This is a genomic window from Leucobacter chironomi DSM 19883 (assembly GCF_000421845.1).
GTDB lineage: Bacteria > Actinomycetota > Actinomycetes > Actinomycetales > Microbacteriaceae > Leucobacter > Leucobacter chironomi.
In genome coordinates this window covers 114,090-170,285 of sequence record NZ_ATXU01000008.1, presented here as the reverse complement: position 1 = coordinate 170,285, position 56,196 = coordinate 114,090, and the positions used below count along the sequence as shown (strand labels likewise).

The following is a 56,196-nucleotide window of genomic DNA, read 5'->3' as shown; positions in this document are numbered from 1 at the left end:
TCGCGCATGTTCGGGGCGCTCGCGAGCGGCACTCGCCGATCGGGAAGGGTGCTGGTCATCGGGGATACCTCCATCTCGTCGTCTGCCGCAGACGAGCACGGTGAACGGTGTGTCGCTTCCCCTATGCTACGTGGCTATCCGGCGCATTCCCGGCTCTGCATATGCCTGGATCGACCTTGGGCTGATCGTTCACCCCAGATTCCAGGGCCGCCGGCCCGGAACCCAAGGGTGTGGCCTCAATGATCCTCGTCGGTGAACAGCGGCGCTGCCGTCGCGGGCGGGGTGCCGATCTCCTCGATGGTGTGCCCCGAGCAGGGGGCCTGGGTGACCGTGGCCTGCTCGATGCGGGTGATGAGGAACCAGCGCATCGCGTCCCGCAGGCGGCACCAGCCGATCAGGTACCAGCGCCCGTTCGTCGAGGCGAAGATCACCGGCTCCACGTCTCGTGCGGTGCGGTCGCCGTCTCGCGAGGTGTAGCGGATGCGCACGGTCCGCTGCTCCGACATCGCCTCCTCCAGCGCCGACCGCACCGCTCTCGTCGCCGGCCGGTCGCTGTCGACCCAGATGCGACGTGCGAGCTGATCGGCTTTCGCGCGGGTGCGCGGATCGAGCACGTCGATGATCTTCTTGACACCTGCCGCCGCGAGGTCGCCGTAGGGAGCATCGGGCGCGGCCGACACGGCGGCGAGGAGCGCCACAGCCTGGGCGGGGCTGAGGCTGATCGGTGGAAGGCTGGAGCGAGCAGCCACGCCGTATCCGCCGCCGGGGCCGGGGCGCGACCAGATCGGCGCACCGCTGTGCTCGAGCGCGTCGAGGTCGCGCTTGATCGTGCGCGTCGACACCTCGAACTCGCGCGCCAGCCGCTCGGCGGTGCATCCGCTCGATCCGCTGCGTCGCAGCATCTCCGATAACGCGTGAAGCCGTTCCGCCCGCTTCATCTCGCCACCTCCGCCACCTCTGTCATCGTCGTCAAATCATGTCAGAAATGGTGACATGCCGTTGTCCAGGGGCGCTGAGAGGATCGAGCCATGACAGCGAACACGAACCATCCGACCATCCTGCTCATCCCCGGCCACTGGCTCGGAGCCTGGGCCTGGGACGAAGTGGTGCAGCACCTCACAGCCCGGGGGCTGCGTGCGACGGCGCTGACGCTGCCCGGCCTCGACGAGGCGGATCCCGACCGCACCTCCCGAACGCTCGATGAGCAGGTCGCGGCGCTCGAGCAGCGGATTGCCGCCGACACCGAGCCCGTCGTCATCGTCGCCCACAGCGGGGCGAACGCGCCCGTGACCCTCGTGCTCGATCGGCACCCGGAACGGGTGAGCCGGGTGGTGTGGGTCGACAGCGGCCCGGCCGCCCCGGGCATGGCATTCGCCCCCGATTTCCCCGAGGGAGGAGAAGGACTGCCGCTGCCGCCCTTCGAGGTGCTCGCGCAGCAGGCGAGCATCGACGGGCTCAGCGCCGACATGCTCGCACGCTTCCGCGCTCGCGCCGTGCCCGAACCGGGGCCGGTGCTGCGGCAGACCGTGGAGCTCGCGAACAACGCGCGCTTCGACGTGCCCACGACCTTCGTGTGCTGCTCCATGTCGAGTGCGCAGGTGCAGGAGCTCGCGGAGGCCGGTCACCCGATGTTCGCCGAGGTCGGACGCTTCACCTGCGTCGACTACATCGACCTCCCGACCGGTCACTGGCCGATGTGGAGCCGTCCGGCGGACCTCGCCCGGGCGCTCGCAGCAGATCTCGCAGCGGATCCCGCAGCGGGCTGAACGGCGCGACGGATCGGCGGCGTCGGCCGGACCGTCGCCCGCGCCGCCGTCCCGGACGCAGGCCGCTCGGCTCGCAGCGGCGCGGATTCGCGCGAGTAAACTGGAATCCGTGAGCTATCGAGAACTGTACTCCCAGCGTCAGGAGGTCGTCGGCGAAGCGCTCGCCGACGACGATTAGCCGAGCCGTCCAGGCCGTGCCCGCGCTGCCGCGCCCCGCACGGCCGACGCCGTCGACCCTGCAACGCTCTTCGGACCGCGCACGCCGCGCGATCCGGATAAGGACCTCTCATGCAACCCCTGACCGAAGCCTTCATCCGCTCCTCCTTCATCAACGCGTCCCGTCGGGAGGTGACGGAGATGGGCCTCCTGGAGAGCTTCGACACGCTCACCGAGACCGCCTGGCACGAGCTCGACTTCCTGGGATGGCGCGACCCGAAGTTCGCCCGACGCGCCTACGTCGTGCTGCCGCGGCTCGACGCCGACCCCGTCGGAGTCGCGCTGACGCAGACGGAGGCGATGCCGCGTTCGCGCGCGATGTGCAACTGGTGCCGTGACGTGCGCCTGCCGAACGACGTCGCCTTCTGGAGCGCGAAACGGGTGGGCCCGGCGGGCCGGAAGGGCAGCACCGTCGGCACGCTCATCTGCCGCGACTTCGAATGCTCGCGCAACGTGCGCAACGACCCGCCGCCGGCGTATGAGGGCTACGACGTCGGCGCCGCGCGGATCCGCCGTATCGAGGACCTGCAGCTGCGGGCCGCCGGCTTCGCGGAGATGCTGATCGAGGGCCGGTAGCGGATCGGGCGGGGCGGATCGCGCGCGAGTCGGCCGCTCGAAGGGCTCGGGCGGCGCGTCGATCCCGGGATCCCGGTCGCCTCCGCGATCCTGTGATGATGAGGATCAGCCCGCCCGTCCGCCGTCCGGCCCCCGCTCGTCGCCCGTGCGGAGACCGGCGATGAACGGCCAGCCCGAGGATCCCCGCCGCTTCGCGGCGCTCCGCAACCGCAGCTCCGGCACGTACATCGCCGGCGGTGCGCTGTCGATGATGGCCGACAACATCGAGCACGTGCTCGGCTACTGGGTGCTGTGGCAGACCTTCCACTCGCCCTGGCTCGTCGGCTTCCAGATCGTGAGCCACTGGCTGCCGTTCCTGCTCTTCTCGGTCTACGCCGGTGCCCTGGCGCAGCGCTTCGACTGCCGCCGCATCATCCAGATCGCGCAGGCGCTGTTCATGCTCGTCTCGATCTGCTGGGGCGTGCTGTTCCTGACCGGCACGCTCGAACTCTGGCACGCGTGCGTGCTGCTCGTGCTGCACGGCTTGGCGGGCTGCCTGTGGATGCCGGCGGAGCAGCTCATGCTCTACGACTTCGTGGGGCCGCGGCAGCTGCCGAGCGCCGTGCGGATCAACTCGACGTTCCGCAGTCTCGCGTTCATCGCGGGTCCCGTCGTGGGATCCGCCCTGCTGATCGGGATCGGGCCGGCGTACGGCATGTTCGTGAACGTGCTCTTCTACCTGCCGCTCACGATTTTCCTGTTCCGCACCCGGTTCACGGGCCACGGCAGTGCGGGACGCGCAGCGAGCACGACGACTGCCGACCCGGCGCCGCCGGCCCGAGCAGCCGCGCCGGAACCGGTCGCTGCGGAGCCTCCCGCCCCGCAGCGGATGTCGTTCTTCGCCGCGTTCTCCGTGCTCGGCGGCTTCCTCCTCGAAGCCACGCGGAAGGTGCCGCCCACCGCTCCGACGGCCGTCGGCAGCGCGATCCTGCTCGGCATCAGCACCGTCGTCTTCGCGAGCAGCGGCAGCCTCGTGCTCGCCGTCATCGCGCTCGCCGTCGGTGGAGTGGCGAAGATCGCCTCCGAATCGACCGAGATGAGCATTGTGCAGCTGCAGGCCCCGGATGCGGAGCGCGGGCGCGTGATCGGGGCGTACACCATGTTCGGGCCGGGCATGATGACCTTCGGGGGAGTGACGGCGGGTCTGCTCGGCTCGCTCCTCGGCATCCAGGCGGCCGTGTTCGTCTCTGGTGTCGTGCTGACCGTGGGAGCTGCGGCAGTCGGGGCGTGGCTGCTGCTGCCGCGGCGCGGTCGCGCTGCGGCTGGCGCGCCGCGATGATGCGGACCTCGGGCGGCCGGGATCCGCATCACCGGATCACTCGAAGCGGTTGACCATCGCGAGCGCTGCGCGTTCGATGTAGTCGCGGAACGCAGTGTCGTGCATCGGCGGGAGTTCGGCCGCGTCGAGCGCGGCGTGCATGTGCCGCAGCCAGCGCTCCTTCGCATCCGGGGTGACCGGGAACGGTGCGTGCCGCATGCGCAGCCGCGGGTGCCCGCGCTCCTCCGAGTAGGCGGTGGGCCCGCCCCAGTACTGCTCCAGGAAGGTGCGCAGGCGCCAGATCGCGCCTTCCCAGTCGGCGTCGGGGTACATCGGCGCGAGCAGCGGGTCCTCGCGCACCCCGTCGTAGAAGCGGCGCACGATGCGCTCGAAGGTGTCGGTTCCGCCCACCTGCGCCCACAGGGTGTCGGTCACGGCGGGCCCCTCGGCTCCGGACCGGAGCGTCAGCCGGGGCTGCGGCGGTTGCGGCTCGGTCATGCGGTGCCTCCCGGATACTTCGGCAGCTCGGTCGCGAGTTGGATGCCCTCGTCGTTGAAACGGCGGATCAGCGCGGCGCGCAGCGCCCGCTGCACCGCCCACTGCGCCTCGGGGCGGGTGCGCACGGCGAGGCGCAGAGTGGCGCGGTCGCCGAACGCGCTCTCCACACCCCACACCTCGGGCTCGCCCGAGATCTTGCGGGCCGTGGCGGGGTCGTGCATCAGGCCCTTCGCGGTGTCGAGCGCGACCCGCTCGACCTTCGCGAGGTCGCTGTCGGCGCGCACCGTGACGTCGATCACCGCGCGGCCCCACCCTTGAGAGGAGTTGCCGAGAGTGAGGATCTCGCCGTTGCGCACGAACCACAGCGTGCCGTCCATCGCGCGCACCTGGGTGACGCGAATCCCCACGTCCTCCACGGTGCCGCTGACCTCGCCGATCGTGACGATGTCGCCAACGCCGAGCTGATCCTCGAACACCATGAAGATGCCGTTCAGAATGTCCTTCACGATGTTCTGCGCGCCGAAGGCGAGCCCCGCGCCCACGATGCCCGCCGAGGCGACGAGCGCGCCGACATTCACGTCCAGCTCGGAGAGCACCAGGATCAGCGCGATCACCACGACCACCCAGGTGATGATCGCGCGGCCCACGGTGCCGAGGGTGCGGGTGCGCTGCACAGCGCGCGCGTTCACATACGGGGCGGCCTGGATCTCGGATGTCGTGTCGACGTCCTGCGCGCGCTTCACCCCCTGCACGATGCGGGTCACCGTGCGCATGAGCACGCGTCGCAGCGCCCAGTTCAGCACGATCGCGACGACGATGATGAGCAGGATGCGCAGCGGCACCTGATAGGTCGTCAGGAAGTCGACGAAGGCGTTCCCGACTGCTTCGGGAACGTCCTCGACGCCTTCGAGCCGGAATCCCGTCATCGGGCCTCCCTGTCGGCCCGCTGCGCGCTCAGTGCGCGCTCGACGCCGGACAGGTGCTCGACGATCATGCGGCGCAGCGCGGCCGGTGCATCCGGGTGAGCGTCGAGCCAGGCGCGGGTCGTCTCGGCCAGTTCGGCGTTCGCGAGCGGAGCCGGGTAGAAGCCGTCGATCAGCTCCTCGGCGATCGCGTAGCTGCGCGACTCCCACACAGGCAGCAGCGCCGCGAAGAAGCGGTCGACGAAGGGCTCGAGCAGTGCGAGATCGTGGGCTCGCGTGAAGCCCGCGCCGGTCGCGCGCACGATCGCGTTGGGCTTGTCGCTGTCATCGAACACCGACGCCCACGCGCGCTGCTTGTCAGCCGCGCTCGGCAGCGCCGCGCGCGCATGCGCCGCGGACTGGTTGCCGTTGGCGGTGCGGTCGGTTTCGAGCTGACGGGCGATGCGATCCTCGTCCGCGCGTCCTCCGGCCGCGAGGGAGGTCAGCAGCTCCCAGCTGAGGTCCGTGTCGATGTCGAGGCCGTTGAGCGGTGCGGAACCGTCGAGCAGACCCTGCACCCGGTCGAGGTCGGCCTCGCTCGCTGCCAGCTGCGCGAACGCCTTCACGAACTGGAACTGGGCGTCCGAGCCCGGCTCCGCCGTCTCGGCGAGCTCGCGCAGGCCCTCGGCGACGCGGGTGAGCGAGGCGTCGCGCTGCGCGGGATCCACGTAGCTCGCAGCGGCGAGCAGCAGCTGACCGAGCACCGTGCGCAGCGTCGTCGACGCGGTCTCGCGGCCGATGTGCGCGAGCACGATGTCGACGAAGCGCGATGCCGGGAACTCGGCGTCGCGGGTCGCGTCCCACAGCGTGCCCCACACGAGCGCGCGAGCCAGCGAATCGTCGATGGCGCCGAGGCGCGCCGCGGCCGTGTCGAGCGAGCGCTCGTCGAGGCGGATCTTCGCGTAGCTGAGGTCGTCGTCGTTGAGCAGCAGCAGCTCGGGCTGCTCGGCACCCACCAGCTCGGGCACCTCGGTGCGGACGCCGTCGACGTCGAGCTCGATGCGGTGCACCCGCTGCAGGGCGCCGTCCGCCGAGGAGTAGAGGCCCACCGCGATGCGGTGCGGGCGGATCGTGGGGTACTCGGCGATCGCGGTCTGCTCGATGGCGAAGGAGGTGTAGCGGCCCGCCTCGTCGATTTCGAACACCGGGCGCAGCGTGTTGACACCCGCGGTCTCGAGCCACAGCTTCGACCACTCGGCGAGATCGCGGCCGCTCTGCGCCTCCAGCTCGGTGAGCAGATCGGTGAGCTCGGTGTTGGAGTGGTGGTGCTTCACGAAGTAGTCGTGCACACCGCGCATGAACGGCTCGCGCCCCACCCACGCGACCAGCTGCTTGAGCACCGAGGCGCCTTTCGCGTAGGTGATGCCGTCGAAGTTGACGAGCACGTCTTCGAGGTCGCGGATCTCGGCGACGATCGGGTGCGTCGAGGGCAGCTGATCCTGCCGGTACGCCCACGACTTCTCGGAGGCCGCGAAGGTCGTCCAGCAGTCGCTCCACTCGGTCGCCTCGGCCACGCCGAGTGTCGACATGTACTCGGCGAACGACTCGTTGAGCCACAGGTCGTTCCACCAGCGCATCGTCACGAGATCGCCGAACCACATGTGCGCCAGCTCGTGCAGGATCGTCACCACGCGGCGCTCGCGCATCGCATCGGTGACCTGACTGCGGAACACGTACGCCTCGGTGAAGGTCACCGCGCCCACGTTTTCCATTGCGCCCATGTTGTATTCGGGGACGAAGAGCTGATCGTACTTGTCGAAGGGGTACGGGTAGTCGAACTGCTCCTCGAAGAACGCGAAGCCCTCTCGGGTCTTCTCGAAGATGTAGTCGGCGTCGAGGTGCTCGCCCAACGACTCGCGGCAGAACACGCCGAGGGGGATGGTGCGGCCGTCGCGGCTCGTGAGCTCGCTGCGCACCACCCGGTACGGGCCGGCGACGAGCGCCGTGATGTAGCTCGACATCACGGGCGTGGGCTCGAAGCTCCAGGTGGCGATCGCCTGCTCTGGCCAGCTCTCGCCCTGCGCGCCGGCCTTCGCGCCCGCCGCGCAGGGCTCGGGCGTCGGCTGATTGCTCACGACCTGCCATCGCGCGGGCGCCGTGATCGTGAACTGGAACGTCGCCTTGAGATCGGGCTGCTCGAACACGGCGAACATGCGCCGGGAGTCGGGCACCTCGAACTGGGAGTAGAGGTACACCTCGCCGTCGGCGGGATCCTCGAAGCGGTGCAGGCCCTCGCCCGTGTTCATGTAGCGCTGGGTCGACGCGATCCGCAGCACGTTCTGCTCGGCCAGCTCAGGCAGCTGCACCCGGGAATCGCCGAACACCGAGGCGGGGTCGAGCGAGCGGCCGTTCAGCTCGACGCTCTCCACCGATTCCGCGATGAGATCGATGAACGTCGAGGCCCCCGCGCGTCCCGCGAAGCGCACCGTCGTGACCGCGGCGAAGGTCTCCGCCCCGGTCGTGAGGTCGAGGGCGACCTCGTAGCTCTCGGTGGTGACGATGCTCGCGCGCTCGCGCGCTTCGACGCGGGTCAGGTTCTCTCCGGACACGGTGCTCCTTCAGGCGTTGCGGTCGGTGCCGGGGCCGGATCTCACGGAGGATCGGCCCGCACTCGGATGACTGTCCCCTCAAGCCTATGCCCGCGTGCTCTGCGCAGGCTCAGGATCCGGGCCGCGCCTTCCGGGCGGCCGGCCGGGACCGTAGACTGGGCCCATGAGCAATGCCGCACCCGATGTCGAGTTCTGGTTCGATCCGATCTGCCCCTGGTGCTGGATGACCAGCCGATGGGTCGCCGAAGTCGCCGAGACGCGCGGCTTCGAGGTCGCCTGGCACCCCATCAGCCTCGCCATCCTCAACGAGGGCCACGACGCGGGCGACCACGCCGAAGGCCACCGCCAGGGCAAGCGCATGGGCCGCGTCGTCGAGGCGGCGCGGGTGGCGCACGGGCAAGCCGTGGTCGGCGCCCTCTACACCGAGCTCGGCACCCGCATCCACCCCGGCGGCCGCGACGACACCGACGTGATCATCGCCGAATCGCTCGCCGCGCTCGACCTGCCCGCCGCGCTCGCCGCAGCGGCCGACGACGAGCAGAACGACGCGCAGCTGCGGGCCAACACCGACCACGCGATGGCGATCGCGGGCCCCGATGTCGGGGTGCCGATCATCTCGGTGAACGGTGTGGCATTCTTCGGTCCCGTGGTCACCCCGTCGCCCACCGGCGAGACCGCGCTCAAGCTCTGGGACGGCATCGTCGCGGCGGCGAGCGTGCCCGGCTTCTACGAGCTCAAGCGAGGCCGGACCGCCGGGCCGCAGTTCTGAAGGCAGGCCGGGGCGGGCCTGTGCGCGCGCCCCGGCACTGCGCGGGCTCCGCGTCCGCGGCCCGATAGAATCGTTCCCATGCGTATCCACGTCGCCACCGACCACGCCGGACTCGAATTCAGCCAGCAGCTGCAGCAGCACCTGCGCGACCGCGGGTTCGAGGTCATCGATCATGGGCCCGAGGCCTACGACGCGCTCGACGACTACCCGTCGTTCTGCATCAACGCCGCCGTCGGCGTGGCCCGCGACGAGCGCGACGGCGTCGAAGCGCTCGGCGTGGTGTTCGGCGGATCGGGCAACGGCGAGCAGATGGCGGCGAACAAGGTCGAGGGGATCCGCGCCGCTCTGGTGTGGAACGAGTCGACCGCGCAGCTCGCCCGCGAGCACAACAACGCCAACGTGATCTCTATCGGCGCCCGTCAGCACGATGTGGCCGATGCGATCCGCTTCATCGACCTGTTCATCGACACGCCGTTCACCGGCGATGAGCGCCACGTGCGCCGCATCGGCCAGCTCGGCGAATACGAGCGCACCGGCACCATCGCGGGCAAGCAGGTCGACGAGATCTGAGCCTCATCGGGCGGGCGAACCCCGCCCGAGCGTCCGACCCGAGCAGAAATGGGGGAGCCGTGCCCGAAGGCCACTCCGTACACCGCATCGCGCGCCAGTTCGGCGTCAACTTCGTGGGCACCGCGCCCGAGGTGACGAGCCCGCAGGGGCGGTTCGCCCAGGGGGCGGCGATCCTCAGCGGGCGCGAGATGACCGAGGCCCGCGCCGTCGGCAAGCAGATGTTCCTCGAGTTCGAGGGCGGACGCTGGCTGCGCGTGCACCTCGGCATCTACGGGGCGTGGGACTTCGCGGGCGACGTCGAGGTGGACCCCGCCATCCAGATCCACACGACCAAGTTCGGCCGCGGCCGGCTCGGTCAGACCGGTATGGCGGGCGTCGTCGACAGGCCCGTGGACCGCGCCGGCGAAGACTCGGTGACCTCGATCGGGGCGCCGCGGCGCTCCCGCGTGGCTCACGTGCGCATGGCGGAGCGGGACCGGGCCGAGGCGGTGAACGGTGCCTTTCCGCCGGACCCCGTCGGGCAGGTGCGCGTGCGGCTGCTCACCGATACCGTGTGCGCCGACCTGCGCGGGCCGACGGCCTGCGAGGTGCTCACCCCGGCCGAGGTCGACGCGGTGATCCAGAAGCTGGGGCCGGACCCCGCGAACGCGAACACCCCCGCGGAGCGCGAGCGCTTCGTGACGCGCGCCCGTAAGAAGAAGACCCCGATCGGGCTGGTGCTGATGGATCAGTCCATCGTCGCCGGCATCGGCAACGTGTACCGCGCCGAGATGCTCTTCCGTGCGCGGCTGAACCCGCACACGCCCGCGAACACCCTCGATCCCGTGGTGCTCGAGGAGCTGTGGGATGACTGGGCGCACCTGCTCGAGATCGGCATCACGGTCGGCCAGATGATCACGATCGACGGTCTCGATGGTGAGGACTATCAGCGGGCGCTCGCCGAGCGCGACGAGCGTCACTGGGTCTACAAGCTGGAGGGCACCCCCTGCAAGCGCTGCGGCGCGAACATCGTGCTCGAGGAGTTCGGCGCCCGCAAACTCTACTGGTGTCCCGGCTGCCAGGTCTGACTCGAGGCGCCGGCCGTGGCGGTGGCACCCTCGACCGGTGTGGCGGACCGGGGGTTTCGCTCTCGGCCGGCGACCCCTGGGCCGCGGGCCAGCACTGCTGCGGACCGTCTCGACTGCGGACCGTCTCGCCTGCGGGCCGCCATCTCGCCTGCGAGCTAGCCGACGCTGGCGAGGGCGAAGGGGAGCACCGCCGACGCACCCGCGTCGCGCAGCGCCCGTGCGGCGACGGTGAGGGTCCAGCGGCTGTCGACCAGGTCGTCGACGAGCAGGATCGGGCCGGACGCCTGCGCCACCGCGGCGGCGAGCTCGGCGCCCACGCTGAAGCGGTTCCACACCGATGCCAGCCTGAACGCGCTGTTGCCACCGGAGCCGAGCACGGGGATCGATGCGTCGACGTCGAGGCTGCCGAGCAGCGGCAAGCGGCCGCGTTCGGCGATCGCGGCCGCCGTGCTGGCGACCAGCTGCGGCCGGGTGAGTGACGGCATCGCGACGACGCCGACAGGCCGCGCCTCCCACGGCCAGTCGCGCAGGGTGGCGATCACGCCGTCCATCAGGCGCTCGTCGATGGGGCGGTCTCCGGCTCCGGCGGCGAAGAGCTCGCGTAGTGGCCCGCCCCACCCGAGATCGGTCAGACGGGCGACGGCCCGCCCCGCGGCGGGGCGCTGCGTCTCAGGAATGCGCCCCTTTACCGGGAGGCCGCGGCGATCCGCGCCGGTCGGCCAGGTGCTGCGCGGGTCGATCGGCACGCCCACGCGCTGCAGCTGGCCCGAGGCCTGCTCCGCCACTCGCGCCGGAACCTCGGTGGGGTACCACGCCCCCGCGCAGACGTCGCACCGGCCGCAGGGCGCCGCGCTCGGGTCGTCGAGGTCGTGCTGCAGCAGCTCCATGCGGCAGCGGTCGCCTCGTTCGTAGTCGAGCATCGACCGCTGCTCGGCGTCGCGGGCGGTCGCGATGCGCGCGTAGCGCTCCGCGTCGTAGTGCCAGGGCGCGCCGGTGGAGACCCATCCTCCCGAGACCCGCCGCACGGCGCCGTCCACGTCGAGCACCTTGAGCAGCAGCTCCAGCGGACTGCGCCGGATATCGACCCGCGCCTCCAGTGCCGGGGTCGAGAGCGGCGGGGAGCCGGGCTCGCCGAGGGCGGCGAGCACGGCGGTCGCGCGTTCGGGGTCGGGCATCGACGCGGTGGCGAAGTACCGCCAGATCGCGGCGTCCTCTGAGCCCGGCAGCAGCAGCACATCGGCATTCGCCGCGCCGCGGCCCGCGCGGCCGACCTGCTGGTAGTAGGCGACGGGGGAGGAGGGTGCGCCGAGGTGCACGACGAAGCCCAGGTCGGGCTTGTCGAACCCCATGCCCAGAGCGCTCGTGGCGATGAGCGCCTTCACCTCGTTCGCCTTGAGGGCGGTTTCGAGGCGCTCGCGCTCCTCTGGGTCGGTGCGGCCCGTGTAGGCGGCCACCCGGTACCCCGCGTCGTGCAGCAGCCGGGCGGTGTCCTCGGCGGCCGAGACCGTGAGGGCGTAGACGATGCCGCTGCCCGGCAGATCGCCCAGGTGCGCGACGAGCCAGGCGAGCCGTTCGCGGGGCGTGGGCAGAGACAGGCAGCCCAGTCGCAGCGAGTCGCGGGCCAGCGAGCCCCGCAGCGTCAGCACGTCGTGCCCCAGCTGATCCACCACGTCGTCGACCACGCGGGCGTTCGCCGTCGCCGTCGTGGCGAGCACCGGCACGTCGCGGTCGAGACCGGCCAGGAGCCCCGCGATGCGACGGTAGTCGGGGCGGAAGTCGTGCCCCCAGTCGGAGATGCAGTGCGCCTCGTCGATCACGAGCAGGCCCATGCGTGCGAGCAGCCCCGGCAGATGCTGCGCCCGGAAGCTCGGATTGTTCAGGCGCTCGGGGGAGACGAGCAGCACGTCGATCTCGTCGTCGGCGAGCCCGCGCTCGATGCGGTCCCACTCGTCGATCGTCGCCGAGTTGATCGCGGCCGCCCGCACACCCGCGCGCTCGGCCGCCGCGACCTGGTCGCGCATCAGGGCGAGCAGCGGGGAGACGAGCAGCGTGGGCCCGGCGCCCCGCGCGCGCAGCAGCGCCGTCGCGACGAAGTAGACTGCGGACTTGCCCCAGCCGGTGCGCTGCACCACGAGCGCCCGGCGGCGTTCGGCGACGAGCGCGTGGATCGCCTCGAACTGGCCGTCGTGGAACTCTGCGTCGTGCCGGCCGGTGAGCCGGTGCAGCAGTTCGACGGCCTCGTCGCGGATGATCAGCTCCTGGGTTTCCATGCCCCGATGATGGCAGAGACCACTGACATTCCTGCCGCCCCGGCGGGTCGGCGCCCGGAATGCGCGCCGGGATCCGTGATCCGCGATCCGTGTGGCATAATAGTTCCTTGTGCCACGGTGCGGCACTGCCGCGAGGGTCCGCACACGCCGTGAGCCCAACACCTCAATACTTTCACCATTCATTCCGCGTTCCGACTTGCGGCGGGCGCAGAGAGAGATCATCATGCAGAAGCTCGACCACGTCGATGCCGCGTCGCTGAAGAGCGACATCCCCGATTTCCGCGCCGGCGACACCGTCAAGGTGCACGTCAACATCGTCGAGGGCAACCGCTCGCGTGTCCAGGTGTTCCAGGGTGTTGTGATCGCTCGCCACGGCGAGGGTGTGCGTGAGACCTTCACGGTGCGCAAGATCAGCTTCCAGGTGGGCGTGGAGCGCAAGTTCCCCGTGCACTCGCCGGCGATCGACAAGATCGAGGTCGTGACGCACGGCGACGTGCGCCGCGCCAAGCTCTACTACCTGCGCGGCCTCACCGGCAAGAAGGCCAAGATCAAGGAGAAGCGCGACCGCTGAGTCCGCTCCTTCCTGAACAGCGACCCCCGCTTCGGCGGGGGTTTCTGTGTTCTCAGGGCGTGAGTGGCAGGATGGACGAGTGCGGCCGATCGGCGGTACCGGAGAGGGAATACGAGATGAACGAAGCGGCTGGGAGGCCCCGGCGCCGCGGAAGCGGGCTGCTCGGGTTCCTCCGCGATCTCATCGTGATCCTGGTGGTCGCGTTCCTCGTCTCATTCCTGCTGAAGACCTTCCTGGTGCGCAGCTTCTACATCCCGTCGGAGTCGATGGAGCAGACGCTGCAGGTCGACGACCGCATCCTGGTGAACCAGCTGGTGCCCGATGTGGTGGGAGTGAACCGCGGCGACATCGTGGTCTTCAAGGATCCGGGGGGCTGGCTGCTGCCGCGCGGCACCGAACCGCCCCAGGGCTTCGAGAAGGTGCTGCAGGCCATCGGCCTCGCCGCCGACACGAGCAACGAGTACGTGGTGAAGCGCGTGATCGGCATCGGCGGCGATCGGGTGCAGTGCTGCGACGCCGACGGCCGGGTGATGGTGAACGGCGTTCCCATCGACGAGCCCTACATCGTGATCCCGCCCGGCGAGGGCGGGCGCGCATCGAAGATCGACTTCGACGTCACCGTGCCCGAGGGTTCGGTGTGGGTCATGGGCGACAACCGCTACCAGAGCAAGGACTCCCGCTACAACCAGGATCAGCCGGGGCGCGGCTTCGTGCCCGAGAGCGAGATCGTGGGCCGGGCGTTCGTGCTCAACTGGCCGCTCAACCGGTTCACCTGGCTGGGCACGCCCGAGGGCACGTTCACCGGCGTCGAGCAGGCTCGCGAGCAGTGACCGCGGAACCCGCCGAGGCGGTGTCGCCGGATCCGCCGCTCGATGCGACGGCCGTTGCGGAGACTGTCAAGGTCGCGCCGCCGAAGGATCCCACGCTCGACGTCGAGTCGGCCTGCTTCGACGAGGGCTTCGATCTCGTGATCGGGGTCGACGAGGTGGGCCGCGGCGCCGTGGCTGGACCGGTCGCGGTGGGCGTGCACGCGGTGCTGCGGGGCACGCGCGAGTTCCCGGAGGGGCTGCGCGATTCCAAGCTGTTGAGCGAGAAGCGACGCGAGGCGATCGCCCCGGCGGTGCGTCTTTGGGGCGCGGGCGCGGTCGGGTTCGCGAGCGCCGAGGAGATCGACGCGCACGGGATCGGTGCGATGCTCGGCGAGGCCGCGCGGCGGGCGCTGCTCGAGCTGCACGCGGCGGGTGTCGCGGTCGAACGCGCGCTGATCCTGCTCGACGGCTCCCACGACTGGCTCACCCCGGCGCTGCGCAATCCGCTGCGGGTGCGCACCCGGGTGGGGGCGGATCGCAGCTGCGCGTCCGTGGCGGCGGCGTCGGTGCGTGCGAAGGTCGAGCGCGACGCGCTGATGCGCGAGGCGCACGAGGCGCACCCCGAGTACGGCTGGTCGTCGAACAAGGGGTACGGTTCCCGGGCGCACTACGAGGGGATCGCAGCCCGCGGCCTCACCGGGCTGCACCGGCACACTTGGATCCGGCCGGCGTCATAGCCCGGACGCGGCGGTGCTGCGACGCTCAGGGCGTGGATCGCAGCTCATTCTGAGGAAATCGGCGAGAACCTCCGCCTGAGCTGCGATCTCCTGTCTGAGCTGCGGCGCGATAAGCTGGTGGGGTGAGTGACCGCGACATTTCGCCCGATGCGCCGATCGGCGTGTTCGACTCGGGCGTCGGCGGTCTGACAGTGGCCCGGGCGATCCGGGATCAGCTGCCGCACGAGTCCATGATCTACGTCGGCGACACGCTGCGCACGCCGTACGGCCCGCGCCCCATCGCCGAGGTGCGCCGCTTCGCGCTCGAGATCCTCGACGACCTGGTGGCCCAGGGCGTGAAGATGCTGGTGATCGCCTGCAACACGGCTTCGGCTGCGGTGCTGCGCGATGCGCGCGAACGCTACGACGTGCCGGTGGTCGAGGTCATCGGCCCCACCGTGCGCAGTGCGGCGGCGATCACCCGCAACGGCCGTGTGGGTCTGATCGGCACGCAGGGCACGATCCAGTCGCGCGTCTACGACGACCTGTTCGCCATGCGGCCCGAGATCGAACTCACCGCCGCGGCCTGCCCGCGCTTCGTGGAACTGGTCGAGGCGGGGCTGACGAGCGGACCCGAAGTGCACGCCGTCGCCGAGGAGTATCTCGCACCGCTGATCGCCGAGCGGATCGACACCCTCGTGCTCGGCTGCACCCACTACCCCTTCCTGCGGGGCGCGCTCACCCGCGTCATGGGCCCCGATGTTGCGCTCGTCTCGAGCGACATCGAGACCGCGAACGAGGTGTTCCGCGTGTTGACGGAACAGGGGCTGCTGCGGCCGCCTGCCGCGGGCGATCCGGTGGTCCGCTACGAGGCGACGGGCGACGACGCCCGAGGCTTCGTGGATCTCGCGCGCCGCATGCTCGGGATCGGGATCGACACCGTCGACCGCCTCGAAACCGGCGCCATTACGCTGCCCGGCTGACCGGGGCCGATCCGCAGGAATGTCGGTGGCTGCCGGTAGCGTACCGGCAGAGCCCACCCGCAGCGATCCTCTCGACTTGACCACCTGACCGAAGGAGACCACATGAGTGACCAGACCCGCGCCGATGGGCGCACGCCGCAGCAGCTGCGCCCGGTGACGATCGAGCGGGGCTGGAGCGCCCAGGCCGAGGGCAGCGCGCTGATCTCCTTCGGGAGCACGCGCGTGCTCTGCACCGCCTCCTTCACCCCCGGGGTGCCCCGCTGGCTCGCAGGCAAGGGCACCGGCTGGGTCACGGCCGAGTACTCGATGCTGCCGCGCTCGACGAACGAGCGCATGCAGCGCGAGTCGGTGAAGGGCAGGATCGGCGGCCGCACCCATGAGATCTCGCGGCTGATCGGCCGCAGCCTGCGCGCCGTCATCGACACTAAGGCCCTGGGCGAGAACACGATCGTGATCGACTGCGACGTGCTGCAGGCCGACGGGGGCACGCGCACGGCCTCCATCACGGGCGCCTATGTCGCGCTGGCCGATGCCATCGAGTGGGCGCGCGAGCAGGGGCACATCGCCCGGAAGGCGCAGCCGCTGCGCGACAGCGTCGCCGCAGTGTCGGTCGGCATCGTCGGCACCACTCCGATGACCGATCTCGCCTACGTCGAGGATTCGCGGGCCGAGACCGACATGAACGTGGTGGTGACCGGCTCGGGCGACTTCGTCGAGGTGCAGGGCACCGCCGAGGGCGCGCCGTTCAAGCGCGCCGAGCTCGACGCGCTGCTCGATCTGGCGCTCGCCAGCACCAGCGAGCTCGGGCAGCTGCAGCGCGCCGCGCTGGCCGGCACCGCGACGGCCGAGGGGCGATGACCATGACGCAGCAGCTGGTGCTCGCCTCCCACAACGCTCACAAGCTCGAAGAGCTGCGCCGCATCCTCGGGCCCCTGATCCCAGGCATCGAGCTCATCGGCTACGACGGCCCCGAGCCCGTCGAGAACGGCCTGAGCTTCGAGGAGAACGCGCTCATCAAGGCGCGCGCCGCAGCTGCTCACACCGGGCTGCCGGCCATCGCCGACGACTCGGGCATCGCCGTCGACGTGCTCGGCGGGTGCCCCGGCATCTTCTCGGCGCGCTGGGGCGGCCCCGCCCGCAGCGACACCGCCAATGTCGAGCTGCTGCTGTGGCAGCTCACCGACGTCGCCGACGAGCACCGCGCCGCGAGCTTCGTGTGCGCGGCCGCGCTCGTGGTGCCTCCCGGAGAGGGCGCGCACCTCACCGGCGGCCCGGGCGCCGGTGAGGTCTGCGAGCTCGGAGTCTGGCCGGGTCGCGTGCTGCGGCAGGCCGCCGGCGAGCACGGCTTCGGCTACGACCCGATCTTCCAGCCCGAGGGCGAGCAGCGCTCCGCCGCGGAGCTGACCGGAGCCGAGAAGGATCTGCTCTCGCATCGCACCCGCGCCTTCTCGGCGCTCGCGCCGGCGATCCGTTCGCAGCTGGGCTGAGCGGTCGCGGCCCGCCGAGCAGGCGGCGGTCAGTCGCCGATAGTCCCGCGCCGAGCGGCCCGCGCCGAGCGGCCCGCGCCGAGCGGCCCGCGCCGCGCGGCCCGCGCCGCGCCCGAAGCGACCGCGACGACAGTATCGGTCGCCGGATCGGCAGCATTCACCGATGGAATCCAATGAGGGAGGACACAACATGACCGAATCGCAGGGAGGCCTGGTTCGGCCTGAGGTGTCGGTGGCCGACGCCGCGACGATCGCGCGCGAGTGCTTCGGCATCGAAGCCGAAGCACAGGAGCTGGGCAGCAACCAGGACCGCAACTTCGTGCTCATCGCGGCCGACGGCAGCCGCAGCGTGCTGCGCGTCGACAATCCGGTGTTCAGCGACGCCGAGCGCGATGCCCAGCACGCGGCGCTCGACGCCTACCGCGCCGCCGGGGTGCCGGTCGCCTCGGTGCTGCCGGGCCTCGACGGCTCCCTCACCCAGCGCTGGCGCGGCTTCGCCGTGCGTCGCAGCGAGTTCGCGGAGGGCGAGCCGATCGTCGACGCAGGCTACCTCGCGCCCGTCGTGCTTGAGCAGTTCGGCGCCCTCGCCGCGGCCTCAGCGAACGCGCTCGCCGGCCTCTCCCATCCCGGTCTCGACCGCGATCACATGTGGGTCATGGCCGCCGCCCACACGCAGACGGTGGCGCTGGCCCCCGCCATCGCTGACGAGGAGCTGCGGGAGCGGGTGCTCGCGGCGGCCGAATCGGCCCGGCGCGCCCTCGACCTCGTCGCCGGGGCGCTGCCGGTCCAGGCGATCCACGGCGACCTCACCGATGACAACGTGACGGGCCTGCGCGGCGCCGACGGCCGACTGCGCCCGCACGTCGTGCTCGACCTCGGCGACCTCGCCTACGGCTGGCGCGTCTCCGAGCTCGCCGTCACCGCGAGTTCGATGCTGCACCACGAACCGGAGCGACCGCTGCGCGTGCTCGACACGATCGCGGCGTTCCACCGGTCAGCCCCGCTCTCGGCCGCCGAGGCGCGCGCGGTGTGGCCGCTGCTCGTACTGCGCGCGGCCGTGCTCGTGGCGAGCGGATGGCGTCAGCTCGAGATCGACGGCGGCAACGACTACGCCCGTGAGCGCATCGCGGGGGAGCAGGCGATCTTCGACGCCGCGACCGCGGTGCCGCTCGCGGAGGCGACCGAGCAGGTGCTCGCCCGCCTCGGATTCCAGGGCGTCGCGCACGGCGAGGGGCTGCAACTGCTCGCGACGCCGCGCGGGGCAGCAGCGCCTCGCGGGGCAGGGGCGGCGGATCCGCAGGCCGATCCTCACCCCGTCTCCTCGCTGCTGGCGGGATTCGCCGGCGAGGTCGAGGTGCTCGATCCGGGCGTCGAGAGCGAGGCGCTCGACGCCGGCAAGTGGTTGGCGTCCGATGCCGAGCGGAGGCTGATCGAGACCGCGCTGAGCGGCGGGGCCGACGCCGCCGTGCTGCCCTACGGGGTCTACCGGCTCACCCGCACCGTCATCGACGCCGTCGACGCGGCCGAGACCTGGCCGATCGGCACCGAGGTGTGGGTGGCCGGCGGCGACGCGCACGAGGTAACCGCACCGCTCGGGGGCACCGTGGCGGCGGCCACCGAGCGCGGGCTGCTGCTCGAACTGCCGCACGGCTGGTATCTGTCGATCGACGGCGCCCCCGCCGCGGTCCAGGTCGGGGCCGAGGTGGCCGCGGGCGACCGAGTAGCCGCCCTCGCCGCGTCGACGGCGCCCCGACCGCTCACCGTGACGATCTGCCGCGGCGACGCACTCGACGGTGTCGAACCGCCGATCCTCTCGGTCGAGGTGCCCGAGGCTGGGCGCGCCCAGCTCATCGCCCCCGATCGGGTGCCGGCCTGGTCACGGTTCACGCACGACCCGGCGGTGCTGCTCGGACTCGAATCGCGGGTGCAGCGAGACGAGGCGGGCGACGAGCAGGCCCGACGCGAGCAGATCTTCGCGAGCGCGCAGGAACGCTACTACCAGCGCCCCATGCAGATCGAGCGCGGCTGGCGCCACCACCTCGTCGACACCACCGGTCGCAGCTACATCGACATGGTCAACAACGTGACCGGGCTCGGGCACGGGCACCCCGGCGTCGCCGACGCGGTGAACCGGCAGATCCGCATCCTCAACACGAACTCCCGCTTCCTCTACCGCGAGCTGGCCGAGTACAGCGAGCGGCTGCTCGCGCTGCTGCCCGAAGGCTCGGGGCTCGACACCGTGCTGCTCGTGAACTCGGGATCAGAAGCCGTCGACCTGGCGCTGCGGCTCGCGCAGGCCGCCACCGGCCGCAAGACCGTGGTCGCGCTGCGCGAGGCGTACCACGGCTGGACCATGGCCTCCGACGCGGTCACCACGAGCGCCTACGACAACCCCTACGCGCTCGAGAACCGGCCCGACTGGATCCACGTCGCCGATGTGCCCAACCGCTTCCGGGGCACGCACCGCGGCGAGGCGGGCGACGCGAGCGTCGGCGCGCGCTACGCCGCCGATCTCGGCGCCGATCTCGACGCCCTCGCGTCGTCCGGCCGCGGCGTCGCCGCCTTCATCTGCGAGTCGGTGCTCGGCAACGCCGGAGGTGTGCTGCTGCCCGACGGCTACCTGGCCGATGCGTATGCGCGGGTGCGGGCCGCGGGCGGCCTCTGCATCGCCGACGAGGTGCAGGTCGGGTTCGGCCGCATGGGTTCCAGCTTCTGGGGCTTCGAGCAGTCGGGCACCGTGCCCGACCTCATCACCATCGCGAAGCCGATGGGCAACGGCTTCCCGATCGGCGGCGTCATCACCTCGAAGCGCATCGCCGACGCGCTCGCCACGCAGGGCCAGTTCTTCTCGTCGGCGGGCGGCAACCCGCTTAGCTGCCGTGTCGGGCTCGCGGTGCTCGACGCGATGCAGCACGAGGGGTTGCAGCAGAATGCCCATGAGATCGGCCGCCGCCTCGCCGACGGCTTCCGCGCGCTCGCCGAGCGCCACGGGATCATCGGCCCGGTGCACGGCGAGGGGCTGTACCTCGGCGTCGAGCTGGTGCGGAATCGCGCCACGATGGAGCCCGCCACAGAGGAGGCCGCCGCGATCTGCGAGCGGCTGCGCGAGCTCGGGGTGATCGTGCTCACCACCTCGGAGCGCTCGAACGTGCTCAAGGTGAAGCCGCCGCTCTGCCTCACCGCCGAGAGCGCCGACTTCGTGGTGGCGCAGCTCGACCGCGTGCTCGGCACGGGCTGGTGAGCCCGGCCGGCCGGAGGCTCCGCCGTTGCGGATGCCTCCGGCCGCGCATCACCGGCCGCGCATCACAGGTGCAGAATCGCCTTCGCGATCATGAAGTAGACGATCAGCCCGGTCGCGTCGACGAAGGTCGAGATGAACGGGTTGGAGAAGACCGCGGGGTCGACGCGCACGGCTCGTGCGAGCAGCGGCATGCAGCCGCCGACGGCGGCGGCCACCGTGCACACGCTGAGCAGGGTGAGCCCGATCACCGCGCCGATCTGCGGCGAGTAGACGAGGCTCGCGATCGCGAATCCGAGGCCGCCGAGCAGCAGCCCGAGCATCGCACCGGTGCGCAGCTCGCGGGAGAGCACCCGCACGAGATCCTTCGGGCGCACGTCTCCGAGCGCCAGGGCGCGGGTCAACGTGGTGGCGGCCTGGTTGCCGGTGTTGCCGCCGGTGCCGATGAGCAGCGGCACGAACAGCGCGAGCACGGTCACCTGTTCGAGGGTCGACTCGAACACCGAGAGCACCTGCACGGTGAGGGTCGCCCCGACCGCGAGCACCAGCAGCCACACCACACGGGATCGCACGATCGAGCGCACCGGCGTCGAGAGGTAGGGGCGCCGCAGCGGCTCGGTGCCGCCCTGCCTGGCGGTGTCCTCGCTCTCCTCCCGCTCGAGCACGCGCACGGCGTCGTCGATCGTGAGCATGCCGACGAGCCGCTGCTCGCTGTCGACGATCGGCAGTGCGAGCAGGGCGAGGTCGGCGCAGCGCCGTGCCGCGCCCTCCGCCGGCTCGACGGCGCCGGCGGTGTGCGCCGGCTGCATGAGCTGCTCGACGGGAGCGGCCGGTGCGGCGCCGAGCAGGTCCCGAAGGCTGACGACTCCGACCACGCGGCGACCGTCGTCGAGCACGGGAATCGTGTACACGGTTTCGGCGGTGCCGAGGCCGGCGCGCACGCGCGCGATCGACTGCTCGACGGTGAGGCCGGCGCGGGTCGACACGCACTCGGTGGTCATCCGGCGGCCCGCACTGCCCTGCGGATAACCGAGGATCGTGGCGGTGACGAGACGCTCCTGCTCGGGCAGGCCTCGCAGCAGCCGTGTCGCGAGCGACGCGGGCAGCTCTTCGAGCAGCCAGGCCCGGTCGTCGGGGTCGAGTTCGGCGAACAGGTGCGCGACCTCCGCGTCGTGCAGGCCCGCGAACAGGTCGCTCTGCAGTTCCGGGTCGAGCGTTTCGAAGACCTGCAGCGCCCGCTCCTTGCCGAGGAGCCGGAACACGACGGCTCGTCGGCGCAGGCTGAGTCGGTCGAAGAGGGGGACGAGGTCCGCGGGCGCGAGCGGCGCCAGGGTCTCGGTCAGCGCGTGCAGATCGCGGGCGGCGAGCTGCTGCTCGATGGTGTCCATGAGTGCGTCGAAGACGGGAACGCTCTGGGCGGCCATACTGGCTCCTTCGAGGAGGCGCGCGCCGGGGGCGTGCGCGGTGCGGCGCACCGCGGGCCCTCGGGTCGCGCGGCGCAGGGAGAAGTGCGCCGGACCGCGGGCCGCCGTCGACTAGTCGAGGCGAGCAGCAGGGGCGAGCACGGAGCCCGGCTGGTGACTGCAACTGTCACTGGACATCGGGGCTCACCTCGCTTGGGTCGTGATTGCGGATCGACGGCTTCGCCGTTCGGCGGCTCGGAGGATCCGCAGCGACCCTAACAGGATCGCGCGGCGGCGACAAGTCGGGCCGAGCCGCACCGGTGGGGATCCCGGGGCTCGAACTCGCGGCCCGTCAGGGGAGGAGGGCGAGCACCGCCTCGGTGAGGATCGCGAGGGCGATCACCACGAAGAGCGCGCCCGCGACGACGTCGAACCACGGCGCTGCGCGACCGAACCAGCGGCGGAACGCGGCCGCCGACGATGCGAGCGCGATCCCGACGAACCAGATCACCCCGCTGCCGACCATGGCGCCGATGATTGCGAGTCGCGTGCCCCAGTCCGCCTCGCCGGGCAGAAACTGGGCGAGCAGCGCCGTGAAGAAGACGAGCGCCTTCGGGTTGGCGAGGTTGGTGGTGAACCCCAGCAGCCAAGGCCGCGCCACCGCTCCGGCGCCGCGATCCGCCGACCCGTCGCGCAGTTGCGCGATCCCTCCTCGCACGCTCTGCGCGCCGAGGAGGCCGAGCACCAGCGCCCCCGCGATCTGCATGACCGGCAGCACGCCCGGCAGCGCTTGGAAGAGCGCGGCGAGGCCCAGCACCGACACCACGATCCACAGCAGATTGCCGCTCATGATGCCGAGCGCAGCGAGCACAGAGGCGCGCCGCTGCCGCACACCGAGGCGCAGCAGCAGGAAGACATCGGGTCCGGGAAGCGCGAGCGCGGCGAACCAGGCCAGGAGCAGCCCGCCCCAGCCCGCCGCGGTCATCGGCGGGCCTCGATGAGATGCCGGGTCGAATGCGCGACGAACGGCGTCCCCGCGCGCATCTGGGCGTCGAGCTCGACGAGCACGGGCCGGTACCGTTCGACCGAGAAGTCGGGCACCCACCAGACGCACTTCCGCAGCACCCAGATCACCGCCCCGATGTCGAAGAACTCCATGCGGCACCTCGCGGTGCGCAGCTCGACGACCTCGAGTCCTGCCGCGCGCGCCGCGCGGGTCTCCTGCTGCGGATCGCGCCGCCGCCGCTGCACGGGCAGCGGACCGAGGAAGCGTTCGATGAGTTCGAATGCCGAGGCGGGGCCGACGTGCTGCGCGAAGTAGCTGCCGCCCGGGCGCAGCACGCGGCGGATCTCGTGCCAGTCGGGCTCGACCGGGTGGCGCGCGGTGACGAGTTCGAAGGTCTCGTCGGCGAAGGGGAGCGGGTCGCCCGCTGCGACGCCGACCACCTCGACGCCGCGGGGCTGCAGTCGCTGCGCGGCGCGTTCGAGGTTGGGTGGCCACGACTCGGTGACCGCCATTCGGGCGGGCAGTGCGGGGGCCTCGGCCACGACTTCGCCGCCGCCGGTGTCGAGGTCGAGCGCCGAGGAGACGCGGCCCAGCCGCTCCGCGAGCCGTGCGGCGTACCCCCAGGGCGGTCGCTCCTCGGTGGCCCTGCCGTCGAGAAACCCGAACCCCCAGCCCGCGACGTCGGCCTGGATAGCCTCGGCCGTGAGCTCCTCGAATCCGCGCATCGAACCATGCTAGCGGGGGCCCGGTGCGCGGTGCCGTGCGCGGCGCCCGCCGGTGACGCTCAGTCGGTGTCGCCGAGGGACTCGCCGCGGGTTTCGGCGAGGGAGCGCTTGAGTAGTTCGCGCAGCACACCGCGGTCGACCTTCGACAGGCGGGTCAGGTAGAGGCAGGCTTTACTCGCGCGGTGCGGGCCGAGCCGTTCCAGAAGCTCGGGCCAGCGCTCGGTGAAGTCGTCGACGAGGTAGAGCGTGTGTTTCGTCGAGCCGGTCGCGAAGGCGAGTTCGGGGGCGCGCCCGCCGTGCCCGCTCTCGTAGCGGTACTCGTACTCGCCGAAGCCGATGATGCGGCCCGCCCAGACGATGGGCTCGGCGCCGCTGAGCTCTCCGTGGAGGGCCAGCAGCTCGTCAGCCTCGGCGCGGCGCGGGCCGATGACGCGGTCGAGCACGTCGGTCACGGGCGTGTCGGAGGGCGACATCGCCGGCTCTTTCGCTGCCATGAGGCTCCTCGGGATCGACGCGGCCACGCCGCGCGGCTGTGATCGCATTGTACAACTGGAGGGAGCGCCCGGGACTGCCCGCCGGGGGCCGAGAACGGAGGCCCGGATGTCGATGACCGATGAGCTGCTCGGCGGCGAGAGTGTCGGATCGCTGCTCGGCGCGCTGCAGGACGCCGCGCCCGGCCGTCGCTTCGAGGCCACGCGCGAGGCGGCCGCCGGGCTGAGCGCGCTGACGCTGAGCGCACGGGCGAGGAGCCTCGCCGATGCGATCCTGCGCGACGTGCCGGGGGATCACGCCGAACTCGCCCGGGTGGTGCGGGCGGCGACCCGGGGGAGCGGCTTCGAGGGCTGGGCGCTCTGGCCGGTGGGCCTCGCCTCCGCTCGGCGCGCGGTCGCCGAGGGCACCGTGTCGGCGCTCGACGACTCGCTCGAGGTGCTGCGGGAGCTGACGAAGCGCTTCACCTCTGAGTTCGCGATCCGGCCGCTGCTGCTGCACGATCTCGATCGCGGGCTCGACCGCATGGCGTCGTGGACGGCGGATCCCGACTGGCGGGTGCGCCGCCTCGCGACTGAGGGCAGCCGCCCGCTGCTGCCGTGGGCTGAGCGCCTACCCGCCCTCGTCGCCGATCCGTCGCCGACGAGGGCGAGCCTCGACGCCCTCCACGACGATGCCGAGGAGAGCGTGCGCCGCTCCGTCTCGAACCACGTCAATGATCACAGTCGCGGACACGCCGGGTTCGCGGTCGAGGTCGTGCGGGGGTGGCAGGTCAGGGGCGGTGCGCACCTCGGCCAGGTGTCGCGCCATGCGCTGCGCACGCTCGTGAAGCGCGGGGATCCCGCCGCTCTCGAACTGCTGGGGTTTCCGCCGGCGCTCGTGTCGGTGTCGCCCCTCGTAGTGTCGCCGGGACGCGTCGAGGTCGGCGGGGCGGTGGAGTTCGGTGCGGTGGTCGAGAACCTCGGCGCCGAGTCGGCGCCTCTCGTGATCGACTACGTGCTCCTCTTCCCGGGGGCTCGCGGCGAGGAGCGCTCGAAGGTCTTCAAGATCGCGCAGCGCACGCTCGCGCCGGGAGAGCGCACGCAGGTGCGTGCATCGCACTCGTTCAGGCCCATCACGACGCGCCGCTACTATTCGGGGCGCTACGGCGTGGCGCTGCAGGTCAACGGAGTGCCGCACCCGCGCACCGACTTCGAACTGGGAGAGGCCGATCGGGGCCTGTGAGCAACCTTGGTTGACGAGGCGGGTTTGGCAATGTAGGTTGACAGCATGGAATCGCTGCACGTCGCCGAAGCCGCCGCCGATACTCGCGACCCTCGCACGGGCCTGCGCGCGATCGCCTCGCTGCGCATCCTGACCGAGCGACTCGAGCTCGCGCAGGTCGAAGCCGGCCTCCGCGCCGGCATGAGCTGGCAGGATATCGCCGCCGCGCTCGGAGTATCCCGCCAGGCGGTGCACAAGAAGTACGCCAAGCGGATCGACCCGTCGATCCCCGTCCCGAGGAGGACCCGGTGAGCAGACTCACGACCGCCGCCGCCACGAGCCACACGCTCTCGCTCGCCGCGATGGAGGAGGCGTCCCGCACAGGGGAGCGCACCGCCGGCGTCGACCACCTGTTCCTCGCACTCGTCGTGAGCGAGCAGCCCGCAGGCCAAGTGCTGCGGAGCCTCGGGATCACGCTCGACGCCGCGCGCGAGGCCGTCGCCGCGCAGCACACCGCCCAACTCGCCTCGCTCGGCGTCACCGCCTCGGTGCCGGTGCCCGGTCGCATCACTTTCCATGAGACCGGCGACTACCGCTGGGGAGAACGGGCGCTCGAGATCATCACACGCGCATCGGAGGGGTCGCGCCTCGGCGACGCCGCGGCCGTGCTGCGCGAGCTGCTCGCCGAGCCGAGCGGCTTCGTCGGGGCGGTGCTGCACCGTCTCGGAACCGACCCCGACGAGGTGCGCGCACGGCTCGACGAGGCCGAGCGCCTGCCCGCGCAATTCCTGCCCGGGTTCGCCGCTGCCGCACTCGCCGGCTCGGCCGAGAGCTTCGTGCCCGCCCTGCCCGAGCGGGTCTGGGAAATGCTCGACGACCCCGCCCGCTTCCCGGAGTGGGAGCCCAGCACGGGGAGCGTCGACGATTTCCCGTCGCAGGCGCGCGTCGGCTCGACCTGGCGGGGGCGCGCCCGCACGGAGCGCCCCGACGGGAAACCGCTGCGCGTGAAGCCCGAGTACCGCGCCTCGCTGGTGGAGATCACCGCCCGTGAGCCGCAGCACCTCATCGAGTGGCGCTTCGCCTGGCCAGATGCGCCGGGAAGCAACACGAAGCGGATCCGCATCGAGCTCGAACCGGCCGCCGGAGGCACGCAGCTGCGCACCTCCCTCGTGTGGGAGCGGGATCCGGATCGCGGCCTGCGGCTCCGCCGGGTGTTGCGGCCGCTGCTGCGACCCGTGCACCGCTTCGCGATCTGGATGCAGCTGACGCAGCTCGGCGGCGGGATCAGCCGCGCGTTCCGCTGAGCGGCCATCGGACAGGCGGCGGGGCGGCGCCGCTCCTGCTCAGGGCGCCAGCAGAGCCGGCTCCCGGCGGCCGGAGCCCTTCGTGGTGCGCGAGGGGGGACTTGAACCCCCACGTCCGAAGACACTGGAACCTAAATCCAGCGCGTCTGCCAATTCCGCCACTCGCGCTCGGCCCGCTCCGGGGCCGCTGACAGCCTACCGGCTTCCGTACGCGGCGCAGTGCACGCTCCCGGCCGTGACGCCGTGACGCGGAGGGAGGCGTCGATCCGGCCCCGGTCGCGCTCCGATTTTCCGTAGAGCAGAAATTCTGCAAATCTTCACCCACTGATTCGTGAGTAGCGAGGGTCTGGCGTCCCCCAGAGTAGAAGTAGTTCACATCGGAGCTAGCCGCCATCACACAAAGGAGTCAGCATGACTGCGTTCCAGAACGACATCGAGGCCGTCGAGGCACTCAAAGAGCAGAACGGCTCGAGCTGGGATGCGATCAACCCCGAGCACGTCGCTCGCATGCGTGCGCAGAACCGTTTCCGGACGGGCCTCGAGATCGCCCAGTACACCGCCGACATCATGCGCCGCGATATGACCGAGTACGACGCCGACTCGTCGGTGTACACCCAGTCCCTCGGCGTCTGGCACGGCTTCATCGGCCAGCAGAAGCTGATCTCGATCAAGAAGCACCTCGAGACCACCAACAAGCGCTACCTCTACCTCTCGGGCTGGATGGTGGCCGCGCTCCGCTCGGAGTTCGGGCCGCTGCCCGATCAGTCGATGCACGAGAAGACGGCCGTCCCGGCGCTCATCGAGGAGCTCTACACCTTCCTGCGCCAGGCCGACGCCCGCGAGCTCGACCTGCTCTTCACCCAGCTCGACGACGCCCGCCGCGCGGGCGATGAGACCGCGGTCGAGTTCATCCAGTCGCAGATCGACAACTACGAGACCCACGTCGTACCGATCATCGCCGACATCGACGCCGGCTTCGGCAACCCCGAGGCGACCTACCTGCTCGCGAAGAAGATGATCGAGGCCGGCGCCTGCGCGATCCAGATCGAGAATCAGGTCTCGGACGAGAAGCAGTGCGGTCACCAGGACGGCAAGGTCACCGTGCCGCACGAGGACTTCATCGCGAAGATCAACGCCGTGCGTTACGCGTTCCTCGAGCTCGGGATCGACAACGGCGTGATCGTCGCCCGCACCGACTCGCTCGGCGCCGGCCTCACCCAGAAGCTCGCCGTGACGAGCACGCCCGGCGACCTCGGCGACCAGTACAACTCCTTCCTCGACGTCGAGGAGATCTCCGGGGCCGATCTCGGCAACGGCGACGTGGTGATCAAGCGCGACGGCAAGCTGCTGCGCCCGAAGCGCCTCGCCAGCAACCTGTACCAGTTCCGCAAGGGCACGGGCGAGGACCGCTGCGTGCTCGACTGCATCACCTCGCTGCAGAACGGTGCCGACCTGCTGTGGATCGAGACCGAGAAGCCGCACGTCGAGCAGATCGCCGGCATGGTCGACCGCATCCGCGAGGAGATCCCGAACGCGAAGCTCGTCTACAACAACAGCCCCTCGTTCAACTGGACCCTCAACTTCCGCCAGCAGGCCTACGACACGCTCGTGGAGCAGGGAGCGGACGTCTCCGCCTACGATCGCGACAGCCTGATGAACGTCGAGTACGACGGCACCGAGCTCGCCCAGCTCGCCGACGAGAAGATCCGCACCTTCCAGCGCGACGGTTCGGCCCGCGCCGGCATCTTCCACCACCTCATCACCCTGCCGACGTACCACACTGCCGCGCTGTCGACCGACAACCTGGCCAAGGGCTACTTCGGCGACGAGGGGATGCTCACCTACGTGCGCGATGTGCAGCGCGAGGAGATCCGCCAGGGCATCGCCACGGTCAAGCACCAGAACATGGCCGGCAGCGATATCGGCGACAACCACAAGGAGTACTTCGCCGGTGACGCCGCCCTCAAGGCGGGCGGCAAGGACAACACGATGAACCAGTTCTGACACGAACGCAGGAACGGGGGTCCGGCATGAGCCGGGCCCCCGTTCCCGCGTTTTCAGCGGACCGCGTTCACTCGATGATGCGGGCGCCCTCGGGCAGCTGCGACCCGGCGGGCAGCCGGACGGTCACGTAGCCGTCGGCCTCGGGTGACGGGGCGGGATCCCGCAGCGACGCCTCCAGGCGTCCGGCCGTGAGCTGCTCGTTCTTCGGCGGGGCGGGGTGCTGGTGGCTCATCTTGTCGATCCAGGCCAGCGCGAGCGCCGAGACGATGAAGGCGAGGTGGATCATGACCTCCCAGAACACGCCGTCCCAGGAGTAGAGCACCTTGCCGTCAGAGGTGCGCACGATGCCTCCGTCCATGCGGCCGACCTCGATGAAGGTCTTGAGCAGGTGGATCGAGGAGATCGAGATGATCGAGATCGCGAGCTTGACCTTCAGCAGGTTCGCGTTGACGTGCGACAGCCAGTCTGGCTCGTCGTGGTGGCCCTCGACGCGGATCTTCGACACGAAGGTCTCGTACCCGCCGATGATCACCATGATGAGCAGGTTCGCGATCATCACGATGTCGATGAGGGCGAGCACGCTCAGCATGACCTCGGTCTCCGTGATGTGCCCGCGCAGGATGGCGTTGTCGATCAGATGCCAGAGCTCGACGAAGAACAGCACGACGTAGACGGCCTGCGCGATGATGAGGCCGAGGTAGAGCGGCGCCTGCAGCCAGCGGCTCGCAAAGATGAAGGCGGCGAGCGTGCGGGAGGCGGGCCCGGGCCCCCGCTCGGTGCTGCGCGTGATCGGCGGGGTCGAACGGTCGGTCACGGGTGTCCTTTCGTCTGCTGAGGATCACATCGTAGCGAGTCGAGCCCCGTCCGCCGCTGGGAGAATCGCCCCGCGTTCGAAGCGGAGCGACGCTCGAGGCGCGGTATGATGGTGCCTTCGAAAGGGAGTATTCCGTTTCGTCCGTGTCGTCAATACGCAGGGCTCCGTGGCCCGGCCGGTGCGGACGCGGTGACGTTCCCCCGCCTCGCGGGGAGCTTCGCCGGGGAGAGACTTTCGGTTCATTCGCGCACCCGCGCCGTACCGAAAGAGTCGCTGTGACCCCTGTTCTTCCGCTCTGGTTCGAGATCGGATCGATGATCGTGCTCGTCGCGATCCTCATCATCGACCTGCTCCTCATTATCAAGCGCCCGCACGTGCCCAGCATGCGCGAGGCCAGCCTCTGGGTGGGCTTCTACGTGCTGCTCGCGCTCGTCTTCGCCGGCGCGATCTTCCTGCTGGGGGATGTGCAGCACGGCACGGAGTTCCTGGCGGGCTGGCTCACGGAGTACAGCCTGTCGATCGACAACCTCTTCGTGTTCGTGCTGATCCTCGCGAGCTTCAAGGTGCCGCACGCATACCAGCAGCGCGCGCTCATGATCGGGATCGTGCTCGCGCTCGTCTTCCGCGGCCTCTTCATCCTCGCGGGAGCGGCGCTCATCGAGCGCTTCATCTGGATCTTCTTCATCTTCGGCGCCTGGCTCATCTGGACCGCGTGGCATCAGGTCAAGCCGGGCGAAGAAGAGCACGCGGGCGACAGCTGGGTGATCCGCCAGGTGAAGAAGGTCATGCCGATCAGCGAGCACTACGACGGCGGCAAGCTGCGCACCACGGTCGACGGCAAGCGCATGTGGACCCCGTTCCTGCTCGTGCTCGTGTCGCTCGGCACCACCGATCTGCTGTTCGCACTCGACTCGATCCCCGCGATCTTCGGCATCACCCGCAGCCCCTTCATCGTGTTCACCGCGAACGTGTTCGCCCTGATGGGCCTGCGCCAGCTCTACTTCCTGCTGGGCGGCCTGCTCGACCGTCTCGAATACCTCAAGTACGGCATCGCGGCGATCCTCGCCTTCATCGGGGTGAAGCTCGTGCTGCACGCCCTGCACGAGAACGAGCTGCCCTTCATCAACGGCGGCGAGCACGTGCCGGTGCCCGACATCACCACCTGGATGTCGCTCGGCTTCATCGTCACCGCGATGGCCGTCGCGACGATTGCGAGCGTGGTGAAGATGAACCGTGATGCGAAGCGCCGCGGCGAGCGGCTGCACCTCGGCGCCCACGAGAGCGCCGAGGACTGATCCCGCGCTCCGGGCGCCCGCTTCCAGGGAACGCGGGCGTCCGGTGGTAGACTCTTCGCCATGCGTCGTCGGCAGCTTCTTCTTCCTTGCCGCGACGGGGTGTAGCTGCTCGGCCCTCCCGTCGCGGAGTCCAGCACGGCCGAAAAGCAATCGCGCGTGTTCGCGCATGCAAGTTACGGAATAGAGAAGCGCACGTATGACTGAAGCACTGAAGCCCCGAACGCTGGCCGAGAAGCTGTGGGACGACCACGTCGTCGTCAAGGGCGAGAACGGCGAGCCGGATCTCATCTACATCGATCTGCACCTCATCCACGAGGTCACGAGCCCGCAGGCGTTCGACGGGCTCCGCACCGCGGATCGGCCCCTCCGCCGCGTCGACCTGATGATCGCGACCGAGGACCACAACACCCCGACGGTGAACATCACCCGCCAGATCGAGGACCCCACCAGCCGTCTGCAGATCGAGACGCTGCGCCACAACGTCGCCGAGTTCGGCGTTCGCGCGCACCCGCTGGGCGACAAGGAGCAGGGCATCGTCCACGTCGTGGGCCCGCAGCTCGGCCTCACCATGCCGGGCATCACCGTCGTCTGCGGCGACAGCCACACCTCCACGCACGGCGCCTTCGGGGCGCTCGCGTTCGGCATCGGGACGAGCGAGGTCGAGCATGTCATGGCGACCCAGACGCTGCCGCTCAAGCCGTTCAAGACGATGGCGATCAACGTCGACGGCGAGCTGCGTCCCGGGGTGACCGCGAAGGACATCATCCTCGCCGTCATCGCGAAGATCGGCACGGGAGGCGGCCAGGGCTACGTGCTCGAGTACCGCGGCTCCGCGATCCGCGGCCTCTCGATGGACGGCCGCATGACCATCTGCAACATGTCGATCGAGGCGGGCGCCCGCGCCGGCATGGTCGCCCCCGACGAGACCACCTTCGAATACGTCAAGGGGCGCCCGCACGCGCCGCAGGGCGAGGAATGGGATCGTGCCGTCGAGTACTGGCAGACGCTGCCCACCGACGAGGGCGCCGTCTTCGACCGCGAGGTCTTCATCGACGCGAGCGAGCTGGAGCCGTTCGTGACCTGGGGCACGAACCCCGGCCAGGGCGTGCTGCTCAGCGACCGCGTGCCGACCCCCGCCGACATCGAGGATCCCAACGAGCGTGCCGCCGCCGAGCGCGCCCTCGAGTACATGGACCTCGAGGCCGGCACCCCCATGAAAGAGATCGCGGTCGACGCGGTGTTCATGGGATCGTGCACGAACAGTCGGCTCGACGACCTGCGCACCTTCGCGAACATCATCAAGGGCAAGAAGAAGGCCGAGGGCGTGCGCCTCATGGTGGTGCCCGGCTCGGCGCGCGTGCGCCTGGAGGCCGAGGCCGAGGGCATCGACAAGATCGTCGAGGAGTTCGGCGGCGAGTGGCGCTTCGCGGGCTGCTCGATGTGCCTGGGCATGAACCCGGACCAGCTGGCGCCGGGGGAGCGCTGCGCCTCGACCTCCAACCGCAACTTCGAGGGGCGCCAGGGCAAGGGCGGTCGCACGCACCTCGTGTCGCCGCTGGTGGCCGCGGCGACCGCGATCCGCGGCACGCTCTCGAGCCCCTGGGATCTGCAGGAGGACGCCGCGCAGGGCATCACGCACGACGCGGAAGCCACGGCGTACGCCGCGGCCGAGAAGGTGGAGGCAGCGTAATCATGGACAAGTTCACCACGATGTCGGGTGTTGCGGCGCCGCTGAAGCGCTCCAACGTGGACACCGACCAGATCATCCCCGCCGTCTTCCTGAAGCGCGTCACCAAGACCGGCTTCGACGACGCGCTCTTCTACCACTGGCGCCAGGACGAGGCCTTCGTGCTCAACCAGCCCGCCTTCGCGGGAGCCGAGATCCTGGTCGCCGGCCCGGACTTCGGCACCGGCTCCTCCCGCGAGCACGCGGTGTGGGCGCTGCGCGACTTCGGCTTCAAGGTGGTCATCTCGCCCCGCTTCGCCGACATCTTCCGCGGCAACTCCGGGAAGCAGGGTCTGCTCGCGGCGCAGGTCGAGGAGGCCGACGTCGAGCGGCTGTGGGCTGCGATCGACGCCGATCCCGGGGTGCAGCTCACCGTGAGTCTCGAGGATCGCACCGTGTCGGTGGGCGACCTGACCGTGCCGTTCCAGATCGACGACTACACGCGCTGGCGCCTCATGGAGGGGCTCGACGACATCTCGCTGACGCTGCGCAACGAGGGTGCGATCTCCGATTTCGAGGCCCGGCGCCCCCGCTGGATGCCCACTACCACCCCGTTGGAGGCCGCGTGAGCGAGCAGGACGCACCGAACCCCGACACGACCGAGGCGGATGCCGAGGGGCTGAAGCTGGATGCGCAGAAGGCCGCCGCCCGCGTGGGACTCTCCTCCGATGAGATCCTCATCAACGGCGGTCGCCCCCTCAAGGGGCGCATCGAGGTGCGCGGTGCGAAGAACCTCGCCCCCAAGGCGATGGTTGCCGCGCTGCTCGGGAAGACCCCGAGCATCCTCCGCAACGTCCCCAACGTGTCCGACATCCGCGTCGTCGCCGGGCTGCTCGCCCTGCACGGCGTGCTCATCACCCGCGGCGAGGATCCGGGCGAGTGGCACTTCGATCCCTCGAACGTGGAGCACGCGCACCACGCCGATATCGACGCGCACGCCGGTTCGTCGCGGATCCCGATCCTGTTCTGCGGCCCGCTGCTGCACCGGCTCGGCAAGGCGTTCATCCCCGACCTCGGCGGCTGCCGCATCGGCGATCGCCCGATCGATTTCCACCTCGACGCGCTGCGCAAGTTCGGCGCCGTCGTCGAGAAGCTGCCGAGCGGCATCAGCCTGACCGCCCCCAACGGGCTCAAGGGTGCGAACATCGAGCTTCCGTACCCCTCCGTGGGTGCGACCGAGCAGGTGCTGCTCACGAGCGTGCTCGCCGAAGGGCAGACCGAGCTGCGCAACGCGGCGATCGAGCCCGAGATCATCGACCTCATCTGCATCCTCCAGAAGATGGGCGCGATCATCACGGTCGAGCCGAACCGCGTGATCTTCATCGAGGGCGTGAAGGAGCTGCGCGGATACGATCACCGCGCGATCTTCGACCGCAACGAGGCCGCGAGCTGGGCCTCTGCGGCGCTCGCGACCCGAGGCGACGTGTTCGTCGGCGGGGCGAAGCAGGAAGAGATGATGACCTTCCTGAACGTGTTCCGCAAGGTCGGCGGCGACTTCGACGTGCACGACGACGGGATCCGCTTCTGGCACCCCGGCGGCGAGCTCACCCCGGTGACCATCGAGACCGATGTGCACCCCGGGTTCATGACGGACTGGCAGCAGCCGCTCGTCGTGGCGCTCACGCAGGCGCAGGGCGTGTCGACGATCCACGAGACCGTCTACGAGAACCGCTTCGGCTTCACCGACGCCCTCAACAAGATGGGCGCCGACATCAAGGTCTACAAGGAGGGGCTGCACGATGAGACCCGGCGGGTGAACCGCCGCGAGTTCGAGCAGGCCGCCGTCATCGCCGGGCCCACCCCGCTCACGGGCGCCGAGATCGAGGTCCCCGATCTCCGCGGCGGCTTCAGCTACCTCATCGCCGGCCTCACCGCCGAAGGGCAGACGCGGGTGACGAATCTCGGCATCATCTCGCGCGGCTACGAGAACTTCATCGAGAAGCTGCGTCAGCTCGGCGCGGACTTCGTCTACGAGAGCTGATCCGCGTTCTCGCGCTCCCGGCACGGCATTCCGCGCGGGGAGCGCGAGGGCGGGATAATGGGATCATGACTGACACGGTAAAGCTCCGGAGCCGCCCCTCGGCGGAGAAGCGTCGGCCCTCCGTTTTCTGGGTGCTGGCCACGCTGATCCTGCCGGCCTGGTCGGCCATGGTGCGGTACCGCTTCACGCCGCAGTCGAAGCTGCCGCAGTCAGGACCGTTCATCCTCGCGCCCAACCACTACAGCGAGATCGACCCCATCGCGATGGGGGCCGCAGTGTGGCATCTGGGGCGCCTGCCCCGCTTCATGGCGAAGGCGAGCCTCTTCCGCGTGCCCGTGTTCGGCTGGCTGCTGCGGGCGTCGGGTCAGATCCCGGTCGAGCGGCAGGGCTCCACCCGCTCCTCGCGCGACAGCGCGAACCCGATGGGCGCCGCCGGTCAGCTGATCGAGCGCGAGTCGGGCGTGATCGTGTATCCGGAGGGCTCGTTGACTCGCGATCCCGGCCTGTGGCCGATGCGCGGCAAGTCGGGGGCGGTGCGTCTCGCGCTCGAGTCGGGCATCCCGCTGATCCCCGTCGCCCACTGGGGCACGCAGGAGCTGATGCCGCGCTATGCGAAGCGCATCCACCCCTTCCCGCGCAAGACGATCCACGTGTCGGTCGGCGAGCCGATCGATCTCAGCCGCTTCGCGGGCCGCCCGCTCGACCAGCGCGTCGTCACCGAGGCCACGAGCCAGCTCATGGATGCGATCACCGCGCTGCTGGCCGAGCTGCGGGGCGAGCAGCCGCCGCCCGAGCGCTGGGATCCGAGCAAGCACCAGCAGAGCGAAACGGGACGCTTTTGAGTACGAGGCCGATCCCGATCGTCACCGGCCGCAATCTGCGCAATCGCGGCCGCAAGGTCGCGGTGATCGGCGCGGGCAGCTGGGGCACGACCTTCGCGAAGGTGCTCTGCGACGCCGGCTGCGACGTCACGATCTGGGCGCGCCGCCGCGAAGTGGCGCACGAGATCCAGGTGGCGAAGCGCAACACCCAGTACCTCTCGGGCATCAACCTGCCGAAGACGCTGAAAGCGACCGACGATCTGAGCGTTGCGCTGCGCGGCGCGGGCCTCGTGTTCCTCGCGGTGCCGAGCCAGACGCTGCGGCAGAACCTCATCGACCTCGAACCGTACCTTGATCGGCGCAGCGTGCTGGTGAGCCTCGTGAAGGGTGTCGAGAAGACCACCACGATGCGCATGTCGCAGGTGATCGCCGACACGCTCGACCTCGATCCCGCACGCATCGGCGTCGTGTCGGGCCCGAACATCGCGCTCGAGATCGCGAAGGAGCAGCCGACCGGCGGCGTCGCGTCCTGCGTCGACCTGACGGTCGCCCAGGAGATCGCCACCGCCGCCTCCGCACCCTACTTCCGCACCTACGTCAACACCGACGTCACCGGCACGGAGCTCGGCGGGGTGCTCAAGAACCTCATCGCGCTCGCGATCGGCATCGTCGACGGCGTGGGGTACGGCGAGAACACGAAGGCCGCGATCATCACGCGCGGCATCGCCGAGATGACGCAGTTCTCGGTCGCGCACGGCGCGGATCCGGCCACCCTCTCCGGGCTGGCGGGGCTCGGCGACCTCATCGCGACCTGCCAGTCGCCGCTCTCCCGCAACAACACCGCCGGCCGTCTCATCGGCCAGGGGTACACGCAGGAGGAGACGAGGGAGCAGATGCAGCAGGTCGCGGAGGGGATCACCTCCGTGCCGCCCGTGCTCGAACTGGCGCGCGAGCTGGGCATCCGCATGCCCATCGTCGAGCAGGTGCAGATGGTGCTCGACGGCCGCATGGCGCCGAGGGATCTCGGCCCGCACCTCGCCACCGAAGACGATGTACCGCAGCCCGAGCAGACGATCGCCGAACCCCAGGTGGGTGCGTTGCGACGGCTGTTCAACCGTGTGAAGGGACCCCAGGCGTGACCGCATCCTCCTCCCGTCCGGCCGAGGCCGACGTTCAGACCGGCGCAGGCGCGCGACGCACGGTCGCGCTGCTGTTCGGCGGCCGATCGAGCGAGCACGGCATCAGCTGCGTGACCGCCGCCGGCGTGCTGCGATCCATCGATCGCGCGCGCTTCGACGTCATCCTCGTGGGCATCACGAAGCAGGGCGCCACCGTGCTCATGCGCGAGGAAGACCTGGCGGGCTACCGGCTCGAGGCGGGGGCGCTGCCCGAGGTGCACGACAACGGCACGCGCGTGCTCTGGCCGGCCTCGACCGCCACCCGCGCCGTCACGGTGATCGACCAGGCGGGGTCCCTGCGCTCACTCGGTCACGTCGACGCGGTGCTGCCGATGCTGCACGGCCCCTACGGGGAGGACGGCACCGTGCAGGGGATGCTCGACCTGGTGGATCTGCCCTATGTGGGCAGCGGTGTGCTGGGTTCGGCGCTCTGCATGGACAAGCACGCAGTGAAGACGGTGCTGGCCGACGCTGGCATCGCGGTCGCGCCGTGGCGCACTATCACCCGCGAGCAGCTGGCCCAAGACCCGTACCTCGCCGAACGGCTCGACGAGGGCCTGCGGTACCCGCTGTTCGTGAAGCCGGCCCGCGCGGGATCGTCGGTGGGGGTGAGCCGGGTCACCGAGAGCGCTCAGCTGCCCGCCGCGCTCGACGTGGCGTTCGCCGAGGATCGCACGGTGCTCGTCGAGTCGGGCGTGACGGGTCGCGAGGTCGAGATCGCAGTGCTCGAGGGGCGCGGCGACGACCGTCCCCGCACGAGCGCCGTGATCGGCGAGATCGTGTTCACGGGCCGCGACTTCTACGACTTCGAGGCGAAGTACCTGGGCGCGGCCGGCGTCGAGCTCGAACTGCCCGCGAAGGTGACCGACGCCGAGTTCGCAGCGATCCGCGACGCCGCGGTGCTCGCCTTCGAGGTGACGCAGTGCGCGGGGCTCGCCCGCATCGACTTCTTCCTCACCGAGGACGGCCCGGTGCTCAACGAGATCAACACGCTGCCCGGGTTCACCCCGATCTCGATGTACCCGCGGCTGTGGCAGGAGTCGGGGCTCGGCTACACCGAGCTCATCACCGAGCTGATCGAGCTGGCCATCGCGAAGAAGCCGGCGTACTAGGCGGGTGGAGCACCCCAGGTCCGGTGCTGCGAGGCGTGGGACCTGTTCTGCGGATGAGGCCGATGTTTCGGATGGGAACCGGGGTTCGCATCCGAAACATCGGCCTCATCCGTAACAACTGCGACGTCTCCGCGATCCGCACCACCCGCTGAGTGCGCCGAGGAGCCGGGCAGCGGCCCTACAGGTCGAGCGTGTCGACGAGGCCCACGCACTCGCGGGTCTGCGGCAGCAGCTTGACCACGGCACCGAGGTCGAGCACGGCCGCGGTGCCGCTCGCGTGCTCGGAGTTCACGAAGACGGCGAGCCCGGGCGAGCGTCCGTAGGCTTCGAAGCGGTAGAGCGGCGCCTGCGAGTCGTCCACGATCCAGTCGACGCCGTCGACGTTCACGCAGGAGTCGGTGGTGGGTCCGCTCGGCTCGATGCCGCACTGCAGCTGCACGCCCGAGGGGTCGCCCCAGGCGCCGGTCGACTGCGCGTTGGTGGTGCGCCGGTCCAGGCCGGCGACGGTGTCGGGCAGGCGCACGATGACGTCGGCGCAGGCGGGGTCGTTCGCGTCGTCCGCCGCGTCCATGGGCACATCGCCCGCGCAGCCGGTGAGCAGCGGCGCCGAGGCGAGCACGACGGCGGTGAGCGCGAGCAGGCGGATCCGGGGCGAAGTCACGCTGCCAGCCTAGCGACTCGCTCCTGTGCGCTAACTTGAGAGGGTGAACGAGACCGTGGGGGAGCTGGGGGAGCGCGAGGTGCTCGCCCGCGTGCTCGCGCGGCTGGGCGAGGCCCGGGGTGCGGTGCTCGGCCCCGGTGACGACTGCGCCGTGCTCCGCTTCGCGGGCGACGCGGTGGTGACGACCGACACGATGATCGAGGGGCCTGATTTCCGTCTGGCCTGGCACGACGGCTTCGATCTGGGGTGGAAGCTCGCGGCCACGAACCTGTCGGACGTGGCGGCGATGGGCGCCCGGCCGACGGCCCTGACGGTTGCGCTCGCCGTGCCGCATGAGACCCCGGTCGAGTTGCTGGAGCGGATCGCGAGCGGGCTCGACGCCGCGTGCCGCGAGTTCGCGCCCGGCTGCGGGGTGGTCGGCGGCGATCTCGGCCGCGCCCCGGTGGTGACGGCGTCGGTGACGGCGCTCGGCGACCTCGAAGGGCGGCGTCCGGTCACCCGGGCGGGTGCGCGGCCGGGCGATGTCGTGGCGTACGCGGGGGCGCTGGGGCTTGCTGGGCTCGGGCTGTCGCTGCTCTTCGCGGAGGCGGCGGATCCCGACGGCACCGCCCATTCCCGGTCGCTGCCCGAGTTGCGGCGCGCCCACCCCGCGGCCGTCGCCGCCCAGCTCGCCCCGAAGCCGCCGATCGCGCTCGGGTCGGTCGCGGCCGAGGCGGGCGCGACCGCGATGATGGACGTCTCCGACTCGCTGTCGATCGACGCCGAACGCCTGGCGCGTGCGAGCGGGATGACGGTCGACCTCGACGCGCAGCTGCTGGAGGACGGTTTCGGAGTGCAGCAGGGTGCGGCGGTGCCGATCGAGGCGATGCTCACGGGCGGCGAGGATCACGGCCTGCTCGCGACGTTCCCGGCGTCGGCGGCGCTGCCCCACGGCTTCCTCCCCATCGGAGTGGTGCGGTCGGCGGACGGCGCGGACGGCGGATCCGATTCCGAGGCTCCCGGCGTGCGCCTCGACGGCGCCCCGCTCATCCCGGCAGGCTGGGACCCCTACACCGTGCGCCCGCCCGGCTCCTGACGCTCGACACGCCACCGCGGACGTCGGATCAGTCGGTGAGCCGCAGCGCCGCCCACAGCTCGGCGCGGGTGTCGGGGGAGTCGAGGTCGGCCTGCAGCAGCTGCGCGGCCGTCTGCACCCGGGCCTTGAGGGTGTGGCGGTGCACGCCCAGCTCGGTCGCCGCCGGGCTCGTCTGGCCGTGGTGCGCGAGCCAGACGCGCAGGCTGTGCTCGAGCGTGTCCCCGTGACGCCGGTCGTGCTCCCGCAGCGGCGCCAGCAGCCCCTCGGCGCGCCGGTGTGCGTCGGGCAGCCCGCTCAGCAGGTGCAGCACGCCGTCGTGCAGTGCCGGCAGGTAGTCGACCGGGCCCTCGGCGCCGCTCGCGACCGCGTAGTCGAGAGCTCGGTCGGCCTGGTCGATGAGCTCGGCCAGCTGGGGAAGCGCGCCGCGCTCGGAGACGCCCGAGTGGATCCGGCGCGTGAGCAGCAGGCGGCGGATCGCGGGGAGGTGCCGGGTCTCCGCGATGATGAGGGGAGCGCCGTCGAGGCCCGCGGTGATGAGCCCCGGACTGCCGGCGTCGAACGACTGCAGGTCTTCGACGATCGCGGGGTCGACGCCGTCGGGGGTGCGGTAGCGCAGTGCGACGACGGCCCCCTGCGGCACCCGCACGAGCGCGCCCGCGGCGATCTTCTCGGCGAGCGCGAAGTCGCCAGCGAGCAGCAGCCGCACGATCGCGTCGCGCAGCGACGACTGGGCGGCGTCGATGCCGCCGCGGTGCTCCAGCTGCACGGTCGCGAGGGCGGCCACCAGGCCGATGAGGGTGCGTTCGGCGGTGTCGGGCGCGCCGTGATCCTCCACTGTCAGCACGCCGAGCACCCGACCGCGCCGGCCGAGCGTCTGCATCCGCACGCCGCCGCCCGCGCCGCCGATGCGGCCGGCGCTCGCCCCGCGCTCCACGAGTCGGCGGGTCTCGCGGCGGATCCACTCGGCCTGCACTTCGGATCGGGCCGCCTCCGGTGCGAACTCCACGATGCGCCCGGAGCGGTCGGTGATGCACACCCAGTGCCCGAGACGGGCGGCCGTTTCGCGCACGGCCGAGCCGAGGCCGTCGCGTTGCAGTGACGCCGAGGCCACCGCGCGCTGCGACTCGAGCGCCCAGATGTCGCGTTCGCGGGCGCCGGCCTCGAGCAGCCGGGCGGCGGTCTGCACGATCTCGATGAACGCGGTGTCGTAGGGCACACGGAAGAGCGGCAGGCCGAGCCGATCGCACGCCGACACGATCTGCGCGGGTACCCGGTCCCAGTGGAGGCCGACCGCGACGCCGAGGGCCGTGACCCCGGCGCCGAGGAGCCGCTGCACGTAGGCGTCCGCGTCCGTCTGATCGTGCACGGCCGAGAAGCGGGCGCCCGTGGTGAGCAGCACCGTGCGCGGGGTGAGAAAGGGCGCGGGATCTTCGAGCTCGCTCACGTGCACCCACTGCACCGGGCGCTCCGTCGCGTCGTCGGTCGCGCCCGCGATGAGCACGAGGCCGAGCTGATACTGGCGCAGCAGTTCTCCGAGTTCGATGGTGGGGGAGTGCGCGGCGGCGGGGCGCTCGGCAGGCGCGGATGCGGGGGCCATGGTCCTCCTCCGAGAAGCTCTGCCGAAGTGGCGAAACTTCGAGTTGAATTACTCCATTCTGGCACAGAGGGTGATGGGTGCTCAGGGCTAGGCTGATCCGGAATCACATTCCAAGACCGCGACGTCCGCACAGAGACGCCGCATCAAGCCCCAGGCAAGGAGAACCTCATGGCAGACGCCACGATCGTCGGCGGCCCCTCGCTCCCGCAGGAGCGCAAGCTCGTCACCAGCATCCCCGGCCCCAAGTCGCAGGAGATGCTGGCCCGCAAGAACGCCGCGGTCGCCGCAGGCGTCGGCGTGGCCCTCCCCGTCTCGATCGTCGCCGCAGGCGGCGGCGTGATGGTCGACGTCGACGGCAACTCGCTGATCGACCTCGGCTCGGGCATCGCCGTGACGGGCGTCGGCAACTCCGCCCCCGCCGTGGTCAAGGCCGTCACCGAGCAGGTGCAGCAGTTCACCCACACCTGCTTCACCGTCACCCCCTACGACGGCTACGTCAAGGTCGCCGAGAAGCTCAACGAGCTCACCCCCGGCGATCACGAGAAGCGCTCCGCGCTCTTCAACTCGGGTGCCGAGGCCGTCGAGAACGCGATCAAGATCGCCCGCCACTACACCAAGAAGAACGCCGTCGTCGTGTTCGACCACGCCTACCACGGCCGCACCAACCTCACCATGGGGATGACCGCGAAGAACATCCCCTACAAGGACGGCTTCGGCCCCTTCGCCCCCGAGGTCTACCGCGTGCCCACCTCGTACCCCTTCCGCGACGGCCTCGCCGGCGCCGAGGCGGCGCAGCTCGCGCTGACCCAGATCGAGAAGCAGGTCGGCGCCGCCAACCTCGCCGCGATCATCATCGAGCCCATCCAGGGCGAGGGCGGCTTCATCGCCCCGGCCGAGGGCTTCCTCCCCGCGCTCCAGGAGTGGGCCACCGCCAACGGCGTCGTCTTCATCCTCGACGAGGTGCAGACCGGCTTCGCCCGCACCGGCGACCTCTTCGCCGCGAACCACGAGGGCGTCGTGCCCGACCTGGTCACCACCGCCAAGGGCATCGCGGGCGGCCTGCCGCTCTCCGCAGTGACCGGCCGCGCCGAGATCATGGACTCCGCTCACGCGGGCGGCCTGGGCGGCACCTACGCCGGCAGCCCCATCGCCTGCGCCGCGGCGCTCGCCACGATCGACACCTACCAGCAGGAGAACCTTACCGAGCGCGCCCGCGAGATCGGTGCGATCATCGACGAGTTCTTCGGCGAGCTGGCGAAGAGCGACGACCGCATCGGCGACATCCGCGGTCGCGGCGCCATGAAGGCGATCGAACTCGTCGAGTCGGGTTCGAAGACCCCGAACGCGGCCCTCACCGGCGCCATCGCCAAGTTCGCCGGCGAGCAGGGCGTCATCCTGCTCACCTGCGGCACCTACGGCAACGTGATCCGCTTCCTCCCGCCGCTCGCCATCTCGGACGAGCTGCTGCGCGAGGGCCTGCAGGTCGTCGCCGACGCGCTGACCGCCAACTAGTCGGCTCCGCCGGGGTTCCGCGCACAGGCGCGGAACCCCGGCGACCGGTTATCCTGTCGCAGTCGCAGGATCCACAGACGACACGCCGCCCCGGAGAGCCCCGCGGCCCCGGGGACGGCGTCATGAAAGGACAGAGAACATGGCTTTGAAGCCCAATGAGCAGGAGCTCCTCGACCGCGTCGAAAGCGGCCTCGGGATCGGCGGCAAGTGGGAGGCGTCCACCTCGGGCGCCACCTTCGACGTCACCGACCCGGCGACCGGCGAGGTCATCAAGACGATCGCCGACGCGACCGTCGAGGATGCGGTGCGCGCGCTCGACGCGGCCGTCGAGGCGCAGCAGGAGTGGGGCAACACGCCCACCCGCGTGCGCTCGAACATCCTGCGTCGCGCCTTCGATCTGCTGATGGAGCGCAAGGAGGAGTTCGCGCTGCTCATGGCCATGGAGATGGGCAAGCCCATCGCCGAGGCCCGCGGCGAGGTCGTCTACGGCGGCGAGTTCCTGCGCTGGTTCTCGGAAGAGGCCGTGCGTGTGCAGGGCGACTACCGCCAGAACCCCGAGGGCACCGGCAACATGGTGGTCTCGCACATCCCCGTCGGCCCCTGCTACTTCATCACGCCGTGGAACTTCCCGCTCGCGATGGCGACCCGCAAGATCGCTCCGGCGCTGGCCGCCGGCTGCACCTCGGTGATCAAGCCCGCCGCGCTCACCCCGCTGACCACGATCTACTTCGTGCAGCTGCTCGAGGAGGCGGGCCTGCCCGCCGGCGTCGTGAACGTCGTTCCCACCTCGAAGTCGAGCGCCCAGTCGTCGGCCCTGCTCAGCGACCCGCGCCTGCGCAAGCTCTCGTTCACCGGCTCGACCCCGGTGGGCGTGAAGCTGCTCGAGGCTGCGGCGCAGAACGTGCTGCGCACCTCGATGGAGCTCGGCGGCAACGCGCCGTTCGTCGTCTTCGAGGACGCCGACCTCGATAAGGCCGTCGAGGGCGCCCTGCTCGCGAAGTTCCGCAACATCGGCCAGGCCTGCACCGCGGCGAACCGCATCATCGTGCACGAGTCGGTCGCCGACGAGTTCGCGCGTCGCGTGGGCGAGAAGGTTGCGGCCATGAAGATCGGCCGCGGCGCCGACGAGGGCAACGACATCGGCGCGCTGGTCGAGGAGAAGGCCGTGGCGAACACAGCTCGCCTCGTGGCCGACGCGGTCGAGACCGGCGGCACCATCGTCACCGGCGGCGAGACGATCGACGGCCCGGGCAACTTCTTCCAGCCCACCGTGATCGACAAGCTGAGCCCGCAGGCGGCGATCATGCGCGAGGAGATCTTCGGGCCGGTGCTCGGCATCATCCGCTTCTCCACGGAGGAGGAGGCGGTCGAGATCGCCAACAACACCGAGTACGGCCTCGTCTCGTACGTGTTCACCGAGAACATCGCGCGCGGCCACCGCATGATCGAGCAGCTCGAGACCGGCATGATGGGCCTCAACACGGGCCTCGTGTCGAACGCGGCTGCGCCGTTCGGCGGCGTGAAGCAGTCGGGCATCGGCCGCGAGGGCGGCTTCGACGGCATCCACGAGTTCCTCTCGACGAAGTACACGCTGATCCCGCGCTCGTAGTCCGAGCTGGGATGCGCCACGGGCCCGGGACCTCTGCAGAGGTCCCGGGCCCGTGGCGCATCCGGCCTAGGATCTATCCGGTGCAGCGTGTGCGGCGCCCGCGGTGGATCGCAGCTCAGGCAGTGGATCGCAGCTCAGACGGAGGTTCTCGCGGAATACCTCCGCCTGAGCTGCGATCCACTGCCTGAGCTGCGGGGCAGAAGGTGCGGGCTGGGGGCTAGGCGGGCTCAGCCCACCACAGCGCGGTCTCGCCGTAGCGCTTCTCGCGCACGGGGGCGAGCCCAGCGGGCCAGCTCGGTTCGGGGGAGCGGCTGCTGCGCTCCACGAGCACGGCGGCGTCCTCGGCGAGCAGCGGCGCGAGCGCTGCGAGGTTCGCCGCGAGCTCCGTCTCGGAGAGATCGTAGGGCGGATCGAGCAGCGCCACGTCCCAGCGCGCGGCACCCGCGCCGTCGAGGAATCCCTGCACCGACTGCCGCATCACCTCGATGCGGGGGGCGGATCCGGATCCGCCGAACGCCCCGAGCACCGTGCGCGTGTTGCGGCTCGCCACCTGGGCCGCCTGCGGGTGCTTCTCGACGAGCGTCACGGCCGCGGCGCCGCGGCTCGCGGCTTCGAGGCCGAGAGCGCCCGAGCCCGCGTACAGGTCGAGCACGCGTGCGCCGTCGACGAGGCCCCAGGATTCGAGCGTCGAGAAGATCGCCTCGCGCACCCGGTCGCTCGTCGGCCGCGTGCCCGACTTCGGCACGTCGAGTCGCAGCGATCCCGCGGCTCCGGCGATGATTCTGGTCATCCCACGAGGGTACCGCCTCGTCGCGCACCGGGTCGCTCGCCGTGACGAGCCGGGATCCGTCTGTCGTGGGGGTCCGTCGGTTGCGGTGCCCGTCGGTCGTGGCGGCGTCGGAGGTCGCCGCTACGCTGGAGGCATGACTCAGGCCTCGCTCGACACCCGCCTCGACGGCGTGGTGGGCGCGCGCACGGCGAAGCCGCTGGAGCGGGCATTCGAGATGCGCACGGTGGCCGATCTGCTGCACCACTTCCCGCGCCGCTATTCGCGTCGGGGCGAGCTGACGCCGCTGCGCGGTCTGCCCATCGGCGACCAGATCACCGTGGTCGCCCAGGTGCTCGACGTGCGCGAGCGCCGCATGCAGCGCCGCAACGGCAACCTGCTCGAAGCCCGCATCACCGATGGCACGGGTACGCTCACACTCACCTTCTTCAACCAGCAGTGGCGCAGCCGCGAGCTGGTGGCGGGGCGCCGCGGCATCTTCGCGGGCAAGGTGAGCGAGTACCGGGGCAGTCTGCAGTTGCAGCACCCCGAGTACGAGCTGTTCGAGAACCGGGACGAGGCGCCGGGCGGGGAGCAGCTCGACGAGGCTGCGGCGAAGGCGTGGGCCGAGACGCCAGTGCCGATCTACCCCGCGACGGCGCAGCTGCCGAGCTGGACCATCCAGCGCGCGGTGGAGCTCGCCCTCGACGCTCTCGGCCCGGTGCCGGATCCGCTGCCGGGGGAGATCCGCGACGCCGAAGGCGTCATGGCGTACGGCCGGGCGCTCGAACTCATCCACCGTCCGCAGCACGACGCCGACTGGCGGGGGGCGCAGCAGAGCCTGCGCTTCCGCGAGGCGTTCGAGCTGCAGCTCGCCCTGCTCGATCGCCGCCGTCGCGCGGGGCTCGAATCGAGCACCCCGCGGCCGCTCACGACCGCGGCCGGCGCGGAGCCCGGATCCACCCCGCTCGGTCGCTTCGACGCCGCGCTGCCCTTCGAGTTGACGGGCGACCAGCGCCTTGCCGGCGAGACGATCTCGCACGAGCTCGCGCAACCCCACCCCATGCACCGCCTGCTGCAGGGCGAGGTGGGGTCCGGCAAGACGCTCGTGGCGCTGCGCGCCATGCTGCAAGTGGCCGCGAGCGGGGGCCAGAGCGCGCTGCTCGCGCCCACCGAGGTGCTCGCGGCGCAGCACTTCCGCTCGATCACGGAGGCGCTGGGCCCCGACCTCGCGGCCGAGCTGAACCCGGTGCTGCTGACGGGACGCATGCCGGCGGCCGAGCGCAAACGGGCGCTGCTCTCGCTGGCCTCCGGCACCTGCCGTATCGCGGTCGGCACCCACGCTCTCATCAGCGACAACGTCACCTTCTACGATCTGGGCTTCATCGTCGTCGACGAGCAGCACCGCTTCGGCGTCGAGCAGCGCGAGGCGCTGCGGCGCAAGGGCGCCTCGCCGCACGTGCTCGCCATGACCGCCACCCCCATCCCGCGCACCGTGGCGCTGACCGCGTTCGGCGACCTGGAGGTCACCACGATCCGCGAGCTCCCCCCGGGGAGGCAGGGCATCGAGACCTTCACCGTGCCCGAGCTCGAGATGCCGAACCGCGCCGCCCGCGTCTGGGCCCGCACCGCCGAAGACCTCGCCTCGGGCCGTCAGGTGTACGTGGTCTGCCCGGCGATCTCGGCCGGCGAGGTCGATCCAGAGCTCGACGGCGAAGAAGCCGGCGAGCGCGCCCGCCCCCTCGCCAACGTCGAAGACACCGTCGCCGAGCTGCGACGCCGCCCCGAGTACGCGGGTGTGCAGATCGAGGGGCTCGACGGCGGCATGGCGAGCGACGAGAAGGACCGCATCATGCGCGGCTTCGCGGAGGGGCGGATCGGGATCCTCGTCGCGACCACCGTCATCGAGGTGGGCGTCAACGTGCCCAACGCCTCCATCATGATCGTGCGGGACGCCGACCGCTTCGGCATCTCGCAGCTGCACCAGCTGCGCGGCCGTGTGGGTCGCGGCGAGCATCCGGGGCTGTGCCTGCTCATGACGACCTCCGAGCAGGGCTCGGTCGCGCGCGAGCGCATCGAGGCGGTCGCGGCGACCTCAGACGGCTTCGCGCTCGCCGAGGTCGACCTCGAACTGCGGCGCGAGGGCGACATCCTCGGCACTGCGCAGTCGGGCGGGCGGTCGACGTTGAAGCTGCTGCGGGTGGCCGAGCACGGCGAGCTCATCTCGCACGCGCGCGACGTCGCCGCCGCGCTGCTCGACCGCGACCCCGAGCTGGCGACCGCGCCGGGGCTCGCCGAGCTCATCGCCCGCGAGCACGAGGCCGGCCTGCTCGACAACCTCGCGAAGTCGTAGGGCCCTTCGAAGCGGTACCCAGGTACCATCCGCGAGGCACCCGGGGTCGATCCGCCTGACGCCGTCTGCTCATAGCGTGGAGACAACGATGCAGCACCGTGCATCGACAGTCGCCCACGCGAAGGAGAGCACCATGATCGAGGCACGAGGCCTGAGCAAGCAGTACGGTAAGGAGACCGCTGTCGACGACGTCAGCTTCTCGATCAAACCCGGCCAGGTGACTGGTTTCCTCGGCCCGAACGGTGCCGGCAAGTCGACGAGCATGCGCCTCATGGTGGGGCTGGATCGCCCCTCGGCGGGCACGGTCACCGTCAACGGCAAGCGCTACGCCGATTCGCCGGCGCCGCTCGCCGAGGTGGGCGCGCTGCTCGATGCGAAGGGCGTGCACCCGGGCCGCAGCGCCCGCAGTCACCTGCGCGCCCTCGCCGCGACGCACGGCATCCCCGATCGCCGCGTGCACGAGGTGCTCGAACAGACCGGCCTCGCGGCCGTCGCGGGCAAGCGCGTCGGCGGTTTCTCCCTCGGTATGGGTCAGCGTCTCGGCATCGCGGCGGCCCTGCTCGGCGACCCGCAGACGCTCATCCTCGATGAGCCCGTCAACGGCCTCGACCCCGACGGTGTGCTGTGGGTGCGGCAGCTGCTGCGCCACCTCGCAGGCGAAGGCCGCACGGTGCTGCTGTCGAGCCACCTGATGAGCGAGATGGCGCAGACCGCCGATCACGTCATCGTGCTCGGTCGCGGCCGCGTCGTCGCCGACGCCCCCATCGCCGAGTTCGTCGCCGGCGGCGCGCAGGGCGAGCGCGTGCGGGTGCAGAGTCCCGACGCTGCGAGGCTCGCGGCGCTGCTCATGAACGCTGCGGGGGTGGAGCTGGATCCCCAGGGGGAGCACGCCTTCACCGCGCGCGGGATCTCCGCCGCCGAGATCGGCCGCGCCGCCGCCGCGCACGGCATCGAACTGCACGAGCTCAGCCCGGTCTCGTCCTCGCTCGAGGACGCCTATCTCGCGCTCACGCGCGGCGAACTCGAGTACCAGGCCGCTTAGGCCCCACCCACTTCACGAAGGAAGCAGATCATGACCTCCACCATCACCATTGACGCGAGCGGCACCCCCGGCCAGGAGACCGGCGCATCCGCCACCCGTGCCGCCCAGCGCCCCGCGACGGGCCGCGCCCTGCGGCTCAGCTTCGGCGGCGTGCTGCGCTCCGAGCGCATCAAGCTGTCGTCGCTGCGCAGCATCCGTCTCACCCTGCTCATCACCGTGCTCGTCGGTCTCGGACTGAGTGCGATGATCGCGCTGCTCTGGAGCAGCCAGGCGGGCGGGGCCGACGCGATGATGACGACCGACCCGGCGGGGCTGCAGAGCTACCTGCTGATCGTCTCGACCTTCACCGCGCCGTTCCTCGCACTCGTCTTCGGGGTGCTCGGCGTGTTCGCCGTCACCAGCGAGTACTCGAGCGGCATGATCCTCTCGACGCTCACCGCGGTGCCGCAGCGCACGCCGGTGCTCGTGGCGAAGGCGATCGTGACGGCCGCGGTCGCCGCCGTCACCGCGCTCGCGCTCGTGCTCGGCGGCCTCGCCCTCGCGGTCGCCTTCCTGCCGGAGGCGGCGGGGCAGCTCGGATCCACCGCTGTGATCTCGGGCGGCCTCGGCACCGTGGCCTACCTGGTGCTCATCACCCTGCTGGCCTTCGGGATCGCGACGATGCTGCGCTCCACCGCCGGCGGCATCGCGGTGATCGCCGGTGTCACCTTCGTGCTGCCGATCGCCATGCAGGTGCTCATGCTGACCGGCTGGGAGTGGCTGCCCACCGTCGCGGCGTACATGCCGGGCGACCTCGGCAGCACCCTCGCGGCAGGCATCACCGACGCCTCGATGCCGGCAGCCGTGACGGTCGACGGCCAGGCCGTGGCCGCCGGACCCGACTACTGGCAGGCGCTCGCTGCGATGGCCGTGTGGGCTGCGGCTGCGCTCGTGCCCGCTGCCCTGCTCTTCAAGCGCCGCGACGCGCGCTGATCCGCTCGACCGGGCGAATCAGTAGGGTGAAGGGGTGAACCCAGAACTGACGGCCGCGGACGAGGTGCGGCTGCCGCGCCCGCCGGGAGTGATCCGGCGGGCGCTGGCGGCGCACCCGCTCGCGGTCGACGTGTTCATCGTGACCTGGTACGTACTCGGCTGCCTGCTCGGGGTGCTCATCGACCTGCTGACCGCCCAGGCGCCGGTCGATGGCCTCGCCGTCTCGGACTGGTTCTCGCTGCCGGGCTACCTGGAGTGGCCGTGGTGGCCGCTGGCCGTGCTGCGGGTCGTCGTGATCGGGGCGGCGCTGCTCTTCCGGCGGCGCTACCCGCTTGCGGGCCTCATCGTCGTGACGGTCGCGATGCTCGGCGACCACGGCGCTCAGGCGCTCGCGTCGGGCGTCGCAATGCTCTTCCTGATCTACGCGGTGCCGGTGTACCGCAGCGTCGCGGCAGGGTGGATCGGCTACGCGATCGCCGTCGTGGCGAGTGTGGGCGGCAGCCTTGTCTCGGTGCTCTCGGGCACGACCTGGGCGACTGCCGGCGAGATCACGCCGGGCGGCATCAGTCGCGTCGACGGCGCGGCGCCGATGTCGGTGCCCGATTTCATCATCGCCAGCGTGATGACCGCGATCTGGTATCTCGCCGTGCTCATGCTCGGCATCAACCTCGGAAACCGCAGACGCTATCTGGAGGCGATCATCGACCGGGCCCATCAGCTCGCCCGTGAGCGCGACCAGCTCGCGCAGCTCGCCGTCGCCGAGGAGCGCTCGCGCATCGCCCGCGAGATGCACGACATCGTGGCGCACTCGGTCTCGGTGATGATCGCGCTCTCCGAGGGCGCGGCCCGGGCGGCGCAGGCGGCGCCCGAGGCGGCGGCCGACGCGATGACGCGCAGCGCCGAGACCGGGCGCACTGCGCTCGCGGAGATGCGCCGCCTGCTCGGCGCGCTCACCGAGCAGGGCGAGCAGGCCGAGCTCGTGCCGCAGCCGGGGGTGCAGGATCTGCCCGAGCTTGCGCGCGGCTTCCGCGACGCGGGCGTCGATGTGAGCCTGGTCGTGTCCGGTGAGGCTTCCGGTGACCGCGGGCAGGATCTCGCGGTGTACCGCGTGGTGCAGGAGGGCCTGACGAACGTGCTGCGCTATGCAGGCACCGGCGCGCGAGCCGAGGTGCGGATCGAGCGTCTGCCCGACCGCACCGTGATCGAGGTGCGCGACTTCGGCGCGGTCGCGGGCACGATGCCCCCGGTGTCGGGGGTCGGCTCGGGGCGCGGGATCACCGGGCTCCGCGAGCGGGCCCGCGTGTTCGGCGGCGAGATCTCGGCGGGCCCCGTGGCCGATCTGGGCGGCGGCTGGCGGCTGCGCGCCGAACTGCCCGTCAGTGCCGCGGCGCGCGAGCGCGTGCCCGGCGACGCGGCGGGGTCTCAGAATGGCGGCGCAGCCGCCGATCCGGAAACCGAAGAGGAGAGAAGATGAGTGAGGCTCAGATCAGGGTGATGCTGGTCGACGACCAGGAGCTGATCCGCACTGGCTTCCGCCTGGTGCTCCTGGCGGAGCCCGGTATCGATGTCGTGGCGGAGGCGGCCGACGGCGAGGCCGCACTGGCGGCGCTCTCCGAGCTGGAGGCCGGCGGCGACCGGTGCGACGTGGTGCTCATGGACGTGCGCATGCCCGGCATGAACGGCATCGAGGCGACCGGGCGCATCGTCGCCGAGCACCCTGACACGCGGGTGCTCGTGCTCACCACCTTCGATCTCGACGAGTACGCCACGGGCGCGATCCAGGCGGGGGCGAGCGGCTTCCTGCTCAAGGACGCACGCCCGGACGACCTCGTCGACGCGATCCGCCGGGTCGCGGGCGGCGACGCCGCGATGGCGCCGAGCGTCACCCGGCGGCTCATCGAGCAGCTGCGCCTCGTGGAGACGGCACCGACCGCGCCCGTCGCCGACGGCGCTGCGGCGACTCCCGATCAGGCGTTCGACGTGCTCACCGAGCGGGAGCTCGACGTGCTGAGGCTCATCGCGGAGGGGCTCAACAACGCCGAGATCAGCGCCAAGCTCTTCCTCTCCGAGTCCACCGTGAAGACCCATGTGGGGCGCGTGCTCGCGAAGCTCCAGCTGCGCGACCGAGTGCACGCGGTGATCTTCGCGAAGCAGCACGGGCTCTGAACGCGGGGCCGCGACGCGGCACCGCCCGCGTCGCGGCGTCGCACCCAGCTGCGACAGATAGGGTGGAACCCATGAGCAAGATCGCCGTCGTACCGGGGTCATTCGACCCGGTCACCCTCGGGCACCTCGACGTGATCCGTCGAGCCGCCCACATCTTCGACGAGGTGCACGTCCTCGTCGTGCACAACCCGGGCAAGGACGCGATGCTGCCGATCTCGGAGCGCGTCGGCCTGATCCAGAAGGCCCTCGACGAGGATCCGCAGATGCCGCGCAACATCCTCGTGGCCTCGTGGTCGGTCGGCCTGCTGGTCGACTACTGCACCGAGGTCGGCGCATCGGTGCTCGTGAAGGGCATCCGGTCGCAGATCGACGTCGCCTACGAGACCCCGATGGTCATCATGAACCGCAGCCTCGCCGGCGTCGAGACCGTGTTCCTGCTGCCCGACCCGGCGCACGCGCACGTGTCGAGCACGCTGGTGCGCCAGGTCTCCTCGATGGGCGGCGACGTGTCCGCCTACGTCCCGCCGGCCGTGGCCCGTTTCCTCGCGAAGACGAGGCCCGCCTGATGAGCAGCGCACGCGTGTTCCAGGAGAGCATCAGAGATATCTACAACCGTCCCGGCGAGATGCGGGAGCGGTCGCGCACCGTCGCCGCCCCCGAGAAGCTGGGCGAGGGACTGGCCTGGGTGGCCGAGGGAGAGAACCTCGACCTCGACGTGCGGCTGGAGTCGGTGCACGAGGGCATCCTCGTCTCCGCCGAGGTGCGCACGACCGTGCACGCCGAGTGCGGGCGCTGCCTGAAAGAGTTCGCCACGCCGTTTCAAGTCGAGTTTCAGGAGCTTTTCGCGTATACTCCTACGGAGGCCGACGAGTATGGGGTTCACGGTGATCACGTGGATCTTGAACCCCCGCTCCGAGACGCGGTAGTGCTTGCACTTCCGTTCCAGCCAGTGTGTCGCCCGGACTGCCCGGGGCTCGATCCCGAGTCCGGTGAGTTGCGCGAGGCCGAGGCTGCAGCCGAGCCCGACGCGGTCGATCCGCGCTGGGCTGCGCTGGCCGGGTATCTGGCCGAGGAAGAAGACGTGGATCGGTCCGCCGATCCTGAAAGCAATTAGGAAAGAGAGCATCATGGCTGTTCCCAAGCGCAAGATGTCGCGTTCGAACACTCGCCACCGCCGTTCGGCGTGGAAGGCCGAGGCCCCGAAGCTGGTGAAGACCGTCGAGAACGGTCGCACCGTGTACAGCCTCCCGCACCGCGCCCGCGTGGTCGAGGACTCGCAGGGCAACGCCCTCTTCCTCGAGTACAAGGGCCGCAAGGTCGCCGACGCCTAAGTTGGCATCGAACTCTCGAGAGCCGTCGGGAACGCCGCAGGGCGAACCCGGCGGCTTTCTCGTGCCCTTCGGGGTGCGGATCGACCCCGAACTGCTGGAGCTCGCCCTGACGCACCGCTCCTGGGCGTATGAGCACGGGGGAGCGCCGCACAACGAGCGGCTCGAGTTCCTCGGCGACTCCATTCTGGGTCAGGCCGTCACGCTCAAGCTCTACTGCGACTACCCGGAGCTGAGCGAGGGCGAGCTCGCGAAGCGCCGCTCGGCGCTCGTGTCGACCGTGGCGCTCGCCGAGCTGGCGCGTGGTCTCGGCATCGGCGCCTCGCTGCGCCTCGGCAAGGGGGAGCGCCAGACCGGCGGACGCGACAAGGACTCGATCCTGGCCGACACCGTCGAGGCGATCATCGGCGCCGTCTACCTGTCGACCGACGGTGAGACGGCGAATCGCTTCGTGCTCGACCTCGTGGCCCCGCTGTTCGCCGACCCTGAACGGTTCACGGCGGCCGTCGATCCGAAGACCTCGCTGCAGAAGGAGGCCGCCCGGCGCGGCCTGCCCCACCCGCCCTATGAGACCACCGGCACCGGCCCCGACCACGACCGGCGCTACACCTCCCGGGTCGTGCTCGACGGCGTGATCGGCACCGGTGACGGCACCAGCAAGAAGGTCGCAGAGCTCGCCGCCGCGCGCGACGCGGTCGAGCAGCTGCTCGAAGCCCGTCGTCACCGCGCCGAGCGCGGGCGCCGGAAGTAGCGCCGCGTGCCCGAACTGCCCGAGGTCGAGGTGGTGCGCGCCGGCCTCGCCCCTGCCGTGACGGGCGCCCGGGTGGCCGCGGTCGAGGTGCGCGATCCGCGCGCCCTCAAGCGGCATCTGCCGCTCGGCCTCGACGGGCTGCCCTTCGACGACGGTCTCGGCGGGCACAGCGTCACGCTGCCGCTCGAAGCGGGCCTGTCGCGCTCGGCCGACTTCGAGCGCCGGGTCACGGGTCTGCGACTCGCGGAGCCGCGGCGGCGCGGCAAGTTCATGTGGATCCCCGTCGAGGGGCCGGCAAGGGCTGAACCGGGATCCGCGCTGCTCGCGCACCTCGGGATGAGCGGCCAGCTGCTGCTGCGCTCGCTCGACGCGCCCGACGACCGGCACGTGCGGATCCGGCTGTGGATCGAGCACCCCGAGCACGGTGAGCTGAGGCTCGACTTCGCCGATCAGCGGCTCTTCGGCTCGCTCGCGCTCGACGCACTCGCCGAGGCGGACGGGGGCGGTACGATCCCGAGCCAGGCGCGCCACATTGCGCGGGATCCGCTCGACCCGCTCTTCGACGACGCGCGCTTCCTCGCCGCACTGCGTTCCCGCAGTGCGGGCGTGAAGAAGCTGCTGCTCGACCAGGGGCTCGTCAGTGGCGTTGGGAACATCTACGCCGACGAGGCGCTGTGGCGGGCGCGCCTGCACCCCGAAACCGCGGGTGCCGCGGTCGGCCCGCGCAAGGCCCGCGAACTGCTCGCCGCGCTGCGCGACGTGTTCGAGAAGGCGCTCGCCGAGGGCGGCACCAGCTTCGACGCCCAGTACGTCAACGTGAACGGGCAGGCGGGGTATTTCGCGCACTCGCTCAACGCCTACGGCCGCACCGGGCAGCCGTGCCCGCGCTGCGGGGAGCCGATCCGGCGCATCGTCATCGGCGGACGCTCCTCGCACTTCTGCTCGCGGTGCCAGAAAAGGGGCTCCGCCCCGCGGTCCCGCACCTCTGTCTGAGGCGTTGGGGCAGGATCCGCCCGGTCCGATTCGCTGCTCCCGCTGGCGGTGCGCCGCCGCGGCGGAGTGCTAGGGCCGGGCCGTCGAGGCCGCAGCGGTTGCACGCACGGCGGCGGTGATGCCGTCCTTCCAGGGGGCGCCGTGTCCGGGGAGTACCCATGTCGCTTCGGTCGGGAGCAGATTCTGGAGAGAAGCGATGGCTTGCTCGGGGTCATCGGTGAACGGCGCGGGCTGGGGGCCGGTCACGCCGGTCAGGACGTTGCGTGTCGTGAGTCCATCGCCGACGAACACTGCGTCGGCGAGCGGAACATGCACGGCGATGCTGCCCTCGGAGTGCCCTGGAAGGCCGATGATGCGGGGGGATCCCGGAAGATCCAGGACTTCTCCGTCGCGCACGTCGATCGTGCGGGTGAGCCACGAAGTGCGAAGTCCGCCTTTGCGGAGGGTGTATGTCAGGAATTCGACGAGGGGCAGGAATCTCATCTGCTGCATGGCGTTGGGCGGCTTCGGTCCGCCCATGGCACGCGCTGCATCTGCGTGGTGGACGTAGACTGGTATTCCGAGGTGCCGGCGCAGGCGTTCAGCGAAGCCGAGGTGGTCGGAGTCGCCGTGCGTCAGAATGCTGCCCTTGACGTCGCCCAGGGTTTTGCCCGCAACTGTGAGTTCGGCGCGGAGATCGCGCCAGTGGCCAGAGAGCCCCGCATCGATGATCGTGACTCCTTCGGGGGTGACGACGAGGTATGCGGCCACGATGTCATTGCCGACTCGGTAGAGATGGGTGCTCAGCTTCATGAAGGCTAAGATATATAGCCATGAAGGCTACTGTCAATAGCTATACTTGGGGGATGCCAGCTCCTGACAAGACTTCCCTGGGTGCGATCGTGCATGCTGCCTGGCAGCTTGTGGAATCCGACGGATTGCCCGGCTTGACCATGCAGAGCGTTGCTCAGCGTGTGGGAGTTCGTGCGCCTTCTCTCTACAAGCGCGTCGGAAATCGAGACGAACTGATCCGACTCGTCGCTGAAGCTGCGCTGAGTGACCTGTCCGATGCGTTGAGGGCGGCTCCCGACCTCTACCGCCTTGCGGAAGCGTTTCGCAGCTTCGGGCATCTGCATCCTGCCGCATTCCAACTGATCATGGCTCCCGGTGCAGGTGTTCCGGGTGCGAGTCTCGCGGCGACAGCGGCGGTCACGCAGCCGGTGATCGACGCTACACGGGCCCTCTGCGGCGAAGCTCGAGGGCTTGACGCTGCTCGCACCCTCACTGCGTGGGCGACGGGCTTCATCATCATGGAGAACAACGGGGGTTTCCGCCTGGACGGAGATGTGGAGGAGGCGTGGCGTTTCGGGCTCGAGAGAATTCTCGAAGCGATAGCGTGCTCGCGCTGAGGCGCGGTCTCCAGGTCCTGACTGAACCGTGAGACGCAGAAGCCTGCTGTCTGCAGCAGATCGTCCACGCGAACCGCGATGGGGATCAACAGCCCGAGCGCGGCCGATCCACCGCGAACGCCAGATGCGGCATCTCAACGCCGCGGTAGTGCTTCACGAAGCGTCCGCGCACGGTCATGCCGAGGCGGATCGCGACGTTCATCGAGGCGAGATTGGTGTCGCGCACCTGCGCCCACACCCGCTCGGCGGTGAGCTGATCGAAGGCGTACTCACGGCAGGCGGTGGCCGCTTCGACGGCGTATCCGCGGTGCCAGTGGGCGCGGTTGAAGAGGTAGCCGACCTCGATGACGTCGGCGCCGAGGATGCGCTGCCGGGTGAGCCCGCACTGCCCGATCATCTCGCCGGTGTCACTCAGCTCGACGGCCCACAGCCCGAAGCCGTCCTCCCGATACCGCTCGCGCATGCGCTGCAGCCAGCCGCGCACCATCGGCTCGTCGAACGCGCCCTCGTAGGCGGTCATCGTCTGCTCGTCCTGCAGGATCGCGCGGAGCGCGGGCAGGTCGCCCTCGTTCAGCTCG

The 56,196-nt window shown here is 70.7% G+C and carries 54 protein-coding genes and 1 tRNA gene (2 of these 55 running past the window's edge); 38 read left to right on the top strand and 17 right to left on the bottom strand.

Annotated features, from left to right (window positions below; all coding sequences use genetic code 11):
- Both H629_RS0110565 and H629_RS0110560 read right to left on the bottom strand, forming a co-directional pair.
- Nucleotides 1-59 carry the start of a tyrosine-protein phosphatase gene (locus tag H629_RS0110565; RefSeq protein WP_024357230.1) on the bottom strand. Its footprint begins 748 nt before the window's first position, so 59 of the gene's 807 nt are visible here — the first part of the coding sequence; the start codon lies at nt 57-59; its stop codon lies beyond the left edge, outside the window.
- Between the two features lie 177 nt (nt 60-236).
- Nucleotides 237-902 carry a helix-turn-helix transcriptional regulator gene (locus tag H629_RS0110560; protein WP_240471092.1) on the bottom strand — a complete coding sequence of 222 codons (666 nt, stop codon included), beginning with the start codon at nt 900-902 and terminating at the stop codon, nt 237-239.
- Nucleotides 903-1,028: 126 nt separating this feature from the next.
- Here H629_RS0110560 and H629_RS0110555 point away from each other — a divergent pair, with 126 nt between their 5' ends.
- From H629_RS0110555 to H629_RS0110545, 3 genes are all read left to right on the top strand, one after another.
- Nucleotides 1,029-1,766 (top strand): alpha/beta fold hydrolase, encoded by a 738-nt coding sequence (locus tag H629_RS0110555; RefSeq protein ID WP_024357228.1) that lies wholly within the window; start codon nt 1,029-1,031, stop codon nt 1,764-1,766.
- A gap of 288 nt (nt 1,767-2,054) precedes the next feature.
- On the top strand, nt 2,055-2,558 hold the full coding sequence (locus H629_RS0110550) for an FBP domain-containing protein (RefSeq protein WP_024357227.1): 504 nt from the start codon (nt 2,055-2,057) through the stop codon (nt 2,556-2,558).
- 160 nt (nt 2,559-2,718) lie between these two features.
- Nucleotides 2,719-3,876, top strand: coding sequence for an MFS transporter (locus H629_RS0110545; protein WP_024357226.1), 1,158 nt, complete (start codon nt 2,719-2,721; stop codon nt 3,874-3,876).
- A gap of 36 nt (nt 3,877-3,912) precedes the next feature.
- Here H629_RS0110545 and H629_RS0110540 read toward each other — a convergent pair whose 3' ends face one another.
- Genes H629_RS0110540 through pepN form a run of 3 tightly spaced genes read right to left on the bottom strand, consistent with a single transcriptional unit; the run spans nt 3,913 to nt 7,864 of the window.
- On the bottom strand, nt 3,913-4,353 hold the full coding sequence (locus tag H629_RS0110540) for a globin (protein ID WP_024357225.1): 441 nt from the start codon (nt 4,351-4,353) through the stop codon (nt 3,913-3,915).
- The gene (locus tag H629_RS0110535; protein WP_024357224.1) at nt 4,350-5,279 is read right to left on the bottom strand and encodes a mechanosensitive ion channel family protein; all 930 of its coding nucleotides are present in this window, start codon (nt 5,277-5,279) and stop codon (nt 4,350-4,352) included. The genes H629_RS0110540 and H629_RS0110535 overlap by 4 nt, the downstream gene beginning before the upstream one ends.
- On the bottom strand, nt 5,276-7,864 hold the full coding sequence (pepN, locus tag H629_RS0110530) for an aminopeptidase N (RefSeq protein ID WP_024357223.1): 2,589 nt from the start codon (nt 7,862-7,864) through the stop codon (nt 5,276-5,278). The genes H629_RS0110535 and pepN overlap by 4 nt, the downstream gene beginning before the upstream one ends.
- 163 nt (nt 7,865-8,027) lie before the next feature.
- Between pepN and H629_RS0110525 the strand changes: the two genes are divergently transcribed.
- From H629_RS0110525 to H629_RS0110515, 3 genes are all read left to right on the top strand, one after another.
- Entirely contained in the window at nt 8,028-8,633 is a 606-nt protein-coding gene (locus H629_RS0110525; protein ID WP_024357222.1) for a mycothiol-dependent nitroreductase Rv2466c family protein, read from the top strand.
- Between the two features lie 78 nt (nt 8,634-8,711).
- Nucleotides 8,712-9,203: a ribose-5-phosphate isomerase gene (locus H629_RS0110520; protein ID WP_024357221.1), complete on the top strand. Its 492-nt coding sequence runs from the start codon at nt 8,712-8,714 to the stop codon at nt 9,201-9,203.
- Nucleotides 9,204-9,262: 59 nt separating this feature from the next.
- On the top strand, nt 9,263-10,270 hold the full coding sequence (locus tag H629_RS0110515) for an Fpg/Nei family DNA glycosylase (RefSeq protein WP_024357220.1): 1,008 nt from the start codon (nt 9,263-9,265) through the stop codon (nt 10,268-10,270).
- Between the two features lie 155 nt (nt 10,271-10,425).
- On the opposite strand, the gene H629_RS0110510 is transcribed toward H629_RS0110515, so the two are convergent.
- On the bottom strand, nt 10,426-12,540 hold the full coding sequence (locus tag H629_RS0110510) for a RecQ family ATP-dependent DNA helicase (protein ID WP_024357219.1): 2,115 nt from the start codon (nt 12,538-12,540) through the stop codon (nt 10,426-10,428).
- A 223-nt stretch (nt 12,541-12,763) separates the two neighbouring features.
- On the opposite strand from H629_RS0110510, the gene rplS reads away from it, so the two are divergent.
- From rplS to H629_RS0110475, 7 genes are all read left to right on the top strand, one after another.
- Nucleotides 12,764-13,111, top strand: a complete 348-nt coding sequence (gene rplS / locus H629_RS0110505) for a 50S ribosomal protein L19 (protein ID WP_024357218.1) — start codon at nt 12,764-12,766, stop codon at nt 13,109-13,111.
- 116 nt (nt 13,112-13,227) lie between these two features.
- Nucleotides 13,228-13,941 (top strand): signal peptidase I, encoded by a 714-nt coding sequence (lepB, locus tag H629_RS0110500; RefSeq protein ID WP_024357217.1) that lies wholly within the window; start codon nt 13,228-13,230, stop codon nt 13,939-13,941.
- Between the two features lie 20 nt (nt 13,942-13,961).
- Nucleotides 13,962-14,657 carry a ribonuclease HII gene (locus H629_RS0110495; RefSeq protein WP_084705399.1) on the top strand — a complete coding sequence of 232 codons (696 nt, stop codon included), beginning with the start codon at nt 13,962-13,964 and terminating at the stop codon, nt 14,655-14,657.
- Between the two features lie 122 nt (nt 14,658-14,779).
- The gene (gene murI, locus H629_RS0110490) at nt 14,780-15,619 is read left to right on the top strand and encodes a glutamate racemase (protein ID WP_024357215.1); all 840 of its coding nucleotides are present in this window, start codon (nt 14,780-14,782) and stop codon (nt 15,617-15,619) included.
- Nucleotides 15,620-15,721: 102 nt separating this feature from the next.
- Nucleotides 15,722-16,477: a ribonuclease PH gene (rph, locus tag H629_RS0110485; RefSeq protein WP_024357214.1), complete on the top strand. Its 756-nt coding sequence runs from the start codon at nt 15,722-15,724 to the stop codon at nt 16,475-16,477.
- Between the two features lie 2 nt (nt 16,478-16,479).
- The gene (locus H629_RS0110480) at nt 16,480-17,106 is read left to right on the top strand and encodes a non-canonical purine NTP pyrophosphatase (RefSeq protein WP_024357213.1); all 627 of its coding nucleotides are present in this window, start codon (nt 16,480-16,482) and stop codon (nt 17,104-17,106) included.
- A gap of 190 nt (nt 17,107-17,296) precedes the next feature.
- The gene (locus H629_RS0110475) at nt 17,297-20,347 is read left to right on the top strand and encodes an aminotransferase (protein ID WP_024357212.1); all 3,051 of its coding nucleotides are present in this window, start codon (nt 17,297-17,299) and stop codon (nt 20,345-20,347) included.
- A gap of 62 nt (nt 20,348-20,409) precedes the next feature.
- Here H629_RS0110475 and mgtE read toward each other — a convergent pair whose 3' ends face one another.
- From mgtE to H629_RS15395, 4 genes are all read right to left on the bottom strand, one after another.
- Nucleotides 20,410-21,768, bottom strand: coding sequence for a magnesium transporter (mgtE, locus tag H629_RS0110470; RefSeq protein ID WP_024357211.1), 1,359 nt, complete (start codon nt 21,766-21,768; stop codon nt 20,410-20,412).
- Nucleotides 21,769-22,099: 331 nt separating this feature from the next.
- A complete protein-coding gene (locus H629_RS0110465; RefSeq protein ID WP_024357210.1) occupies nt 22,100-22,732 on the bottom strand; it encodes a LysE family translocator in 633 nt (210 codons plus the stop codon).
- Complete coding sequence (locus H629_RS0110460) at nt 22,729-23,478, bottom strand: class I SAM-dependent methyltransferase (protein WP_024357209.1); 750 nt, start codon at nt 23,476-23,478, stop codon at nt 22,729-22,731. The genes H629_RS0110465 and H629_RS0110460 overlap by 4 nt, the downstream gene beginning before the upstream one ends.
- A gap of 59 nt (nt 23,479-23,537) precedes the next feature.
- Entirely contained in the window at nt 23,538-23,972 is a 435-nt protein-coding gene (locus H629_RS15395; RefSeq protein WP_024357208.1) for a DUF1801 domain-containing protein, read from the bottom strand.
- Between the two features lie 106 nt (nt 23,973-24,078).
- Here H629_RS15395 and H629_RS0110450 point away from each other — a divergent pair, with 106 nt between their 5' ends.
- From H629_RS0110450 to H629_RS0110440, 3 genes are read left to right on the top strand one after another with little or no spacing between them, the layout of a single operon-like run.
- Nucleotides 24,079-25,191, top strand: a complete 1,113-nt coding sequence (locus H629_RS0110450) for a DNA alkylation repair protein (RefSeq protein WP_024357207.1) — start codon at nt 24,079-24,081, stop codon at nt 25,189-25,191.
- Between the two features lie 45 nt (nt 25,192-25,236).
- The gene (locus tag H629_RS0110445) at nt 25,237-25,482 is read left to right on the top strand and encodes a hypothetical protein (RefSeq protein ID WP_024357206.1); all 246 of its coding nucleotides are present in this window, start codon (nt 25,237-25,239) and stop codon (nt 25,480-25,482) included.
- The gene (locus H629_RS0110440) at nt 25,479-26,474 is read left to right on the top strand and encodes an SRPBCC family protein (RefSeq protein ID WP_024357205.1); all 996 of its coding nucleotides are present in this window, start codon (nt 25,479-25,481) and stop codon (nt 26,472-26,474) included. The genes H629_RS0110445 and H629_RS0110440 overlap by 4 nt, the downstream gene beginning before the upstream one ends.
- Nucleotides 26,475-26,557: 83 nt before the next feature.
- Here H629_RS0110440 and H629_RS0110435 read toward each other — a convergent pair.
- A tRNA-Leu gene (locus H629_RS0110435) sits at nt 26,558-26,642 on the bottom strand.
- 243 nt (nt 26,643-26,885) lie between these two features.
- On the opposite strand from H629_RS0110435, the gene H629_RS0110430 reads away from it, so the two are divergent.
- A complete protein-coding gene (locus H629_RS0110430) occupies nt 26,886-28,478 on the top strand; it encodes an isocitrate lyase (RefSeq protein ID WP_024357204.1) in 1,593 nt (530 codons plus the stop codon).
- 67 nt (nt 28,479-28,545) lie between these two features.
- Here H629_RS0110430 and H629_RS0110425 read toward each other — a convergent pair whose 3' ends face one another.
- Nucleotides 28,546-29,292 carry a TIGR00645 family protein gene (locus tag H629_RS0110425; protein WP_024357203.1) on the bottom strand — a complete coding sequence of 249 codons (747 nt, stop codon included), beginning with the start codon at nt 29,290-29,292 and terminating at the stop codon, nt 28,546-28,548.
- Nucleotides 29,293-29,567: 275 nt separating this feature from the next.
- Here H629_RS0110425 and H629_RS0110420 point away from each other — a divergent pair, with 275 nt between their 5' ends.
- From H629_RS0110420 to H629_RS0110390, 7 genes are all read left to right on the top strand, one after another.
- Nucleotides 29,568-30,587 carry a TerC family protein gene (locus H629_RS0110420; protein ID WP_024357202.1) on the top strand — a complete coding sequence of 340 codons (1,020 nt, stop codon included), beginning with the start codon at nt 29,568-29,570 and terminating at the stop codon, nt 30,585-30,587.
- Between the two features lie 196 nt (nt 30,588-30,783).
- Nucleotides 30,784-32,277: a 3-isopropylmalate dehydratase large subunit gene (gene leuC, locus H629_RS0110415; protein ID WP_024357201.1), complete on the top strand. Its 1,494-nt coding sequence runs from the start codon at nt 30,784-30,786 to the stop codon at nt 32,275-32,277.
- A gap of 2 nt (nt 32,278-32,279) precedes the next feature.
- Nucleotides 32,280-32,882, top strand: coding sequence for a 3-isopropylmalate dehydratase small subunit (gene leuD, locus H629_RS0110410; protein WP_024357200.1), 603 nt, complete (start codon nt 32,280-32,282; stop codon nt 32,880-32,882).
- A gap of 83 nt (nt 32,883-32,965) precedes the next feature.
- On the top strand, nt 32,966-34,294 hold the full coding sequence (murA, locus tag H629_RS0110405; RefSeq protein ID WP_024357199.1) for a UDP-N-acetylglucosamine 1-carboxyvinyltransferase: 1,329 nt from the start codon (nt 32,966-32,968) through the stop codon (nt 34,292-34,294).
- 65 nt (nt 34,295-34,359) lie between these two features.
- Complete coding sequence (locus tag H629_RS0110400; protein WP_029746864.1) at nt 34,360-35,136, top strand: lysophospholipid acyltransferase family protein; 777 nt, start codon at nt 34,360-34,362, stop codon at nt 35,134-35,136.
- Nucleotides 35,133-36,254 (top strand): NAD(P)H-dependent glycerol-3-phosphate dehydrogenase, encoded by a 1,122-nt coding sequence (locus tag H629_RS0110395; RefSeq protein ID WP_152485695.1) that lies wholly within the window; start codon nt 35,133-35,135, stop codon nt 36,252-36,254. The genes H629_RS0110400 and H629_RS0110395 overlap by 4 nt, the downstream gene beginning before the upstream one ends.
- Entirely contained in the window at nt 36,251-37,405 is a 1,155-nt protein-coding gene (locus tag H629_RS0110390) for a D-alanine--D-alanine ligase family protein (RefSeq protein ID WP_024357196.1), read from the top strand. Before H629_RS0110395 ends, H629_RS0110390 begins: the two co-directional genes overlap by 4 nt.
- 178 nt (nt 37,406-37,583) lie before the next feature.
- Here H629_RS0110390 and H629_RS0110385 read toward each other — a convergent pair whose 3' ends face one another.
- Nucleotides 37,584-38,066, bottom strand: a complete 483-nt coding sequence (locus H629_RS0110385; protein WP_024357195.1) for a DUF3515 family protein — start codon at nt 38,064-38,066, stop codon at nt 37,584-37,586.
- A gap of 43 nt (nt 38,067-38,109) precedes the next feature.
- Between H629_RS0110385 and thiL the strand changes: the two genes are divergently transcribed.
- Nucleotides 38,110-39,141 carry a thiamine-phosphate kinase gene (gene thiL / locus H629_RS0110380; protein ID WP_024357194.1) on the top strand — a complete coding sequence of 344 codons (1,032 nt, stop codon included), beginning with the start codon at nt 38,110-38,112 and terminating at the stop codon, nt 39,139-39,141.
- Between the two features lie 28 nt (nt 39,142-39,169).
- On the opposite strand, the gene H629_RS0110375 is transcribed toward thiL, so the two are convergent.
- Complete coding sequence (locus H629_RS0110375; RefSeq protein WP_024357193.1) at nt 39,170-40,738, bottom strand: PucR family transcriptional regulator; 1,569 nt, start codon at nt 40,736-40,738, stop codon at nt 39,170-39,172.
- 168 nt (nt 40,739-40,906) lie between these two features.
- Here H629_RS0110375 and gabT point away from each other — a divergent pair, with 168 nt between their 5' ends.
- Together gabT and H629_RS0110365 are read left to right on the top strand one after the other, a co-directional pair.
- Nucleotides 40,907-42,250 (top strand): 4-aminobutyrate--2-oxoglutarate transaminase, encoded by a 1,344-nt coding sequence (gabT, locus tag H629_RS0110370; protein ID WP_024357192.1) that lies wholly within the window; start codon nt 40,907-40,909, stop codon nt 42,248-42,250.
- Nucleotides 42,251-42,389: 139 nt separating this feature from the next.
- Nucleotides 42,390-43,859, top strand: coding sequence for an NAD-dependent succinate-semialdehyde dehydrogenase (locus tag H629_RS0110365; RefSeq protein ID WP_024357191.1), 1,470 nt, complete (start codon nt 42,390-42,392; stop codon nt 43,857-43,859).
- A gap of 217 nt (nt 43,860-44,076) precedes the next feature.
- On the opposite strand, the gene rsmD is transcribed toward H629_RS0110365, so the two are convergent.
- Nucleotides 44,077-44,649 carry a 16S rRNA (guanine(966)-N(2))-methyltransferase RsmD gene (gene rsmD, locus H629_RS0110360; RefSeq protein WP_024357190.1) on the bottom strand — a complete coding sequence of 191 codons (573 nt, stop codon included), beginning with the start codon at nt 44,647-44,649 and terminating at the stop codon, nt 44,077-44,079.
- Between the two features lie 133 nt (nt 44,650-44,782).
- On the opposite strand from rsmD, the gene H629_RS0110355 reads away from it, so the two are divergent.
- The 10 genes from H629_RS0110355 to mutM all read left to right on the top strand — a co-directional run bounded on the left by H629_RS0110355 (nt 44,783) and on the right by mutM (nt 54,230).
- Nucleotides 44,783-46,978, top strand: a complete 2,196-nt coding sequence (locus tag H629_RS0110355) for an ATP-dependent DNA helicase RecG (protein ID WP_024357189.1) — start codon at nt 44,783-44,785, stop codon at nt 46,976-46,978.
- A gap of 133 nt (nt 46,979-47,111) precedes the next feature.
- Entirely contained in the window at nt 47,112-48,020 is a 909-nt protein-coding gene (locus H629_RS0110350) for an ABC transporter ATP-binding protein (RefSeq protein ID WP_024357188.1), read from the top strand.
- A gap of 30 nt (nt 48,021-48,050) precedes the next feature.
- The gene (locus H629_RS0110345; RefSeq protein ID WP_024357187.1) at nt 48,051-48,992 is read left to right on the top strand and encodes an ABC transporter permease subunit; all 942 of its coding nucleotides are present in this window, start codon (nt 48,051-48,053) and stop codon (nt 48,990-48,992) included.
- 34 nt (nt 48,993-49,026) lie between these two features.
- A complete protein-coding gene (locus tag H629_RS0110340) occupies nt 49,027-50,466 on the top strand; it encodes a sensor histidine kinase (protein ID WP_024357186.1) in 1,440 nt (479 codons plus the stop codon).
- Nucleotides 50,463-51,158, top strand: coding sequence for a response regulator (locus H629_RS0110335; protein WP_024357185.1), 696 nt, complete (start codon nt 50,463-50,465; stop codon nt 51,156-51,158). Before H629_RS0110340 ends, H629_RS0110335 begins: the two co-directional genes overlap by 4 nt.
- Before the next feature lie 71 nt (nt 51,159-51,229).
- Complete coding sequence (gene coaD, locus H629_RS0110330) at nt 51,230-51,724, top strand: pantetheine-phosphate adenylyltransferase (protein WP_024357184.1); 495 nt, start codon at nt 51,230-51,232, stop codon at nt 51,722-51,724.
- Nucleotides 51,724-52,272 carry a YceD family protein gene (locus H629_RS0110325; protein ID WP_024357183.1) on the top strand — a complete coding sequence of 183 codons (549 nt, stop codon included), beginning with the start codon at nt 51,724-51,726 and terminating at the stop codon, nt 52,270-52,272. Before coaD ends, H629_RS0110325 begins: the two co-directional genes overlap by 1 nt.
- Before the next feature lie 13 nt (nt 52,273-52,285).
- Nucleotides 52,286-52,489 carry a 50S ribosomal protein L32 gene (rpmF, locus tag H629_RS0110320; protein ID WP_017885009.1) on the top strand — a complete coding sequence of 68 codons (204 nt, stop codon included), beginning with the start codon at nt 52,286-52,288 and terminating at the stop codon, nt 52,487-52,489.
- A 61-nt stretch (nt 52,490-52,550) separates the two neighbouring features.
- Nucleotides 52,551-53,237 carry a ribonuclease III gene (rnc, locus tag H629_RS0110315; RefSeq protein ID WP_024357182.1) on the top strand — a complete coding sequence of 229 codons (687 nt, stop codon included), beginning with the start codon at nt 52,551-52,553 and terminating at the stop codon, nt 53,235-53,237.
- A 6-nt stretch (nt 53,238-53,243) separates the two neighbouring features.
- Nucleotides 53,244-54,230, top strand: a complete 987-nt coding sequence (mutM, locus tag H629_RS0110310; RefSeq protein WP_024357181.1) for a bifunctional DNA-formamidopyrimidine glycosylase/DNA-(apurinic or apyrimidinic site) lyase — start codon at nt 53,244-53,246, stop codon at nt 54,228-54,230.
- 69 nt (nt 54,231-54,299) lie between these two features.
- Here the strand turns inward: mutM and H629_RS0110305 are convergent, their stop codons facing one another.
- Nucleotides 54,300-55,022, bottom strand: a complete 723-nt coding sequence (locus tag H629_RS0110305) for an MBL fold metallo-hydrolase (protein WP_024357180.1) — start codon at nt 55,020-55,022, stop codon at nt 54,300-54,302.
- Between the two features lie 53 nt (nt 55,023-55,075).
- Here H629_RS0110305 and H629_RS14850 point away from each other — a divergent pair, with 53 nt between their 5' ends.
- Nucleotides 55,076-55,618, top strand: a complete 543-nt coding sequence (locus H629_RS14850) for a TetR/AcrR family transcriptional regulator (protein ID WP_076623995.1) — start codon at nt 55,076-55,078, stop codon at nt 55,616-55,618.
- A gap of 85 nt (nt 55,619-55,703) precedes the next feature.
- On the opposite strand, the gene H629_RS0110300 is transcribed toward H629_RS14850, so the two are convergent.
- Nucleotides 55,704-56,196: the 3' portion of a GNAT family N-acetyltransferase gene (locus H629_RS0110300; protein ID WP_024357179.1), read on the bottom strand. It continues 32 nt past the right edge of the window; the window shows 493 of its 525 coding nt (coding positions 33-525); the start codon falls outside the window, past its right edge — the gene reads right to left on this strand; its stop codon occupies nt 55,704-55,706.

Bases quoted from the DNA above. Each gene is read 5' to 3' on its own strand.
- H629_RS0110560 (WP_240471092.1), bottom strand. From the start codon at position 902: ATGCTGCGACGCAGCGGATCGAGCGGATGCACCGCCGAGCGGCTGGCG.
- H629_RS0110555 (WP_024357228.1), top strand. From the start codon at position 1,029: ATGACAGCGAACACGAACCATCCGACCATCCTGCTCATCCCCGGCCAC.
- H629_RS0110550 (WP_024357227.1), top strand. From the start codon at position 2,055: ATGCAACCCCTGACCGAAGCCTTCATCCGCTCCTCCTTCATCAACGCG.
- H629_RS0110545 (WP_024357226.1), top strand. From the start codon at position 2,719: ATGAACGGCCAGCCCGAGGATCCCCGCCGCTTCGCGGCGCTCCGCAAC.
- H629_RS0110540 (WP_024357225.1), bottom strand. From the start codon at position 4,353: ATGACCGAGCCGCAACCGCCGCAGCCCCGGCTGACGCTCCGGTCCGGA.
- H629_RS0110535 (WP_024357224.1), bottom strand. From the start codon at position 5,279: ATGACGGGATTCCGGCTCGAAGGCGTCGAGGACGTTCCCGAAGCAGTC.
- H629_RS0110525 (WP_024357222.1), top strand. From the start codon at position 8,028: ATGAGCAATGCCGCACCCGATGTCGAGTTCTGGTTCGATCCGATCTGC.
- H629_RS0110520 (WP_024357221.1), top strand. From the start codon at position 8,712: ATGCGTATCCACGTCGCCACCGACCACGCCGGACTCGAATTCAGCCAG.
- H629_RS0110510 (WP_024357219.1), bottom strand. From the start codon at position 12,540: ATGGAAACCCAGGAGCTGATCATCCGCGACGAGGCCGTCGAACTGCTG.
- rplS (WP_024357218.1), top strand. From the start codon at position 12,764: ATGCAGAAGCTCGACCACGTCGATGCCGCGTCGCTGAAGAGCGACATC.
- lepB (WP_024357217.1), top strand. From the start codon at position 13,228: ATGAACGAAGCGGCTGGGAGGCCCCGGCGCCGCGGAAGCGGGCTGCTC.
- rph (WP_024357214.1), top strand. From the start codon at position 15,722: ATGAGTGACCAGACCCGCGCCGATGGGCGCACGCCGCAGCAGCTGCGC.
- H629_RS0110480 (WP_024357213.1), top strand. From the start codon at position 16,480: ATGACGCAGCAGCTGGTGCTCGCCTCCCACAACGCTCACAAGCTCGAA.
- H629_RS0110475 (WP_024357212.1), top strand. From the start codon at position 17,297: ATGACCGAATCGCAGGGAGGCCTGGTTCGGCCTGAGGTGTCGGTGGCC.
- mgtE (WP_024357211.1), bottom strand. From the start codon at position 21,768: ATGGCCGCCCAGAGCGTTCCCGTCTTCGACGCACTCATGGACACCATC.
- H629_RS0110465 (WP_024357210.1), bottom strand. From the start codon at position 22,732: ATGACCGCGGCGGGCTGGGGCGGGCTGCTCCTGGCCTGGTTCGCCGCG.
- H629_RS0110460 (WP_024357209.1), bottom strand. From the start codon at position 23,478: ATGCGCGGATTCGAGGAGCTCACGGCCGAGGCTATCCAGGCCGACGTC.
- H629_RS15395 (WP_024357208.1), bottom strand. From the start codon at position 23,972: ATGGCAGCGAAAGAGCCGGCGATGTCGCCCTCCGACACGCCCGTGACC.
- H629_RS0110450 (WP_024357207.1), top strand. From the start codon at position 24,079: ATGTCGATGACCGATGAGCTGCTCGGCGGCGAGAGTGTCGGATCGCTG.
- H629_RS0110445 (WP_024357206.1), top strand. From the start codon at position 25,237: ATGGAATCGCTGCACGTCGCCGAAGCCGCCGCCGATACTCGCGACCCT.
- H629_RS0110430 (WP_024357204.1), top strand. From the start codon at position 26,886: ATGACTGCGTTCCAGAACGACATCGAGGCCGTCGAGGCACTCAAAGAG.
- leuC (WP_024357201.1), top strand. From the start codon at position 30,784: ATGACTGAAGCACTGAAGCCCCGAACGCTGGCCGAGAAGCTGTGGGAC.
- leuD (WP_024357200.1), top strand. From the start codon at position 32,280: ATGGACAAGTTCACCACGATGTCGGGTGTTGCGGCGCCGCTGAAGCGC.
- H629_RS0110400 (WP_029746864.1), top strand. From the start codon at position 34,360: ATGACTGACACGGTAAAGCTCCGGAGCCGCCCCTCGGCGGAGAAGCGT.
- H629_RS0110375 (WP_024357193.1), bottom strand. From the start codon at position 40,738: ATGGCCCCCGCATCCGCGCCTGCCGAGCGCCCCGCCGCCGCGCACTCC.
- gabT (WP_024357192.1), top strand. From the start codon at position 40,907: ATGGCAGACGCCACGATCGTCGGCGGCCCCTCGCTCCCGCAGGAGCGC.
- H629_RS0110365 (WP_024357191.1), top strand. From the start codon at position 42,390: ATGGCTTTGAAGCCCAATGAGCAGGAGCTCCTCGACCGCGTCGAAAGC.
- rsmD (WP_024357190.1), bottom strand. From the start codon at position 44,649: ATGACCAGAATCATCGCCGGAGCCGCGGGATCGCTGCGACTCGACGTG.
- H629_RS0110355 (WP_024357189.1), top strand. From the start codon at position 44,783: ATGACTCAGGCCTCGCTCGACACCCGCCTCGACGGCGTGGTGGGCGCG.
- H629_RS0110350 (WP_024357188.1), top strand. From the start codon at position 47,112: ATGATCGAGGCACGAGGCCTGAGCAAGCAGTACGGTAAGGAGACCGCT.
- H629_RS0110345 (WP_024357187.1), top strand. From the start codon at position 48,051: ATGACCTCCACCATCACCATTGACGCGAGCGGCACCCCCGGCCAGGAG.
- H629_RS0110335 (WP_024357185.1), top strand. From the start codon at position 50,463: ATGAGTGAGGCTCAGATCAGGGTGATGCTGGTCGACGACCAGGAGCTG.
- coaD (WP_024357184.1), top strand. From the start codon at position 51,230: ATGAGCAAGATCGCCGTCGTACCGGGGTCATTCGACCCGGTCACCCTC.
- H629_RS0110325 (WP_024357183.1), top strand. From the start codon at position 51,724: ATGAGCAGCGCACGCGTGTTCCAGGAGAGCATCAGAGATATCTACAAC.
- rpmF (WP_017885009.1), top strand. From the start codon at position 52,286: ATGGCTGTTCCCAAGCGCAAGATGTCGCGTTCGAACACTCGCCACCGC.
- H629_RS0110305 (WP_024357180.1), bottom strand. From the start codon at position 55,022: ATGAAGCTGAGCACCCATCTCTACCGAGTCGGCAATGACATCGTGGCC.
- H629_RS14850 (WP_076623995.1), top strand. From the start codon at position 55,076: ATGCCAGCTCCTGACAAGACTTCCCTGGGTGCGATCGTGCATGCTGCC.